This is a genomic window from Sorangium sp. So ce321 (genome assembly GCF_051530195.1).
Classification (GTDB): domain Bacteria; phylum Myxococcota_A; class Polyangia; order Polyangiales; family Polyangiaceae; genus Sorangium.
In genome coordinates this window covers 806,319-863,989 of the sequence record NZ_CP150329.1, presented here as the reverse complement: position 1 = coordinate 863,989, position 57,671 = coordinate 806,319, and the positions used below count along the sequence as shown (strand labels likewise).

42 protein-coding genes and 5 tRNA genes (1 of these 47 only partly in view) are annotated in these 57,671 nt (G+C 71.1%); 20 read left to right on the top strand and 27 right to left on the bottom strand.

Annotated features, from left to right (window positions below; genetic code table 11):
* Window positions 1–69 precede the first annotated feature (69 nt).
* The 3 genes from WME89_RS03350 to WME89_RS03340 are packed head-to-tail and all read left to right on the top strand — an operon-like array spanning window position 70 to window position 3,803.
* Window positions 70–1,050, top strand: a complete 981-nt coding sequence (locus WME89_RS03350) for a LysM peptidoglycan-binding domain-containing protein (RefSeq protein WP_437623495.1) — start codon at window positions 70–72, stop codon at window positions 1,048–1,050.
* Window positions 1,047–2,288: a serine/threonine-protein kinase gene (locus tag WME89_RS03345; protein WP_438007827.1), complete on the top strand. Its 1,242-nt coding sequence runs from the start codon at window positions 1,047–1,049 to the stop codon at window positions 2,286–2,288. Before WME89_RS03350 ends, WME89_RS03345 begins: the two co-directional genes overlap by 4 nt.
* A gap of 54 nt (window positions 2,289–2,342) precedes the next feature.
* Window positions 2,343–3,803 (top strand): choice-of-anchor D domain-containing protein, encoded by a 1,461-nt coding sequence (locus tag WME89_RS03340; RefSeq protein WP_438007826.1) that lies wholly within the window; start codon window positions 2,343–2,345, stop codon window positions 3,801–3,803.
* Between the two features lie 3 nt (window positions 3,804–3,806).
* Here WME89_RS03340 and ftsH read toward each other — a convergent pair whose 3' ends face one another.
* The gene (gene ftsH, locus WME89_RS03335; RefSeq protein WP_438007825.1) at window positions 3,807–5,666 is read right to left on the bottom strand and encodes an ATP-dependent zinc metalloprotease FtsH; all 1,860 of its coding nucleotides are present in this window, start codon (window positions 5,664–5,666) and stop codon (window positions 3,807–3,809) included.
* A gap of 176 nt (window positions 5,667–5,842) precedes the next feature.
* Between ftsH and WME89_RS03330 the strand changes: the two genes are divergently transcribed.
* Both WME89_RS03330 and WME89_RS03325 read left to right on the top strand, forming a co-directional pair.
* A complete protein-coding gene (locus WME89_RS03330) occupies window positions 5,843–6,787 on the top strand; it encodes a DUF58 domain-containing protein (RefSeq protein ID WP_438007824.1) in 945 nt (314 codons plus the stop codon).
* Window positions 6,784–8,868: a VWA domain-containing protein gene (locus WME89_RS03325; RefSeq protein WP_438007823.1), complete on the top strand. Its 2,085-nt coding sequence runs from the start codon at window positions 6,784–6,786 to the stop codon at window positions 8,866–8,868. The genes WME89_RS03330 and WME89_RS03325 overlap by 4 nt, the downstream gene beginning before the upstream one ends.
* An 88-nt stretch (window positions 8,869–8,956) precedes the next feature.
* Here the strand turns inward: WME89_RS03325 and panB are convergent, their stop codons facing one another.
* The 19 genes from panB to WME89_RS03230 all read right to left on the bottom strand — a co-directional run bounded on the left by panB (window position 8,957) and on the right by WME89_RS03230 (window position 28,135).
* On the bottom strand, window positions 8,957–9,904 hold the full coding sequence (gene panB / locus WME89_RS03320; protein ID WP_438007822.1) for a 3-methyl-2-oxobutanoate hydroxymethyltransferase: 948 nt from the start codon (window positions 9,902–9,904) through the stop codon (window positions 8,957–8,959).
* Window positions 9,905–10,101: 197 nt separating this feature from the next.
* Entirely contained in the window at window positions 10,102–10,725 is a 624-nt protein-coding gene (locus tag WME89_RS03315; RefSeq protein WP_438007821.1) for a GNAT family N-acetyltransferase, read from the bottom strand.
* Window positions 10,726–10,756: 31 nt separating this feature from the next.
* Window positions 10,757–12,991: an HD domain-containing phosphohydrolase gene (locus WME89_RS03310; protein ID WP_438007820.1), complete on the bottom strand. Its 2,235-nt coding sequence runs from the start codon at window positions 12,989–12,991 to the stop codon at window positions 10,757–10,759.
* 408 nt (window positions 12,992–13,399) lie between these two features.
* Window positions 13,400–17,683 carry a DNA-directed RNA polymerase subunit beta' gene (rpoC, locus tag WME89_RS03305; protein ID WP_436624880.1) on the bottom strand — a complete coding sequence of 1,428 codons (4,284 nt, stop codon included), beginning with the start codon at window positions 17,681–17,683 and terminating at the stop codon, window positions 13,400–13,402.
* Window positions 17,676–17,825, bottom strand: coding sequence for a hypothetical protein (locus WME89_RS03300; RefSeq protein ID WP_437623485.1), 150 nt, complete (start codon window positions 17,823–17,825; stop codon window positions 17,676–17,678). Before WME89_RS03300 ends, rpoC begins: the two co-directional genes overlap by 8 nt.
* On the bottom strand, window positions 17,825–21,961 hold the full coding sequence (gene rpoB, locus WME89_RS03295; RefSeq protein ID WP_437623484.1) for a DNA-directed RNA polymerase subunit beta: 4,137 nt from the start codon (window positions 21,959–21,961) through the stop codon (window positions 17,825–17,827). The genes WME89_RS03300 and rpoB overlap by 1 nt, the downstream gene beginning before the upstream one ends.
* A gap of 471 nt (window positions 21,962–22,432) precedes the next feature.
* Window positions 22,433–22,819 (bottom strand): 50S ribosomal protein L7/L12, encoded by a 387-nt coding sequence (rplL, locus tag WME89_RS03290; protein WP_436624878.1) that lies wholly within the window; start codon window positions 22,817–22,819, stop codon window positions 22,433–22,435.
* Window positions 22,820–22,917: 98 nt separating this feature from the next.
* On the bottom strand, window positions 22,918–23,445 hold the full coding sequence (gene rplJ / locus WME89_RS03285; RefSeq protein WP_438007819.1) for a 50S ribosomal protein L10: 528 nt from the start codon (window positions 23,443–23,445) through the stop codon (window positions 22,918–22,920).
* A gap of 3 nt (window positions 23,446–23,448) precedes the next feature.
* Window positions 23,449–24,159, bottom strand: a complete 711-nt coding sequence (gene rplA / locus WME89_RS03280) for a 50S ribosomal protein L1 (protein WP_438007818.1) — start codon at window positions 24,157–24,159, stop codon at window positions 23,449–23,451.
* A 148-nt stretch (window positions 24,160–24,307) separates the two neighbouring features.
* Window positions 24,308–24,751: a 50S ribosomal protein L11 gene (gene rplK, locus WME89_RS03275; protein ID WP_437307564.1), complete on the bottom strand. Its 444-nt coding sequence runs from the start codon at window positions 24,749–24,751 to the stop codon at window positions 24,308–24,310.
* Between the two features lie 117 nt (window positions 24,752–24,868).
* Entirely contained in the window at window positions 24,869–25,399 is a 531-nt protein-coding gene (nusG, locus tag WME89_RS03270; RefSeq protein WP_436624874.1) for a transcription termination/antitermination protein NusG, read from the bottom strand.
* Window positions 25,400–25,429: 30 nt separating this feature from the next.
* Window positions 25,430–26,056 (bottom strand): preprotein translocase subunit SecE, encoded by a 627-nt coding sequence (gene secE, locus WME89_RS03265; protein WP_438007817.1) that lies wholly within the window; start codon window positions 26,054–26,056, stop codon window positions 25,430–25,432.
* A gap of 87 nt (window positions 26,057–26,143) precedes the next feature.
* Window positions 26,144–26,216: transfer RNA gene (locus WME89_RS03260), tRNA-Trp, on the bottom strand.
* Window positions 26,217–26,244: 28 nt separating this feature from the next.
* A complete protein-coding gene (gene rpmG, locus WME89_RS03255) occupies window positions 26,245–26,415 on the bottom strand; it encodes a 50S ribosomal protein L33 (protein ID WP_436624872.1) in 171 nt (56 codons plus the stop codon).
* 9 nt (window positions 26,416–26,424) lie between these two features.
* Window positions 26,425–27,615 carry an elongation factor Tu gene (tuf, locus tag WME89_RS03250; protein WP_436625521.1) on the bottom strand — a complete coding sequence of 397 codons (1,191 nt, stop codon included), beginning with the start codon at window positions 27,613–27,615 and terminating at the stop codon, window positions 26,425–26,427.
* Between the two features lie 51 nt (window positions 27,616–27,666).
* Window positions 27,667–27,742 (bottom strand) — tRNA-Thr (locus WME89_RS03245).
* Window positions 27,743–27,758: 16 nt separating this feature from the next.
* Window positions 27,759–27,831, bottom strand: a tRNA-Gly gene (locus WME89_RS03240).
* A 73-nt stretch (window positions 27,832–27,904) separates the two neighbouring features.
* Window positions 27,905–27,986, bottom strand: a tRNA-Tyr gene (locus WME89_RS03235).
* Between the two features lie 76 nt (window positions 27,987–28,062).
* A tRNA-Thr gene (locus tag WME89_RS03230) sits at window positions 28,063–28,135 on the bottom strand.
* Between the two features lie 735 nt (window positions 28,136–28,870).
* Between WME89_RS03230 and WME89_RS03225 the strand changes: the two genes are divergently transcribed.
* Complete coding sequence (locus WME89_RS03225) at window positions 28,871–30,652, top strand: serine/threonine-protein kinase (protein WP_438007816.1); 1,782 nt, start codon at window positions 28,871–28,873, stop codon at window positions 30,650–30,652.
* A 687-nt stretch (window positions 30,653–31,339) separates the two neighbouring features.
* Here WME89_RS03225 and WME89_RS03220 read toward each other — a convergent pair.
* Window positions 31,340–32,914 carry an MXAN_5187 C-terminal domain-containing protein gene (locus tag WME89_RS03220; protein ID WP_438007815.1) on the bottom strand — a complete coding sequence of 525 codons (1,575 nt, stop codon included), beginning with the start codon at window positions 32,912–32,914 and terminating at the stop codon, window positions 31,340–31,342.
* Window positions 32,915–32,919: 5 nt separating this feature from the next.
* Entirely contained in the window at window positions 32,920–33,672 is a 753-nt protein-coding gene (locus WME89_RS03215; protein WP_438007814.1) for a hypothetical protein, read from the bottom strand.
* 215 nt (window positions 33,673–33,887) lie between these two features.
* On the opposite strand from WME89_RS03215, the gene WME89_RS03210 reads away from it, so the two are divergent.
* Together WME89_RS03210 and hisIE are read left to right on the top strand one after the other, a co-directional pair.
* Window positions 33,888–35,366 (top strand): prolipoprotein diacylglyceryl transferase, encoded by a 1,479-nt coding sequence (locus WME89_RS03210; protein WP_438007813.1) that lies wholly within the window; start codon window positions 33,888–33,890, stop codon window positions 35,364–35,366.
* 3 nt (window positions 35,367–35,369) lie between these two features.
* Window positions 35,370–36,059: a bifunctional phosphoribosyl-AMP cyclohydrolase/phosphoribosyl-ATP diphosphatase HisIE gene (hisIE, locus tag WME89_RS03205; RefSeq protein ID WP_438007812.1), complete on the top strand. Its 690-nt coding sequence runs from the start codon at window positions 35,370–35,372 to the stop codon at window positions 36,057–36,059.
* 19 nt (window positions 36,060–36,078) lie between these two features.
* Here the strand turns inward: hisIE and WME89_RS03200 are convergent, their stop codons facing one another.
* Window positions 36,079–36,633 carry a hypothetical protein gene (locus WME89_RS03200; RefSeq protein WP_438007811.1) on the bottom strand — a complete coding sequence of 185 codons (555 nt, stop codon included), beginning with the start codon at window positions 36,631–36,633 and terminating at the stop codon, window positions 36,079–36,081.
* Between the two features lie 171 nt (window positions 36,634–36,804).
* Here WME89_RS03200 and WME89_RS03195 point away from each other — a divergent pair, with 171 nt between their 5' ends.
* The 6 genes from WME89_RS03195 (at window position 36,805) to WME89_RS03170 (ending at window position 43,391) form a co-directional block, all read left to right on the top strand.
* Entirely contained in the window at window positions 36,805–37,704 is a 900-nt protein-coding gene (locus tag WME89_RS03195) for a hypothetical protein (RefSeq protein WP_438007810.1), read from the top strand.
* Between the two features lie 93 nt (window positions 37,705–37,797).
* Complete coding sequence (locus WME89_RS03190; protein WP_438007809.1) at window positions 37,798–39,375, top strand: BamA/TamA family outer membrane protein; 1,578 nt, start codon at window positions 37,798–37,800, stop codon at window positions 39,373–39,375.
* The gene (locus WME89_RS03185) at window positions 39,372–40,247 is read left to right on the top strand and encodes a hypothetical protein (RefSeq protein WP_438007808.1); all 876 of its coding nucleotides are present in this window, start codon (window positions 39,372–39,374) and stop codon (window positions 40,245–40,247) included. The genes WME89_RS03190 and WME89_RS03185 overlap by 4 nt, the downstream gene beginning before the upstream one ends.
* 94 nt (window positions 40,248–40,341) lie before the next feature.
* Entirely contained in the window at window positions 40,342–40,965 is a 624-nt protein-coding gene (locus WME89_RS03180) for a precorrin-2 dehydrogenase/sirohydrochlorin ferrochelatase family protein (protein ID WP_438007807.1), read from the top strand.
* A gap of 148 nt (window positions 40,966–41,113) precedes the next feature.
* Window positions 41,114–42,430 (top strand): PEGA domain-containing protein, encoded by a 1,317-nt coding sequence (locus WME89_RS03175; RefSeq protein WP_438007806.1) that lies wholly within the window; start codon window positions 41,114–41,116, stop codon window positions 42,428–42,430.
* A gap of 10 nt (window positions 42,431–42,440) precedes the next feature.
* Window positions 42,441–43,391 carry a hypothetical protein gene (locus tag WME89_RS03170; protein ID WP_438007805.1) on the top strand — a complete coding sequence of 317 codons (951 nt, stop codon included), beginning with the start codon at window positions 42,441–42,443 and terminating at the stop codon, window positions 43,389–43,391.
* A gap of 126 nt (window positions 43,392–43,517) precedes the next feature.
* Here the strand turns inward: WME89_RS03170 and hflX are convergent, their stop codons facing one another.
* Window positions 43,518–45,401, bottom strand: a complete 1,884-nt coding sequence (hflX, locus tag WME89_RS03165) for a GTPase HflX (RefSeq protein WP_438011882.1) — start codon at window positions 45,399–45,401, stop codon at window positions 43,518–43,520.
* A 249-nt stretch (window positions 45,402–45,650) separates the two neighbouring features.
* Between hflX and WME89_RS03160 the strand changes: the two genes are divergently transcribed.
* The 6 genes from WME89_RS03160 (at window position 45,651) to thiL (ending at window position 52,839) form a co-directional block, all read left to right on the top strand.
* On the top strand, window positions 45,651–46,649 hold the full coding sequence (locus WME89_RS03160; protein ID WP_438007804.1) for a homoserine kinase: 999 nt from the start codon (window positions 45,651–45,653) through the stop codon (window positions 46,647–46,649).
* Window positions 46,650–46,770: 121 nt separating this feature from the next.
* The gene (locus tag WME89_RS03155) at window positions 46,771–47,664 is read left to right on the top strand and encodes a M48 family metallopeptidase (RefSeq protein WP_437623463.1); all 894 of its coding nucleotides are present in this window, start codon (window positions 46,771–46,773) and stop codon (window positions 47,662–47,664) included.
* A 49-nt stretch (window positions 47,665–47,713) separates the two neighbouring features.
* The gene (locus WME89_RS03150; protein WP_438007803.1) at window positions 47,714–49,531 is read left to right on the top strand and encodes a dynamin family protein; all 1,818 of its coding nucleotides are present in this window, start codon (window positions 47,714–47,716) and stop codon (window positions 49,529–49,531) included.
* A gap of 103 nt (window positions 49,532–49,634) precedes the next feature.
* Window positions 49,635–50,339, top strand: coding sequence for a GTP-binding protein (locus tag WME89_RS03145; RefSeq protein ID WP_437654221.1), 705 nt, complete (start codon window positions 49,635–49,637; stop codon window positions 50,337–50,339).
* Entirely contained in the window at window positions 50,336–51,859 is a 1,524-nt protein-coding gene (locus WME89_RS03140) for a sensor histidine kinase (RefSeq protein ID WP_438007802.1), read from the top strand. Before WME89_RS03145 ends, WME89_RS03140 begins: the two co-directional genes overlap by 4 nt.
* Window positions 51,856–52,839: a thiamine-phosphate kinase gene (gene thiL / locus WME89_RS03135; RefSeq protein WP_438007801.1), complete on the top strand. Its 984-nt coding sequence runs from the start codon at window positions 51,856–51,858 to the stop codon at window positions 52,837–52,839. The genes WME89_RS03140 and thiL overlap by 4 nt, the downstream gene beginning before the upstream one ends.
* Before the next feature lie 222 nt (window positions 52,840–53,061).
* On the opposite strand, the gene WME89_RS03130 is transcribed toward thiL, so the two are convergent.
* From WME89_RS03130 to WME89_RS03120, 3 genes are all read right to left on the bottom strand, one after another.
* Window positions 53,062–53,865: a hypothetical protein gene (locus tag WME89_RS03130; protein WP_438007800.1), complete on the bottom strand. Its 804-nt coding sequence runs from the start codon at window positions 53,863–53,865 to the stop codon at window positions 53,062–53,064.
* A gap of 46 nt (window positions 53,866–53,911) precedes the next feature.
* Window positions 53,912–54,412, bottom strand: a complete 501-nt coding sequence (locus WME89_RS03125; RefSeq protein WP_438007799.1) for a hypothetical protein — start codon at window positions 54,410–54,412, stop codon at window positions 53,912–53,914.
* Window positions 54,413–54,815: 403 nt separating this feature from the next.
* Window positions 54,816–57,671 carry the 3' portion of a vitamin B12-dependent ribonucleotide reductase gene (locus WME89_RS03120; RefSeq protein ID WP_438007798.1) on the bottom strand. Its footprint extends 573 nt past the window's final position, so the window shows 2,856 of its 3,429 coding nt (coding positions 574–3,429); its start codon lies beyond the right edge, outside the window; its stop codon occupies window positions 54,816–54,818.

The following is a 57,671-nucleotide window of genomic DNA, read 5'->3' as shown; positions in this document are numbered from 1 at the left end:
CGCGTCCCGCTCTTGCTCCGCCGCGCGACCCGTCGCACAACGCCACGAACCCCTGGTACCCTCCGCCCCGTGAGCTCTCGGCGAACCTGGCCTTCCCTGGGCGCCCTGGCCGCGACGTTGCTGGCAGGCAGCGCCGCGGCGGCGTTCCCGCACGTCGTCCGCGAGGGCGAGACCCTCGCGCAGATCGCGGAGCGCACCTACGGGCGCGTGCAGATGGAGCAGGTGCTCGTCGCCGCCAACGCGCTCGACGCCGGCGCCGGCGTGCCGATCATGCCCGGCCTCCGGCTGGAGGTGCCCGCGCTGGGCCACCACCGCGTCACCGCCGGCGAGACCTGGGCGATCCTCGCGGAGCGGCTGCTCGGCGCCGCCGACCGGAGCGACGTCCTCGCGCTCTCGAACGACACCTGGCCCTGGATCGAGCCGACCGACGGGCTGGAGATCATCGTGCCGTACAACCTGCGGTACGTCGTCGGCCAGAACGACACCCTGCTCACCATCGCCTATCGCTTCCTCGGCAAGCGGGACAAGGCGTGGATGCTCGACAAGTACAACCACCTCAAGCAGGACCCGCTGCGCCGCGGCATGGTGATCCTCGTGCCGCTCACGGATCTGCCGCTCACGACGCAGGGCAAGGCCGAGGCAGCGAGCGCGGGCGCGCTCGTGCGCTCCGAGGGCGCCGGCCGCGCGCGCGAGGCCCAGCGCCGCGTCGACGCCGAGCTGCCGCAGCTCGCCGGCGACGTGCGGAGCGGCCGCTACATCGACGCCGTGGCGCGGGCGAACCGCCTGCTCGGCTACGGCGACCTCGCCCGGATGCAGATCGCCACGGTGCACCGGCACCTGCTCGAGGCCTACGTCGCGCTCGACGCGACCGGGCTCGCCGAGACCGCCTGCGCCGCGTGGCGCGAGTCCGATCCGACCGCGCGGCTCGACCCCATCGAGCTGAGCCCGAAGATCGTGCGCGCCTGCACCTCGTCGACCGATCTGCACCTCATCGCCCCCCCGCCGGACCCCGCGCCGCCGCTCCCCGCGGACGCGGGGGTTGCGCGGTGATCTCGCCGGAGCCCACGCCCGATCGCCTGCCCGCGGGGCACCGCGTCGCGTCGCGCTACACCGTGGCGTCGGTCATCGGGGAGGGCGCGTCCGGCGTCGTGTACAGCGCCGACCGCGACGGGGACGGCCAGCGCGTCGCGCTCAAGGTGATCCACAAGCACCTCTCCGGCACGCCCCAGATCTTCAGGCGCTACCACCGGGAAGCCGCCATCCTGAAGCGCATCGAGGGCCCCCACGTCGTCCGGATGCTCGACTTCGTCGAGGAGGACGGGCTCCTCATGATCGCGCTGGAGCACATCGACGGCAGCTCCCTGGAGGAGCTCCTGCGGGAGCACGCGCCGCTCGGGATCGACCGGGCGACGGAGATCGCCCTGCAGATCTGCTCCGCGCTCGAGACCGCGCACGCAGCGGGCGTGGTCCACCGCGATCTCAAGCCGGCCAACGTGCTCATCGAGCGCGCGGTCGCGTCGCCGCCGCCGGACGGGCACGCCGGCGCCGCGCCGTCGCCGCTCGCGGGGCGCGTCCGCGTCGTCGATTTCGGGCTCGCGAAGGTGGTGCACGGCGAGCAGATGACGACCGGGCTCACCGAGCAGGACATGATCTTCGGCACGCCCGAGTACATGGCCCCGGAGCAGGTGCGCGGAGAGGACGTCGACCCGCGCTGCGACATCTACGCGCTCGGCTGCATCCTCTACGAGATGGTCGTGGGCGCCGTGCCCTTCAGCAAGCGGACGCCCATCGCCGTGATGACGGCCCAGATCACGGAGCAGCCGCTGCCGCCGCGCTCCGGCAAGCGCGACGGCCTCGTCTCCGCCGGCCTGGAGGCCGTCATCCTGAGGGCCCTCTCCAAGGATCGGGCCGATCGGTACCCGAGCGCCCGGGCCTTCGCCGACGCCCTGCGCGCCTGCCGCGAGCGGCGCGTCGTGGGCCACACCCCCGCGGGCCTCCAGGGCGCCACCTCGATCACCGAGCTGGAGCTCGAGCGGACCGGCCTCGATCACGCCGCGGCCGCCCAGAACGACGTTTCCACCTCGGACGTCGCTCACCGGGTCTCGTCCCGGGAGAGCGCGGTGGTCCGGGTGCAGCCCGAGGGCAGAGCCGCGGTGTTCGGCGAGGCGCGCGGCGATGGCAAGGCGACGGCGGGCGGCACCTCGCGCGAGCGTATCCTGTGGACCGTGGTGGCCATTCTCTGCGCGGCCGCTGGAATCGCGGTCGGCACGCTGTTCGGGGCGCGCTAGGCGTTAGCCACGCCGCCATCCTGGAATGCCGTGATGGCGTGGAGCGCCCGGATCGTGGTAATCGCGATCATGCGCTCTCTGCAGTCCGGCGACGCTGTTCTCGCGGCCTTCTCCCCTGCCCGGCGCCGGAGAGCGCGCGCTCTTCTCTACACCGCCTGCGCCGCCGCCGCGCTCCCCCTCCTCGTCCCCGCCGCCGCTTCGGCCTACGACTCGCTCGCCGCGCCGTGCCCCGGCGACCCGCTGATGTGCGAGCGGGGAGCGGTCGCCTTCCAGCGCACAGAGGCCATCCCGCTCGAGCTCGACTTCGAGACAGGCTGGGTTCCGCCGAGCTCGCCGCTGCAAGTGAACCTCCGGGCCGCCGTCTACGCGAACACCCAGGTATCCCTGAGCGGCGCGCTCGAGGCGTCATGGCCAGAGGCGCTCTCGCTCACGGCCCCCGGCGCCGAGGGCGGGGGCGATTTCAGCTGCGATTACGGGCTCGACGTCAGCGCCCAGGGGCGCGTCAGCGTTTCCGTCCTCGGCCAGGACTTCGACTGGACAGGCGATATCCCGTACGTGCCCCAGATCGACTTCCAGGTGCACACCCGCGACAAGTTCGACGCCTGGGGCTGGGACCCGGGCATCACCCTGGCGAGCTCGACCGATCTCCAGCGGCTCGCGTCCGTCTCCGTCGGCGACATCATCGGCGGCTCGATTCCCGGCATCGACGGCAGGTTCGAGCTCGATGTGGCCATGGACGTCACCGCCCGCTACGTGACGCACCGCGTGGCCATCGAGACGCTCGATCAGGCGACGGTGAGCGGCGGGGACATCACCTCGGAGCAGGGCGTCTCGTCGACGGAGTACCTGGGCGGCCCGTCGGTCGAGCTCAATGTCCGCCCGGAGGGCTCGGTGCGGTACGACGGCACGCTCCACCTCATCCCGGCGTTCAGCGTCAGCCTGCTGGGCCGGGAATGGTCGATCCCGATCGCCGATATCCCGCTCGCCTTCCCGCTCACCGAGCGGGCCTGGGTCTTCGAGAGCGAGCGCGTCCACGTGCCCCTCCCGGACCTCGCGCTCGACAAGCAGGAGATCGACTTCGGCGCGGTGGAGGTCGGGCAGGCCAACGTGGAGCTCGTCAGGCTGTCCAACGCCGGGGAGGCGCTGCTCGACGTCGCCGTGACGACCGACGGCGCTTCGAGCTTCGAGCTCGCGGACCCGGCGCTCGAGATCGACCCTGAAACGACGGTCGACTTCGCGATCAGCTTCGCGCCGGAGACCGCCGGCGAGTTCACGGCGACGCTCCTCGTCGCGTCGAACGATCCGGACGAGCCGGAGCAGGAGATCACCGTGAGGGGCACCGGCGTGGCCAGGCCGGTGGAGCAGCCAGACGACGTCGAGCCCGCGGACCAGGACGGCGGCTGCGCCTGCCGCGCGGGCGCGCCGCGCGACGGTGCCGGCGGGGGCTGGGCGGCCGCCGGGCTGTCGCTCGCCGCGCTCGCGGGCGGCCTCGGGCGCCGTCGCCGCGCGGCCTGAGCCTCAGGCCGCGCTCGTCGACCCGACGGAGATCTTCCGCCGCGTCGACACGGCCGCGATCCGCTCCAGCTCCTCGCCGCGCAGCGTCTCCTTGAGCACGAGCGCCTCCGCCGCCGCCTCGAGGCCCTCGCGGCGGTCGGCGAGCAGCTGCTTCGCCTTCAGGTACATCTCGCCGAGCCGCTCCCGCACCTCCTCGTCGACCTCGCGCGCCGTCTCCTCGCTGCAGGTGCGCTCTTCCTGGAGCACGCCGAGCATCGGCGCGCCGACGCTGCGCGCGAGCGCGGCCAGCCCGAGGCGCCGGCTCATGCCCAGGCGGGTCACCATCTCGCGGACGAGCGCCGTGGCCCGCCCGAGATCGTCGTGCGCGCCGCTCGACACCTGGCCGAGCGCGATCTCCTCCGCCGCCCTGCCGCCGAGCATCACCGTGACGCGCGACTCGATCTCCTGCTCGGTGACGAGCTGGCGCTCGTCGCGCGGCACCTGGATCGTGACGCCGAGCGCGCCGATGGTGCGCGCCACGATGGACACCCGCTCCACCGGGTCGGCGGCCGGCAGCGCGAGCGCGACGAGCGCGTGCCCGGCCTCGTGGTAGGCCACGCGCCGCCGCTCCTCCGCGGTCATGATCTGCCCGCGGCGACGGAGCCCGAGCTGCGAGCGGTCGAGCGCCTCGTCGAAGTCGGCCTGCCCGATCTCCTTCGCGCCGCGCCGCGCCCCGGCGAGCGCCGCCTCGTTGACGATCTTGGCGAGGTCGGCCCCGACCATGCCCGGCGTGCGGCGCGCCACGAGCCCGAGGTCGACGTCGTTCGCGAGCGGCACCCGCCGCGCGTGCACCGCGAGGATCGCCTCGCGGCCCCGCAGGTCGGGCCGATCCACGATGACCTGGCGATCGAAGCGCCCGGGCCGCAAGAGGGCTGGATCGAGCACCTCGGGCCGGTTGGTGGCGGCCATCAGGATCACGGTGGTGCGCACGTCGAAGCCGTCGAGCTCGGCGAGGAGCTGGTGGAGCGTCTGCTCCCGCTCGTCGTGGGTCGCGAGCGCGCCGAGGCCGCCCCGGGTCCTGCCCACGGCGTCGATCTCGTCGATGAACACGATGCTGGGCGCGCTCTTGCGCGCCTCCTCGAAGAGCTCGCGCACGCGCGCGGCGCCGAGCCCGACGAACATCTCGACGAACTCGCTCGCGTTCAGCGAGAAGAACGGCACCTTCGCCTCGCCCGCCACGGCGCGCGCGAGCAGCGTTTTCCCGGTGCCGGGCGGACCGATGAGCAGGAGGCCGCGCGGGATCCGCCCGCCCAGCGACCGGTACCGCGACGGCTCCCTGAGGAAGTCGACGACCTCGACGAGCTCGTCCTTGGCCTCGTCCACCCCCGCGACGTCGGGGAAGCGCACCGGATCCTGCCTGGACCTGTCGTAGATCTTCGCCTTGCTGCGCAGGAACCCGAGCGGCCCCCCGCCCCCCTGCCCCGCCCGGCGCAGCATCATGAAGAACGCCGCGTTGATGAGGGCGAGCGGCAGGAGCCAGACCGCCACCTGCGTCCACGCCGAGGACTGGGCGCTCTTCGCCTCGATGCGGACCTCCTGGTCGAGCAGCGCCCTCACGAGCGGCTCGTCCTCGACGCCGGGCAGCCGCGTCACGCGGACGCGCTCCTCGGGCCGCTGCGGGGCGCCGCGGCGGATCAGCTCGACCTCGTCGGGCTTCACGACCGCCGCGGCGACCTCGCCGCGCCGCACCTCGGCGACCGCCTCGTCGTAGGGGACGAGCGGCCGACCCGGCGGCCTGATGACCCCGGAAAAGACGAGGATCGCGGCGGCGATCAGCAGGTACCCGAGCCACGCGCGCGACGCCGGTCTCTTCTCGTCAGCCATTCCCTGGAGCTGATGTGTGGCGGGCGTCGCCGCGGCAAGCCCTCGGCCCCGGAAGAACGGGAAAGCGAGCGGTAAAGCCGCGCGAGGGAGGGCGCCCCGGCCCGGCCGAGCCCGGCCCGGCCGCGCCCGCACGGCGAGGTGATCGCCCCCGGGATCCACGCTAAAGAAGCGCCCCTGTGCCGATCTCTCCCGACCGCGCCGCGCTCGCCGCATTTCCCATCGACTGGGGCGGGCTCGCCCCGCTCCGCCTCAAGTCGCGGGCCATCGCCGAGGGCGTCTACGCCGGGATGCACCGGAGCATCCGCAAGGGCGCCGGCGTCGAGTTCGGCGGGCAGCGGCCCTACGTGCCCGGCGACGATCTCCGCTTCTTCGATCGCCGCGCCCTGCTCCGCCACGACCGCCTGATGGTGCGCGAGTTCGAGACCGAGACCGATCGCGCGCTCTGGCTGTGCGTGGACGCGACCGCCTCGATGTCCTACCGCGGCCGGCGCGCGCCCGGCGCCAAGCTCGCCTACGCGGCGCTCATCGCCGCGGCCATGGCCCGCGTCGCGCTCGCCACCGGCGACCCCGTGGGGCTCGCCTGGCTGGGCGGCGCCGGCACCCACGGCCTGCCGGCCATGGCGGGGCGCGAGGCGTTCGAGCGGATCGTCGGCGCCCTCGAGGCCACCTCCGCCGCGCAGGACTGGAGCGGCGACGCGGGCGCCATCGAGCGCGCGCTCGCGCCCGTCGCGAAGAAGGCGCGCCGCGGCGCCGTGGTGCTGCTGATCTCGGATCTCCTGGATCTCGCTCATGAATCCGGCGCGGAGGGCGCGCTCTCCGCGTTCACGTCGCTCAGCACGGGCGGCCGCACGCTGATCGCCCTCCAGGTCCTCGATCCGAGCGAGGCGGAGCTCGACTTCGAGGGCAACGTGCGCCTGCGCGCCCTCGAGGGCGGCGCCGTGGTCGAGGCCGACGCGGGCGCGGTCCGCGCGCAGTACCAGGCGCGCCTCGCCGCCCTCACCGACGGCTGGTCGCGCGCGCTCGCGTCGCGCGGCGGCCGCCTGCTCCGCGCGACGAGCGCCGAGCCGCCGACCGACGTCGTCCGCGCCCTCCTGCGGGCGATCGCCGAGGTGCGGCGATGAGCTTCGTCACGCTCGGCGCGCTGCTCGTCGCGCTGCTCGTCGGCGCGCCGGTCGCCGCGCACCTCCTGCGCCGCCGCCGCGCCGAGGAGCGGCCGTTCCCGCCGGCGCGCCTGGTCCCGCCCACGCCGCCGACGGCGCGGCGCCGGAGCCTCCTCGAGGACCGCGCCCTCTTCGCCACCCGGGCGGTCTCGGTGCTCGCGCTCGCGGTGCTCGGCGCGACGCCGCTCCTGCGCTGCTCGCACCTGTCGCTCAGCCGCAGGGCCGGCGCCTCCGTCGCGCTCGCCATCGTCGTCGACGACTCGCTGAGCATGCGCGCGCGCGCGCGCTCCGGCGTGGGCAGCGCCGACGGCGCGGCGCGCGACGCCCCCTCGCGGTTCGAGCGCGCGCTCACGGCGGCGCGCGAGCTCGCCGGCGGGCTCGCCCCCGGCGACGCCGCCGCGATCGTCCTCGCGGGCGCCCCGGCCCGCGTCGCCCTCGCGTCGACGACCAACCTCGCCGCCGTCGCCGAGGCGCTCGCCACCGTGGCGCCCTCGGACCGCGCCACCGACCTCGACGGCGCCCTCGATCTCGCCCGCGATCTGCTCCGGGGGCTGCCCCAGGGCGACAAGCGCATCGTGCTCCTCAGCGACCTCGCGGACGGCGCGCCCGGCGCCCCGCCCATCTCGGGCACCCCCGACATCGCCACGTGGGTGCCGCTCGAGGAGCTCGAGGCGGGGGGACAGGACTGCGGCATCGTGCGCGCCGATCGCTCCGGCCAGAGGGCGCGCGTGCGCGTCGTCTGCACCGCCGCGTCGGCCCCCGCGCCAGGGCCGGACGGCGCCGCGGCGCCGGCGCCGTCCGACGCGCGCGCCTCCGCCGCGGCGGGGCGATCGCTCGAGGTGCGCGCCGGCGACGCGGTGCTCGGCAAGGTCGCGCTCGATCCGGCGCTGCACGCCGAGGAGCTCTCGGTCGACCTGCCCTCCGGGACGCCCGAGATCCTGATCGCCGCGCTCACGGGCAGCGACGCGATCGCCGAGGATGACCGCGCGCCGATCATCTCGGCCGGCGGCCCGCTCTCGATCGCCGTCGTCGTCGACCCCGCGGCCACGCACGTCGAGACGGGCGGCCCGCCGCCGCTCGAGCAGGCCCTCTCGGCCCTCGATCTCGACGCCCAGATCCGGCCGCTGCCCTCGGTCCCGGAGCACGCGGACGAGCTGGCCGCGCACGCGGGGCTCATCGTCGACGACGCGCCGGGGTTCACGCCGGAGGTGCGCCGCTCGCTCGCCGCGTGGGTCGAGCGCGGCGGCGTCGCGCTCCTGACCCTCGGCCAGCGCGCGGCCGCCGCGCCGCTCGGCGCCGGGTTCGAGCCGCTGGTGCCCGGCGTCGTCCGCTGGACGGCGTCGCCGGTGCCCGGCGTGGATCCCGCCACGGCGGGCTGGCTCGGCCCGGCCTCGGCCGGCCTCGCGGACGTCGCGCCGCGCGGCCGGGCCACGCTGGGCCCCGAGGCCACCGAGGGCGCCGAGGTGCTCGCCCGGTGGAAGGACGGCGCCCCGTTCCTCGTACGCCGGCCGCTCGGGCGCGGCGTCGTGCTGGTCATGACGCTGCCGCTCAGCACGGAGGAGAGCGACGTCGCGCTGCGGCCGGCGTTCCTGTCGCTGCTCGACGGGTTCGTCGGCGCCGCGCGCGCCCGGGGCGGGGCGCGGCGCCTCGCCGCGGGCGAGACGTGGACGTTCGACGGCTACCGCGACGTGAAGGTCGAGCGCGTGCGGGTCGACGCCGGCCAGGGCCCGGCGGGGCGCGAGGCGCTCCCCGTCGCGGAGGTCGAGCGGCGGCTGCGCGTCTCGCCGCCGCTCGCCGGGCTCTACGAGCTCACCCTGGACGGCGAGCGCTCGACGCGCGTCGTGTCGGTCCCGGAGCGCGAGATCGACCTGCGCCCCCGGCGCGTCGCCGACAGCGCCCGCGCGGCGGAGCTCGGCGGCATGTCCGCGTCGATCGACGCGTCGCCGTACGTGGCGCTGGCGCTGCTGTTGCTGCTCGCCGCCGAGCTGCTGCTGCGCGCGCTCGGAGCGCGGCGGGCGCCGGCGGAGGTCCAGGCCGGCTGAGGCCGGCGCCGCGCAGGGAGGCCGGAGCCCGGGCCGCTCCATGCGCGGCCCGGCCTCTCCGCCTGCACCTCTCCGCGCGCCTGCCCTCTCAGTGCGTCTGCCAGTGCGCGGGCATCTCGTCCGCCGGCGGGAACTCCGGCTTGGCGGGCGTGGCGGGGACGACGGCGGCCCGGCGCGGCCCGTTCGGCTTGAAGCTGTGCTCCGCGGCGGGGAACGTGCGCGACTGCACCTCGTCCACGTAGGCGCGCGTCGCCTCGACGATCTGGTCGCCGACCTCGGCGAAGCGCTTCGCGAACTTCGGCGTCAGCTCGCGGAACATCCCGAGCAGGTCGTAACAGACGAGCACCTGCCCATCGCAGCCGACCCCGGCGCCGATGCCGATCGTCGGCACGGACACCGCCGCGGTCACCTCCTGCGCGAGGTCCGGCGGGATGGCCTCGAGCACGATCGCGTAGACGCCCGCCTCGTCGAGGATGCGCGCGTCGGCGATGAGGCGCTCGGCCGCCTGGTCGCTCTTGCCCTGCACCTTGAAGCCGCCCATCGCGTGCACGGACTGCGGCGTGAGCCCGAGGTGCCCCATCACCGGGATGCCCGCGGCGACGATCCGGCGCACGTGCTCGGCGATCTCCTGGCCGCCCTCGAGCTTGATGCTCTCGAAGCTGCCCTCCTTCATCATCCGCCCGGCGTTCTCGAGCGCGTGCACCGGAGAGAGCTGGAAGCTCATGAACGGCATGTCGCCCACGACGTGGGCCCGCCGCGCGCCCCGCGCGACCGCGCGCCCGTGGTAACAGATCTCCTCGACCGTCACCGGGAGCGTCGTCGGGTGCCCCTGCACGACCATCCCGAGCGAGTCGCCGACGAGCAGCAGATCGGCGCCGCCCTCGTCGAGCAGCCGCGCCATCGTGAAGTCGTAGGCAGTCACCATCGCTATCGGCGACGTGCCTTTGCGGGAGCGGATCTCGGGGACAGTGACCTTCGTCGAGCGCGGCGCGGGCCTGCGCGCGCTGCCGCCACCATTGCCTTGCGGACCGTACATTTGTGCCTCCTGGTCGCGGCCGCACCTGCGGTCCACGCCTCCCGAGAGGCTAGGGCCGCGCCTCCTCGAGGGCAAGACGCGGCGCGCCGACGCGGCGGACGGCTGGCATGATCTGAAACGATTCCGGTCGCTTACGTGACCACCGCGGCGCGCGTCGCGGCGTGCGTCCAGCGCCCGCGCGCCGCGGCGCAGCCCGCTCAGCCGTGGCGCTGGCCGGCGCTCCCCTCCGGGGCCGCCGACGCGCGCCAGGCGCCCGGGTGCGCGGCGCGCGGGTTGGTGAGCGCGGTCAGCACGTGATCGCGCCAGGCGCCGTCGATGAACAGGTAGTCGCGGGCGTACCCCTCGACGACGAAGCCGAGGCGCCGGAGCAATCGACCGCTGCGCTCGTTGTAGGGCAGGTAGTTCGCCATCACCCGGTGGAAGCCGAGCGTGTCGAACATGTACGCGAGCGCCGCCTCGAGGGCCTCGGACATCACGCCCGAGCCCACGGCGCGCTGGTCGAGCGAGTAGCCGAGGGTCGCCGCCTGGAAGGCGCCGCGGACGAACTGGCTGAAGTTGCAGACCCCGATCACCTCGCCGCCGGGCGCGTCGCGCCGCTGGATGGCGAGCCGGAGCGCCCGGTCCGCGTCGAGGTCGTCGCGATCGCGCTGCAGGCGCTCACGCCAGAACGCCTCGGTGTAAAAGCCCTCGGGGCGCGGCGGATCCCACCGGGCCAGGTGCTCGCGGTTGCGCTCGAAATAGTCGAGGTAGCGGCCGGCGAGCTCGAGGGGCGGGATGCAGAGGCGCAGGCGCGGCGTCTCGATGCAGACGGAGCTCTTCAACCCGGCCTCCACGCGCGGCGTGACTTTAACTTTAGGACAGGGTCCCTTCGTCGAGGCGGCGCATCCCCTCCAGGAGCAGCGCCTCAGGCGACGCGGTGATGCTGCGGGTGCTGGGCGAGAAGCTCGGGTCGAGGCGGAAGTCGCCCTCCCGCAGCGTGAGCATCCGGTAGAACGCGTCCTCGCCCAGCGCGCCGGCCCAGAGCGCGTGGACGACCTGCCCGTCGGCGAAGTGGATCTCGCCGGCCATCGAGTTCGCCTGGATCTTGAGCGCGCACGTCTTCCGGCCGTGCCAGAGGATCTGGATCATGTCCGGCAGGCCCATCTCGGCGAGCGAGCCGGACACGCCGCGGGGGACGGCGGTGGCGGAGCGCCGCTCGATGAGCTGGCGGAGCTTGGCGGCCATGACGTCGGTCGACGCGGGCTTCGAGACGAAGTCGTCGACGCCGAGATCGAAGGCGCGCTGGGCGGTCTGCCGGTCCGTCTTCGCCGTGAGGATGACCCACGTCTTGTCGCGGCCGAACCCGAGCTTCAGCGCATCGGCGCGGAGCGTGAGGCCGGCGTCGGGCTCCTCGAGATCGATCTCGCTGACGACCACCTCGATGTCCTTCGTCTCGAGCTCGCGGCGGGCCTGCGCCACGTTGCGCGCGATCGAGACCTCGAACCCCTGCTCGAGGAGCCGCAGCTCGAGCACCGTGGTCTCCTCCGGATCCGGGTCGACGATGAGCGCCTGGTGCCGGTCGGAGAGCAGCTTCGCGCGCATGTCGTCGCCGGTCATGACCTGGCGGAAGAGGTCGACGATGTTCGGATCGAAGATGGTGCCGCGGTACTGGGCGAGCACGTCGCAGGCCTCGGGCGGGCGGAGCGCCTTGCGGTAGGGGTTGCGCGGGTTCTGCGTCAGGTCGGCGTAGGTGTCCGCGACCGCGAGGATGCGCGCGCCGAGCGGGATCTCCTTGCCGGAGAGGCCGTCGGGGAAGCCGCTGCCGTCGTAGCGCTCGTACATCAGGTTGATCGCCGAGACGACGTCCTGGGGCAGGCCCACCGACTCCATGAGGTGCGCCGGGAGGTCGACGCTCTTCGTCGCGGCGAGCCGGTGCCCCTCGTACTCGGCGACGTTGAGCGCGGTGAGGTGGTACGGGCCGTTCTTGCCGAGGTCGTGCAGGTAGGCGGACGCCACGTAGCTCGCGACCGTCGGCGGCGGCAGGCCGATGCGCTCGCAGAGCTTCCGGACGATGCGCGCGACCGTGGAGGAGTGGCCCCGCAGGTCCTGCCGGTTGTTCTCGAGCAGGCTGACGAGCACGTTGAGCGTCTCCACGTACGCGTGGCTCGTGGTCGGGTGCGGCGGCGGGGCGACCGGCGCGGACGTGGGGGCCACCTGCTGCGGCTGGACGGGGGGCGACGGCGGCACCGGCGTGGGCGGTGGACCGGCTGGGGCCACGCGGGGCGGCGCGGCGGGCGCGGCCGGCGCCCGCATGGCCGCGGGGGGCGGCGCCGAGACGAGCGGCGCGGGCCCCGGCGCGAGCGCCGGGGTCGCGTGCGCCGGCTGCCCGTGCATCATCTGCGTGTGCATCGGCGGCGTGTGCGCGGGCTGGGCGTACGCGGGCTGCCCGTGCATCGTCTGCGGGTGCGCCGCGGGCACGTGGGTCATCGACGCCCGATCGTGCATCACCATCGATGCGCGCTCGTTCGTCATGGACGTCCGCTCGTGCATCGTCCCGGTGCGCTCGAACGGGTTGTTGTTGGGGTTGTTGTAGAGGATCTCGTCGAACGAGCTGACCGGCCGGAGCAGCGAGTTGAACGCGGTCGTGTCGCCGCGGTAGTGGTACGCGATGGCCGCGCGCACCGCCGCCGGCCTGGCGACGATGGCGCGTACGTCCCGCACGCCCGCGGCCAGCCGGATCTCGTGCAGCGCGACGTCGTTGTCGGGATCCGCCGTCGCGACCGAGAGCGTCGTGTTGCGCTCGTCGAGCAGGACCGGAAAGACGCCGTGCAAGGTCGCGGTGATCGCCGAGACCTTGGCGAGCACGCGGGGCTCGATGATCGCCTTCGAGAGCTTCTCGGTGGAGACGAAGCGGGTGTTGTGGACGGTCGCGATGAACTTGAGGAGCTCGGCCTCGTTGACGATATCGAGCTCGATGATGGCATCCTCGATGCGGCCGCGCGTACGCATCGCGTACTCCACGGCGCGACGATGATCGTCCGGGGTGATGCGCCCCTCGAGGACGAGGCGATCGGCAATCCGCTGGTTCAATCCTTGAACGGAAGCCATCGAAACCCTGATTCTACTCGAAAATTGGAGGTGGGCGCGCGCCGGAGGACCCTCGCGGAACGGGAGCACGCGGGGAGAGCTGGCCTGCCGCACGCGGCGTATGCAGCCATGGGGTGCGCTCGATGAATGAGAGCAGAGCTAGGGGCGGCGCGCGAGCCCCGTGAACGTCCCGGCGCACGCCGGGTCACTCCCGTGGCCCCGCTCGACCGATGCGGTGCCACGTGGAGGTGAATACTGGCCCTGGGTAGGCGTGCGCGCCACGTCAGGCGCGATCCACCGGGCCGGCAAGCGGCTGCTGTGGCGGGAAAGCCGTCTCCTGGGCCGAGGCGAGCGCGTCGACGCGCGTTGTCCAGAGGACGGGCGCGCTCAGGGGCGGGAATGGCCCCGCCCCTGGCGCGCCGGCGATCGTTACTCCTCGTTGACCGCGGTGAGCGTCTCCTCGGGGCGCGGCCGCGGGGCGACGTACGGGGCCTGGACCACCGGCTCGCCCTCGACCACGACCTGGAGGCGCTTGTAGGCGGGCAGCCCCGTCCCGGCCGGGATCAGGCGGCCCATGATGACGTTCTCCTTGAGACCGCGGAGATCGTCCGTCTTGCCGTTGATCGCGGCCTCGGTGAGCACCTTGGTCGTCTCCTGGAACGACGAGGCGCTGATGAACGACTCGGTCGACAGGCTGGCCTTGGTGATGCCGAGGAGGAGCGCCTCCGCGATCGCGGGCTTGCCGCCGCGCTCGAGGACGGTCTCGTTCTCCTTCTCGAAGATGTGCTTCTCCACCTGCTCGTCGACCAGGAAGTTGGTGTCGCCGACCTCGCGCACGCGGACCCGCCGGAGCATCTGCCGGACGATGACCTCGATGTGCTTGTCGTTGATACCGACGCCCTGGAGCCGGTAGACCTGCTGGATCTCGTTCACGAGCCAGGCCGACAGCTCCTTCTCGCCCTTCACCCGGAGGATGTCGTGCGGGTTCGGCGGGCCGTCCTGGAGGGGATCACCCGCGCGCACCCGGTCGCCCGGCTGCACCTGGATGTGCTTGCCCTTCGGGATCAGGTACTCGCGCGCCTGATCGCCGAGCGCGTGCCCGTCCGGCGAGTACGGCGTGATGATGACCTTCCGCTTGCCCTTCGTGTCCTTGCCGAACGTGACCTCGCCGTCGATCTCGCTGATGATCGCGTGATCCTTCGGCTTTCGGGCCTCGAACAGCTCGGCGACGCGGGGCAGACCGCCGGTGATGTCCTGCACCTTCGTCGTGTCGCGCGGGATCTTGGCGATGACCTCGCCGGCCTCGATGAGATCCCCCTCCTGCGCGACGATGTGCGCGCCGACGGGGAGCAGGTAGCGCGCCTCGAGCTCGCTGTTCGGGAGCTTGAGCGTCCTGCCCGACTCCGGGTCCTTCAGCGAGATGCGCGGGCGGACGTCGGCCGCCTTCGACTCGATGACGACCTTTCGCGAGAGGCCCGTCACCTCGTCGAGGCGATCCTGCACGCTGACGCCCTCGATGAGGTCGCCGAACTTCACCACGCCGGAGACCTCGGTGAGGATCGGCGTCGCGAACTGGTCCCACTCGGCGAGCAGCTCGCCGGGCTTGGTGCGCTCGCCGTCGGCCTTCTTGAGGATGGCGCCGTAGACGAGGCGGTTGTGCTCGCGCTCGCGCCCCGTCTCGTCGACGACGACGATCTCGCCGTGGCGGTTCATGACCACCATGGTGCCGTCCTTCTTCTTCTGGACGACCGCCCGGCGGAGGCGGACCGTGCCCTCGGTGCGGGCCTCGAGGTAGCTCGCCTCGATCTTGCCGCGCGCCGCGGTGCCGCCGATGTGGAAGGTGCGCATCGTGAGCTGCGTGCCGGGCTCGCCGATCGACTGGGCGGCGATGATGCCGACCGCCTCGCCGATGTTGACCCGGTAGCCGCGCGCGAGGTCGCGCCCGTAGCACAGCGCGCAGACCCCGCGGCGGAGCTGGCACGTGAGCACCGAGCGGATGACGACCTCCTCGATGCCGGCGTCCTCGATGGACCGCACCGACTGCTCGTCGAGCTCGGTGTTCGCCGTGATGAGCACCTCGCCGGTGAGCGGGTCGACGACGTCCTCCAGCGCGACGCGGCCGAGGATGCGGTCGCCGAGCGGCTGGATGACCTCGCCGGCCTCCTCGAGCTTCGCCACGCGGATGCCGTCGAGCGTGCCGCAGTCGAACTCGGAGATGACCGCGTCCTGCGCCACGTCGACGAGCCGCCGGGTGAGGTAGCCCGAGTTCGCCGTCTTGAGCGCCGTGTCGGCGAGGCCCTTACGCGCGCCGTGCGTCGAGATGAAGTACTGGAGCACGCTGAGACCCTCACGGAAGTTCGCGGTGATCGGCGTCTCGATGATCTCGCCGGACGGCTTGGCCATCAGGCCGCGCATCGCGGCCAGCTGCCGGATCTGCTGCGTGGAGCCGCGCGCGCCGGAGTCGGCCATGATGTAGATGGGGTTGAAGCTCGGCTCGATCGAGGACTTGCCCGTCTCGTGGTCGACGATCGTCTCCTTGCCGATGCCGCCCATCATCTCGGTCGTGACCTGGTCGGCGATGCTCGCCCAGATATCGACGATCTTGTTGTACCGCTCGCCGTCGGTGATGAGCCCCTCCTGGTACTGCTCGACGACGCGCTCGACCTCCTTCTGCGCCTCGCCCAGGAGGACCTTCTTGGCGGCCGGGATCACCATGTGATCCATGCAGATCGAGATGCCCGCCCGCATCGCGTGGTCGAAGCCGAGCGTGCGGAGCCGGTCCGCGAGGAGGACGGTCTCCTTGTTGCGGTGGATGCGGTAGCAGACGTCGATGAGCGCCGAGAGCGCCTTCTTGTCGAGGGTCTTGTTCGCGTACTCGAACGCGACCCCCTTCGGGAGGACCTCGGAGATGATGACGCGGCCCACCGTGGTCTCGACGATGCGGCGCTTCACGTGGCCGAACTCGTCGAGCTGCGGGTTGCCGTCGTCGTCGATGACCGGGACGCGGACGCGGATGCCGGCGTGCAGCGCGACCTCGCCGTTGTCGTAGGCCATCCGGACCTCCTCGGGGGAGGCGTAGATGCCCCGCAGGTAGCCCTGCGCCACGCCGTCCTCGCCGAAGGAGAGGGTGTCGGCGCGGTAGGACCCCCGCTCGAACTTCCGCTCGCGGGTCGCGTAGTAGAGCCCGAGCACGATGTCCTGCGTCGGGTTGATGATCGGCTTGCCGCTCGCGGGCGAGAGGATGTTGTTCGTGCTCATCATGAGCACGCGCGCCTCCATCTGCGCCTCGACCGACAGCGGCACGTGGACCGCCATCTGGTCGCCGTCGAAGTCGGCGTTGAACGCCGCGCAGACCAGCGGGTGCAGCTGGATCGCCTTGCCCTCGATGAGGACCGGCTCGAACGCCTGGATGCCGAGGCGGTGGAGCGTCGGGGCGCGGTTCAGGAGCACCGGGTGCTCGCTGATGACCTCCTCGAGGATGTCCCAGACCTCCGGGCGCTCCTTCTCCACCATCTTCTTCGCGCTCTTGATGGTGTTGACGTAGCCGCGCTCTTCCAGCTTGTTGTAGATGAACGGCTTGAAGAGCTCGAGCGCCATCTTCTTGGGCAGGCCGCACTGGTGCAGGCGCAGCGTCGGGCCCACGACGATGACCGAGCGGCCCGAGTAGTCGACGCGCTTGCCGAGCAGGTTCTGCCGGAACCGGCCCTGCTTGCCCTTCAGCATGTCCGAGAGCGACTTGAGCGGGCGCTTGTTCGGGCCGGTGATCGTCTTGCCGCGGCGGCCGTTGTCGAACAGCGCGTCGACCGCCTCCTGCAGCATGCGCCGCTCGTTCCGGATGATGATCTCCGGCGCGTTCAGCTCGAGGAGCCGCTTCAGGCGGTTGTTGCGGTTGATGACGCGCCGGTAGAGGTCGTTCAGATCGCTGGTCGCGAAGCGGCCGCCGTCCAGGGGGACGAGCGGGCGCAGATCCGGCGGCAGCACCGGGATCACGGTCAGCATCATCCACTCCGGCCGATTGCCGCTCTCACGGAAGGCCTCGACGACCTTCAGCCGCTTGGCGAGCTTCTTCCGCTTCGCCTCGCTGGTGGCGGCGCGCATCTCGGTCCTGAGCAGCTCCGCCAGGCCGTGGACGTCGACCTGCTTGAGCATCTCGAGGACCGCCTCGCCGCCCATCCCGGCGCTGAACTTGTCGTCACCGTACTCGTCGAGCAGCTGCAGATAGCGCTCCTCGCTCAGGAGATCGCCCCGCATGAGGCCGGTCTCCTTCGGATCGATGACGATGTAGGCCTCGCAATAGAGCACCTTCTCGAGGTCCTTGAGCGTGATGTCGAGCATGTTGCCGATGCGCGACGGCAGGCTCTTCAGGAACCAGATGTGGGCGACCGGCGTGGCCAGCGAGATGTGCCCGAGCCGCTCGCGCCGGACCTTCGACTGGATGACCTCGACGCCGCACTTCTCGCACACGATGCCGCGGTGCTTCATGCGCTTGTACTTGCCGCAATTGCACTCGTAGTCCTTCACCGGCCCGAAGATCTTGGCGCAGAACAGACCATCTCGCTCCGGCTTGAACGTCCGGTAATTGATGGTCTCCGGCTTCTTCACCTCGCCGTGCGACCACTCGCGGATCTTCTCCGGGCTCGCGAGCGAGATGCGGATAGCGCTGAACGACAGCGGGTCTTTGGGCTTCTCGAAGAAGCTGAAGATGTCACGCATGGAGACCTCCGGAGACAGAAACGAAACCGATGAACCTGCCCGCGCCCGCTGTGTCGGCCTTCGGGGGCGCGCCGCCCGCGCGGCGCGCCGCAACCGCCATCACCGACGACACGCGCGGCGATCGTGACGTGACGAACTGCATCACTCCTCTTCCTCCGCGGCCGAGGCCTCCACGCCTCCGGTCGACTCGACCAGCTCCACGTTCAGGCACAGCGACTGGAGCTCCTTGATGAGCACGTTGAAGCTCTCCGGCAGCCCCGCCTCCAGGGTGTAATCCCCCTTCACGATGGCCTCGTACATCCGGGTGCGGCCCATCACGTCGTCGCTCTTCACGGTGAGGAACTCCTGCAGCGCGTAGGCCGCGCCGTAGGCCTCCATCGCCCACACCTCCATCTCGCCGAGCCGCTGCCCGCCGAACTGCGCCTTGCCGCCGAGGGGCTGCTGCGTGACCAGCGAGTAGGGCCCGATCGAGCGGGCGTGGATCTTGTCGTCGACGAGGTGGTGGAGCTTCAGCATGTACATGATGCCCACCGTGACGTTCTGATCGAACGCGTCGCCCGTGCGGCCGTCGAAGAGGATCGCCTGCCCCGACGTCGGGAGCTCGGCGAGCTCGAGGGCGCCCTTGATGTCCGACTCGTGCGCGCCGTCGAACACGGGCGATCCCATGAAGACGCCCTCATCGACCGTCTTGATGAAGCGCTTGACGTCGCCGTCATCGAGGTTGTCGAAGAAGCCGTCCATCGACTCGTCGCCCGCGTAGATGGCCTTCAGGTGCTCCTTGATCTCGGCGCTCGCCCGCTGCTGCTCCAGCATGCGCTGCAGCTGGTTGCCGAGCTCGAAGGCGCCCCACCCGAGGTGAATCTCGAGGATCTGACCGACGTTCATGCGGCTCGGCACGCCGAGCGGGTTGAGCACGAGGTCGACCGGCCTGCCGTCCTGGAGATACGGCATGTCCTCCTCGGGGAGGATGCGGCTGATGACACCCTTGTTGCCGTGGCGGCCCGCCATCTTGTCGCCGACCTGGAGCTTGCGCTTGATGGCGATATAGACCTTCACCATCTTGATGACGCCCGGCGGCAGCTCGTCGCCCTTGGAGAGGCGATCGATCTTGTCGCGGAAGTGCTCCTCGCGCGTGCGGACGAGCTCCTCGAGGTCGCGCAGGATGTGCTGGACCCGCTCGGCGTCGTCGACCGGGATCTCGCCCCAGTACTTGCGCGGGATGTCGGCGAGCGACGCCTCGTCGATGATCGCGCCCTTCTGGAAGAGCACCTTGCCCTTGTCGTCGACGAGCTTGCCGGTCGCCTCCTTGCCGAGGAGGATCTCGCGGATGCGGCGGAAGAACGAGTCGCGGAGGATCTTGATCTCCTCGTCGCGCGTCCGCTCGATCCTGGCCCGCTCCTGATCCTCGATGTCCCGCGCGCGGTCGTCCTTCTCGGTCCCCTTGCGCGAGAACACCCGGGCGTTGATGACGATCCCGCCGACGCCGGGCGGCACCTTGAGCGAGCTGTCGCGGACGTCGCCGGCCTTCTCGCCGAAGATCGCGCGGAGCAGCTTCTCCTCGGGCGAGAGCTGGGTCTCGCCCTTCGGGGTGATCTTGCCGACCAGGATGTCGCCCGGCCGCACCTCGGCCCCGATGCGCACGATGCCGGAGTCGTCGAGGTCCTTGAGCGCCTCCTCGCCGACGTTCGGGATGTCGCGGGTGATCTCTTCCTTGCCGAGCTTCGTGTCGCGGGCGACGCACTCGAACTCCTCGATGTGGATCGAGGTGAACACGTCGTCCTTGGCGATGCGCTCGGAGACGAGGATCGAGTCCTCGAAGTTGTAGCCCTGCCACGGCATGAACGCGACGAGCACGTTCTGGCCGAGCGCGAGCTCGCCCATGTCCGTCGACGGCCCGTCGGCGAGCACGTCGCCCTTCTTCACCACCTCGCCCGTCCTGACGACCGGCTTCTGCGTGTAGCAGGTCGACTGGTTCGAGCGCTGGAACTTCATGAGGTGGTAGATGTCGGGCACCTCGGCGCCCTCGCCCTCGGCCCGGACGACGATGCGCGTCGCGTCCACGCTCTCGACGATGCCGGGGCGCCGCGCGATGACGCAGACGCCGGAGTCGCGGGCGAGCCGCTCCTCCATGCCGGTGCCGACGAGCGGGGCGTGCGACTGGACCAGCGGCACGGCCTGGCGCTGCATGTTGGCGCCCATGAGCGCGCGGTTCGCGTCGTCGTGCTCGAGGAAGGGCACGAGCGCGGCGGCGACCGACACCATCTGGTTCGGCGCGACGTCCATCAGCTCGACCATCTCGGGCGTGACGATCTTGAACTCACCGTTGTAGCGGGCCGAGACGAGCGACTCCTTGAAGCGCCCGGTCTCATCCAGGTTCACCGTCGCCTGCGCGATGTACTTGCCCTCTTCCTCGAGCGCGGAGAGCCAGATCACGTCCACGGTCACGCGGCCGTTCTCGACCTTGCGGTACGGCGTCTCGACGAAGCCGTACTCGTTCACGCGGGCGAACGTCGAGAGCGACGCGATGAGGCCGATGTTCGGGCCTTCCGGCGTCTCGATCGGGCAGATGCGGCCGTAGTGGGTCGCGTGGACGTCGCGCACCTCGAAGCCGGCTCGCTCGCGCGTGAGGCCGCCCGGCCCGAGCGCCGAGAGGCGGCGCTTGTGGGTGACCTCCGAGAGCGGGTTCGTCTGGTCCATGAACTGCGAGAGCTGCGAGCTCCCGAAGTACTCCTTCACGACGGCGCTGACCGGCTTCGCGTTGATCAGGTCGTGCGGCATGAGCGTGTCGATCTCCTGCGACATGCTCATGCGCTCCTTGATCGCGCGCTCCATGCGGACGAGGCCGATGCGGTACTGGTTCTCCATCAGCTCACCGACCGCGCGCACGCGGCGGTTGCCGAGGTGGTCGATGTCGTCGACCGAGCCGCGGCCGTTCTTGAGCTCGATCAGGTGCCGCACCGTCTCCAGGATGTCCTGGGGCGTGAGCACGGTGAGATCGAGCCCCGGCCGCTCCTCCTCGGGGACGTCGCGGTAGAACTTGTAGTTCAGCTTCAGCCGGCCGACCTTCGACAGGTCGTAGCGCTCGGCGTTGAAGAACAGGTTGTGGAACAGGGTCTTGGCGGTCTCGAGCGTGGGCGGATCGCCCGGGCGCAGGCGCCGGTAGATCTCCAGGATCGAGTCCTCCATCGTCTTCACCTTGTCGGTGAGCAGCGTGTCGCGGAGGTACGAGCCCACGTTCAGGCCGTCGATGAAGAGGATGCGGAACTGCTCGATGTTCGCCTCGCGCAGCCGCTCGAGCTTCGCCTCGGTGAGCTCCTCGTTCACCTCGACCACGACCTCGCCCGTCTCCGGGTCGACGATGTCGTGCGCCGCCACCTTCCCGACGAGCTCCTCCGGCTCGAGGCTGAGCCGCTCGAGCTTCGCCTCCTTCATCTTCCGGATGGCAGCGCGCGTGAACTTGGTGTTCTTCTTGACGATGACGTCGTTGCCGATCTTGATGTCGCGCGTCGTCCGCTGGCCCGCCAGGAGGTCGTACTCGATGCTCTTCGCGTACTTGCCCCCCTTCTCGAGGTACACGGTCTCCGTCGAGTAGAAGTAGTTCAGCAGGTCCTGCGTCGAGTACCCGAGCGCGCGCAGCAGCACGGTGGCGTGCATCTTCCGCCGGCGATCGATGCGAACGTAGATGATGTCCTTCGGGTCGAACTCGAAGTCGAGCCACGAGCCGCGGTACGGGATCACGCGCGCGGAGTAGAGCAGCTTGCCGCTCGAGTGCGTCTTGCCCTTGTCGTGATCGAAGAAGACGCCGGGGCTCCGGTGCAGCTGGCTGACGACGACGCGCTCGGTCCCGTTGATGATGAACGTGCCCGTCTCGGTCATCAGCGGCAGCTCGCCGAAGTAGACCTCCTGCTCCTTGATGTCGCGCACGATCCGCTCCCCGCCGTCGCGGGTGTCGTAGATCATCAGCTGGTTCGTGACCTTGATCGGCGCCGAGTAGGTCATGCCGCGCTGGCGACACTCATCGACGTCGTACTTCGGCGGCTCGAGGTTGTACGAGACGAAGACGAGCTCGCTCGTGCCGTTGAAGTCTTTGATCGGGAAAACCGAGCGGAACACCGCCTGCAGCCCGACTTCCTCCCGCTCGTTCGGCGGAACGCTCATCTGGAGGAATTTGTCGTAGCTCGACTTCTGGATGTCGATCAGGTTGGGGACGTCGATGATGCGACGAACGCGACCCAGGTTCTTACGGACGCGGAAGTTGGATTGGACGACCGACGGCATCGATTTCCTCCGGCTCACACGAGGCGTGCGGGGCGGGCGCACGGCTCGAACCGAGCAACGAACACGAAGCTACGCACCAATGGCGAGCGAGCGTCCCCAGGGTGTGAGGACCCAGAACATCTTGGCTTTGGGGGCAGAGCGGACCGCGTGGCGACCCATTGAGCTCCGGCATTGGTCGAGGACCCGCACCCGCGGTCCTCTTCAGAGTTGACCGAGGACCCGTACCCGCGGTCCTCTTCGACGTTGGTCGAGGACCCGCACGGGCGATCCTCTCCTTCAGCAGCGGTCGAGGACCCGCACGGGCGGCCCTCTCCTTCAGCAGCGGTCGAGGACCCGTACCCGGCGTCCTCTTCAGAGGGCCCGCACGCGCGGTCCCTTTCTTCAAACAAAAGCGGGACGTGCGGCAGGGACGACCGCCCCTGCCGCCGTCCTCCGGCGGATCCCGATTTCCCTTGCAGGGAGCGGTGATCGTTACTTGAGCTCGACGGTAGCACCTGCCTCGACGAGCTTCTTCTTCATCTCCTCCGCGTCCGCCTTGGAAACCTGCTCCTTGACGGTCTTCGGCGCGGCCTCGACCAGGTCCTTCGCCTCCTTCAGGCCCAGACCGGTGATCTCGCGGATCGCCTTGATGACGCCGATCTTGTTGCTGCCCGAGTTCGCAAGGATGACGTCGAACTCGGTCTGCTCCGGCGCCTTCTCGGCTGGAGCGGCGGCGGCGGGGCCAGCCGCGACCGCGACGGCCGCGGGGGCAGCCTTGACGCCCCACTTGTTCTCGAGGTCCTTGATGAGCTCGGCGATCTGGATGACAGGGAGGTTGGAGAGGTAATCGACGACCTGCTCGCGCGTGATCTCAGCCATTGCAAGACTCCTTCAAACTCTTCTGCGCGCCCCGGGGAGGGGGCCATGTAAACCAAAACCAGACGGGCGCAAGGCCCATTCGTCACGAAAGCGCCCGCTCAACCCGACGAGCCCGCGTCTTCCTTCGCCTTCAGGAGATAGGCGAAATTCTGGAGAGGCGCGTTGAGCTGCTGCACGAACTGCTGGAGCGGCGCCTGGAGCGTCGCGAGCAGGGTCGCACGGAGCTCATCCTTGCCGGGCATCGTCGCGAGCTGCGTCTCGACAGCGTCGCCCGAGAGGATCTGGCCCTCGATGAGCCCGGCCTTGATCTGGAGCTTCTGGTTGTCCTTGCGGAAAGCCTTGACGACCTTGGCTGCCGCGCTCGGATCCTCGTAGCTCCAGGCCACGCCGGTCATGCCGGTCAGGCTCTTCGCCAGGGTGTTCGCCCAGGGGTGCTCCTTGATGGCGTGGCGGACGAGCGTGTTCTTCACGACTCGGTACTCCACGCCGGACTTCCGGAATTCGTCGCGAAGCTTGGTCAGCGACTCGACGTTCATTCCCTTGAAATCCAGGAAGACCGCGGAAGACATCCGCTCGAACTTCTGCCGGACTGAGCCGACAACCGCTTCCTTCTGGGACCTTTCCATGGGCTACGCCTCCTCTGCCTTGCCGATGAAGTGGACCGGGTCGATACGAACCCCCGGGCCCATCGTCGAGGACAACGTGATGCTCCGCAGGTAGATCCCCTTGGCGGTCGCCGGCTTGGCCCGGACGAGCGCCTGGATCAGCGCGTCCGCGTTGACCTGGAGCGCGTTCTCCGCGAAGGAGACCTTGCCGATCCGAGCGTGCACGATGCCCGCCTTCTCGACGCGGTACTCGACCTTGCCGGCCTTGGCCTCCGAGATGGCCGTCTTCACGTCGAACGTCACGGTCCCGACCTTCGGGTTCGGCATCAGGCCGCGCGGACCGAGGATACGGCCGAGCTTGCCGACCAGACCCATCATGTCCGGCGTGGCGATCACGCGATCGAAGTCCATGAAGCCTTCCTGGACCTTGTTCACGAGATCCGCCTCGCCGACGAAATCGGCGCCGGCAGCCTCGGCCTCCCTGGCCTTCTCGCCCTTGGCGAACACGAGGACCCGGAGCGACTGCCCCGTGCCATGCGGAAGCACCACGGCGCCGCGGACCATCTGGTCTGCGTGCCGTGGGTTGACCCCCAGGCGGACCGCGAGGTCCACCGTCTCGTCGAACTTGGCGGGCGCGGCTTGCTTCACGAGCGCGCACGCCTCCTGCAACGTGTACTTTCGAGCGCGGTCGACGACTGCCCGCGCTGCGACTTTCTTCTTGGCGACTTTCGGCACATGCCCTCCTTCTTAACGGCTCTCGCCTCCCACGGTGCGCCCAAAACTACCGTGGTAAGTCTTCTACCCGGTCCGCCGGGGCCCCCTCATTCGGAGGGCCACCAGGCGCGGCGCGCATCCCCGACGGCGGGGAACGCTGCGACCAACCTCAGTCGACGATGTCGATGCCCATCGAGCGGGCGGTGCCCGCCATGCTGCGCATCGCGGACTCGAGGTTCGTCGTGTTCATGTCCTGCATCTTGAGCTGGGCAAGCTCCTGCAGCTGCTTCTGCGTCACCTTGCCCACCTTGACCTTGTTGGGCTCCTTGGAGCCCGCGCCCGGCTTCTTCTTCGTCTCGAGCCCCGCCGCCTTCTTGAGGAGCACGGAGGCCGGCGGCGTCTTCATGATGAACGTGAACGAGCGGTCCGAGAAGACCGTGATCACGACGGGGATGATCATGTCCCCCTGCGCCGCCGTCCGCGAGTTGAAGTCCTTGCAGAACGCCATGATGTTGACGCCGTGCTGGCCGAGCGCCGGACCGACGGGGGGCGAGGGGTTGGCCTTGCCCGCCGGAAGCTGCAGCTTCACGTACCCAGTGACTTTCTTCGCCATGATGAATCTCGCACCCTATCGAACCGCCGCCCGACGGGCGGTCTACTTTTCAGAGAAACAGTGAGGTGCCGCGGAGACGCGGTCCTCGCCCGCAGGTTTGCAGCCGTTCGCTCTTGGCTAGCGCTTCTCCACGGCAGCGAAGTCGAGCTCCACGCTGGTGGGTCGGCCGAAGATGCTGACCTTCACCTTGAGCTTCTGCTTGTCCATCTTCACGTCGTCGACCGTGCCGGTGAAGTTCGCGAAGGCCCCGTCCAGGACCCGCACCTCTTCACCCACCTCGAACGTGAGCCGCGGCTTCGGCTTGACCGCCCCCTCGACGATGCCCCGACGGAGGCTGTCGATCTGCGCCAGCGGGACCTCCTGCGGCGCCTGGTTGCCGATGAAGCCGGTCACCTTGGGCGTGTCCTTGACCAGGTGCCAGACCTGCTCGTTCATGTCCATCTCGACGAAGATGTAACCGGGCAGGCTGAGCTTCTGACGAACGCGGGTCTTGCCACCGGGACGGTTCTCCGTGACCGTCTCGCTCGGGATGAGGATCTCGCCGAAGCGATCTTCCAGGCTGTACTGCTTCACGCGCTGCTGGAGCGCGTCGCGCACCTTCGCCTCGTATCCCGAGTAGGTATGGATGACGTACCACTTCTTGGCCATGGCGCTTGATTCCCTCAGGGTCTCCCTGCTTCAGCTTCCATCGCCGTAAACGATGTTGGTCACGAACGCCCAGAAGCGGTCGAGCAGCGCCAGGTAGAGGGTCGCCACGGTGGTCGTCGCGATGACGACGAACGTCGCGTTCGTAACCTCCTTCTTGGTCGGCCACTTCACCTTCGCCAGCTCGGCAGCGACCTCGTCGCTCCAGGTGCGGAGCTCCGCGTTGCGGAACATGCGCAGCACGACCACGAGCGCGATGACGCCGCCGACGACCATGCCGTAGGTCGTCTTGTCGTCGTCACCCACCGCGGCCAAGGTTGGCAGCGTCCGGCTGAACCAGTCCTTGTTGGAGAGGGTCGCCCAGACGCCGTGGACGACCTTGCCGAGCAGGTAGGCGAGCAGCATGCCCGACGCGAAGAAGCCGGCGAGCACATAGCGCTCAGTACCGAGCTGAGCGGCCGCAGCCTCGCCTTCCTCCTCCTCGGGCTCGCCGGAGCGCAACGCCTCGGCGTCCTCGGGGCCCTCCGCGTCAGCCGCCTCCGGCTCCTCGCTCCGGGTCACGAGGGACGACGCCTCAGCAGGCGCGAGCGATCCAGATTCCTCCGGCTCCCCGTCCTCCGCGACCTTCGGCGTCTGCTTGTCTTTTTGACCCTTCGCCATAACTACACCAAACGCGCCGACCCGCGGCAGGCAGAGGCCTGCTCGATGGGGCTCCGAGGGCAACCTTTGAGCGCCCACGTTCCCCGGCAGGGGCAGAGAGGCTCGAACTCCCGACCTGCGGATTTGGAATCCGCTGCTCTACCAACTGAGCTATACCCCTAGAACCGCGCGCCTTCCTGAGCACCCGTTCACTTCGTCTCGTGGTGAACTGTGTGCTTCTTGCACTGCTTGCAGAACTTCTTGAGCGAAACCACCTGGTCGGGCGCCTTCGTGGTCTTGTAGTTCCGCGACTTGCACTCGCTGCAGGCCAGTGAGACGGCGATGCGCGCCGCACGCCATCCACCGGCCTGCTCGCCCACGTCGGCCTCCTACGCGAGGATCTTGGTGACGACGCCGGCGCCCACCGTCTTGCCGCCCTCGCGGATGGCGAAGCGCATCTGCTCCTCCAGCGCGACCGGGGCGATGAGCTCGATCGTCATCGTGATGTTGTCGCCCGGCATCACCATCTTCACCCCCTCGGGGAGGTTCACCGTGCCGGTCACGTCCGTCGTGCGGATGTAGAACTGCGGCCGGTAGTTGGTGAAGAACGGCGTGTGGCGCCCGCCCTCCTCCTTCTTGAGGACGTACACCTCACCGGTGAACTTCGTGTGCGGCGTGATCGACCCGGGCTTCGCGAGCACCTGGCCGCGCTCGATCTCTTCCTTCTCCACGCCGCGGAGGAGGCAGCCGACGTTGTCGCCCGCCTGCCCCTGATCGAGCAGCTTCCGGAACATCTCGACGCCGGTGACGACCGACTTCTTCGTGTCCTTGAAGCCGATGATCTGGACCTCGTCGCCGACCTTGATGATGCCGCGCTCGATGCGGCCCGTGGCCACGGTGCCGCGGCCCTTGATCGAGAACACGTCCTCGATCGCCATCAGGAACGGCTTGTCGATGTCGCGCACCGGCTCGGGGATGTAGCTGTCGAGCGCGCTGAGGAGCTGCTGGATCGTCTCCTCCCACTTCGGGTCGCCCTGCAGCGCAGGCAGCGACGCGCCCCGGACGACCGGCGCGTTGTCGCCGTCGAACTTGTACTTCGACAGGAGCTCGCGGACCTCCATCTCGACCAGGTCCAGCATCTCCGGGTCGTCCACCGCGTCGCACTTGTTGAGGAACACGACGATGTGGTTCAGGCCGACCTGACGGGCGAGCAGCACGTGCTCGCGCGTCTGCGGCATCACGCTGTCGAGCGACGACACGACGAGGATCGCCCCGTCCATCTGCGCCGCGCCGGTGATCATGTTCTTGATGTAGTCGGCGTGCCCGGGACAGTCGACGTGCGCGTAGTGGCGGTTGACCGACTCGTACTCCACGTGCGCCGCCGCGATGGTCACCGTCTTGGTCTCATCACGGACCGTCCCGCCCTTCGCGATGTCGGCGTACGAGATCGCCTTCGCCAGGTTGCGCTTCGACTGCACCTTGACGAGCGCCGCGGTGAGCGTGGTCTTGCCGTGGTCGATGTGGCCGATGGTGCCCACGTTCACGTGCGGCTTCGTACGAGTGAATTTCTCCTTGGCCATCGAGATGTCTCCTGCCGAAATGAATTTCGCAGCTGCGTTTCGCTGTCTTGCTGGAGCCCACCATCGGGATCGAACCGACGACCTCGTCCTTACCAAGGACGTGCTCTGCCAACTGAGCTAGGTGGGCAAACGACCGACCACAGAGCGGGCGACCGGGTTCGAACCGGCGACGTTCAGCTTGGAAGGCTGACGCTCTACCAACTGAGCTACGCCCGCGGGCGCCCGCCGGGAGTGACCCCGGCGGAACTGATCTTGGTCGGATCGCTGTCGGAGCGAAAGACCGCTCCGGTGGAGGGTGATGGATTCGAACCATCGTAGGCATTGCCGGCAGATTTACAGTCTGCTCCCTTTGGCCGCTCGGGCAACCCTCCAGAATTTCTATACTATCCGATCTTGCCGAAACTTGTCCCTGACCTCCCGAACCGTTGACCTGCTGCCTTGCATCGGAGCTGGCGAGGGGACTTGAACCCCTAACCCCCTGCTTACAAGGCAGGTGCTCTACCGATTGAGCCACGCCAGCGACATCGACCCGCTGCTCGCCCCCGAGGCTCCGGGGAACGTGCGTGCTGACCTAGCGACATGTCCCAAGACCGATCACTTCTGTGCGAGCAATCTACTCCCGGCCCTGCTGGACCGTCTGCCCGCGCCGTTCGGAGTGGGCCGACCGGGCTGGACCGCAGCGAGGTGAAGCCGTTGGTGCCGTTCACGTCGCTCCGAAGGTAGACGAGTCCCGCGAAGGGAGGAGGCTCTTAGCCCCCTGCAAGAGACGTGTCAAGCGGTGTGCGTCGTTTTCGTCCGTTTCGTTGGAATCCGCTGCGGGAGCGCGATCCGTCGCGTCGTCAGCGTCGTCGCGTCATCGCACCGTCGCGAGGCCGCGGCGCCGGAGCTCCCGCGTCGTCCGGCAGCGCCGATCTCGCTCGAGAGCTGCCCGCTTTCAAGACGTACGTTGCGGGGACGCCGAAACGAGCGCCTTCGAGCGCTCCCGCGCCGCCGGATCGCGGTCGCGCGCGGGTTGGCTTGGCGCGCGGGTCGGGGCCGGGCCGTGCGTGCGGAGGGCCGCGCGCACGCGGAACACGCGGGACACGCGGGACACGCGGCAGCGGAGATGGCGGCGCCTCGGGCGAGCAAGAGCTCCCTTGCGCTCGGCGCGCGGCTGCTGCGATCCTGCCCCGCGCACGTTCGCTCGGGCGCGCAGCGGAGCAGCCCGAGGCGACGGTCGTGTTTCGTCACGCTCCGGGGGTAGAGGTTCGATCGCATGGACTGTCCCGCTTGCCACCAGCCAAACATCGACGGGGCGCGCTTCTGCGCCACGTGCGGCGCGCTCCTCCCCGTCGCGCCGGTGGAAGCAGACCCGCTCATCGGCACGATCGTGGGCGGCCGGTTCCGGATCGTCGGGGTGCTCGGCGAGGGCGGGATGGGCCGCGTCTACAACGGCGAGCAGCCGATGGGGACGTCGGTGCGGAAGGTCGCCATCAAGACGCTCCTCGAGCAGCACGCGAAGGACCCGCAGGTGGTCGCGCGCTTCATGCGCGAGTGCGGCACGGTCAGCGAGCTCGAGCACCCGAACACGATCAAGGTCTACGACTTCGGGCAGACCAACACCGGGGAGCTCTACATCGCGATGGAGCTCCTCAACGGGCAGTCGCTCGAGACGGCGCTCGAGCGGGGCGCGCTCTCTCCCGAGCGCGTCGACCGCATCATCGCGCAGGCGTGCGGGTCGCTCCAGGAGGCGCACGAGAAGGGGATCGTCCACCGCGATCTGAAGCCCGCCAACATCTTCTTGACCAGGCGAGCCGGCGAGGAGGACTACGTCAAGGTCCTCGACTTCGGCATCGCGAAGCGCGACGAGCGCAGCGCCAAGGCCGAGCAGAAGCTGACGCAGCAGGGGACGGTGCTCGGCACCCCGCCGTACATGAGCCCCGAGCAGTTCACGGGCAAGGAGCTCGACGCGAGGAGCGACATCTACTCGCTCGGGGTGCTGACCTACGAGATGCTCACGGGGCGCCTGCCGTTCGACGCGGACACGCCGTGGGCGTGGGCGACGCAGCACATGACGGCGCAGCCGTTCCCGTTCGAGGCCGTGCCGATGGGCGCCGCGGCGCCGCCGAAGATGAAGGCGGCCGTCATGAGGGCGCTCAGCAAGAACCGCGAGGACCGTCAGCAGTCGGCGCGGGAGTTCTACGAGGAGCTCACGATCGGCGCGGGCCCCCGCCTCTCCGTGCTCGGCTCGGCGCCCCGCACCCAGGTCGGGCTCGAGGCCCCGACCAGCGGGACCGCGCTCATGCCGTCGCGCTCGGGTCAGACGCAGCTCGGCGAGCCGCTCTTCGTCGCGGGACCGCCCACGGGGGCCGGCGGGACGGTCGTCAACCACCACGCCGCCACCATCATGGACCGGGCGCCCATGCCGTCGGGCGCCGTGGTGGCGCACCCGCCCGTGCCGACGGGGAGCGGCCAGGTGTTCCCCGCGCCGCCGCCGCCGCCCGCGCAGAAGAACAAGACCGCCCCGATCCTCGCGGCCGTCGCGGCGGTCGCGGTGCTCGGCGTCGTGGGCGTCGTCCTGATGAAGAAGGGGGACGGCGCGAGCGCGACCGACGAGAGCGCATCGGCCCTGATCCCGCTGCCGAGCGCGCCCTCGGTCACCGTCACGTCAGACCCTACCGTGGCCACGCCGACGAGCGAGCCCTCCTCCCCCGAGCCGCCGCCCACGGGCGCCCCGACCGGGAAAGAGACGCCCGAGGGTCCGAAGGGCACGACGACCCCGACCGCCGGGACCAAGACCCCGCCCGCCGGCAACGAGAAGGCCGACCAGGAATGCAGGGCCGCGATCAACCTGGCCAACGGCGGCAACACGGATCTCGCGGCGAAGCGCTTCGCGGGCTGCGACGGCCCCAAGAAGGCCGAGGCGCGATCCGCGATCAGCGCGAGCGCCAAGCGGGCGGTGGCCTCCAAGGGGTGCGCGGCCAAGTCCCACGCGATGGCCGCCGCGCGGATCGGGGCGGGCGAGGCGATGTCCCAGCTGCCGGCGCGCTGCCAGTGAAGACGTAACAGCTGGATGGAACGCTTGGGGACGCCGGGCTGTTCCAGGCTTGCCTTGACGCCTGATTTTGACAGGTGCTAGATCCCGCCCTGACGGTTCTGAAAGTTCATTGAACGCCGCCCTGCCTCGTTGGGTCGGCTCTTGACTTTGGGAACATGGGGGAGAAGGTCGCTCACGGGAAATGGGCAGTAAGATTCGTTTGGTCACGCCACGAATGACATGGCGCGACATATGTCGTTCTGAAGAGTTCGCTGGGCGCTGGGTCGCCCTGGACAACGTGAGGTACGTGCAGGGTGCCTCTCAGCCGGCCGAGGCCGACGTTGTAGACGCCGATGATGACCTCGCCGACTTGTGCGCGAGGATGCGCGAAGCCGACCGTACGGCATGTGCGATCCTCTTCGTCGAGGACGATGCCGGCGTGCCCGCGCGGCTCCAGCGCCTTCCGCAGCTCTGGCGCCGCGTGGCACATCACTGACCCGCCAGAACACCCTCACCCGTCCCGCCATTCGACGTAGCGAGCGCCCTCTGGAGCGGCGCAGCCAGCGGGTGTTGCCCGGTGAGCTCAGGCTCCCGATGCTCGCAGCGGCGGAGCCTGTCCACGCGCCAGCACGCGCCCAGGTCGGTCGCTTCCTGGCTGGCCGGCTGCGTCCGGCCGGCGGCTGCCGGTCACTTGCCGGCGGCTGCCGGTCACTTGAGGATCGGCTTCAGCAGCGTCTTGCCGTCCTTGACGACGACGTCGTAATCGACGGACTTGGCAGGGTTCGTCGCGCGCAGCTTCGCGGCCTGCGCGCGGAGGCTCTCGGCCAGGCGTTCGTACGTGACGCCGGCCGTCGACTCCCGCGCGGCGCGCTTGGTCTCGACGTACTTCGCGTAGATCTGGCGCAGCCGCTGCTCCGGGAGCTCGTCGTCGCGCGCGGCGGTGCGCTGCTGGGGGGGAGCGCCGGGGCGTGCGCGCGCGGCGGCGTCGAGGCCGGGGCGCGCGGCCTCCGGCGGGCGCGACGACGCGCGCGGCCCCGCATGCCGAGCTCCGCTGGCCGCGCCCGTGTCCGCGGCAGGCGGCGCGGTGGAGCGACGACGACGCGTCGGCGGCGGCCGGTCCGAGTGCACGCGCTCCTGCCGGCGCGTTGCCGCGGCCGCGCCCTTCGCCTCGGCCGCAGCAGCGGCTGCTGGCGCTGCCGCCGCGGCCGGCGCTGCCGCCGCAGCCGGCGGTGATGCCGCTGCGGCTGCCGGCGTTGCCGCGGGACGGCCTGGCTGCGATCTGGCGGGGAGCGGGGGCGGCGGTCTCTTGGGCGGCGGCGGGGGCTCTGGCGCGGCGTCCGCCACCACGCCCGGCGGTCCGGCCGCGGCCTTCGTCGCGTCGCCGGCCTGGGCGCTCTGCGCGCGCTGGGCGCGCATCTCCGCCGTGAGCTCGGCCAGGCGCTGGCGGCTCGTGGCGCCCGCCGCCGCGGGCTGGTTCCGATCGGCCGCAGGACGCGCGGACGGCCGCGCGCCGGCCGGAGATGCCTCGGCCGGCTTTGCCTCCGCCGGCCTGATCTCCGCCGGCTTCTGCTGCGGCCTGGTCAGCCCGAGCCCGCGCGGCAATCCCCCCAGCGGAGCGGGCTTCACGGCCGCCGCGGCCTGGGGTGGCGCAGGCGGCACGAGCGCCACGAGGGGGCGTACCTGCGGGCTGGCAGGCGCCGCGCTCGACGGCTCCGGTGCGATCGGCGGCGCGACGTGCGCGTCGTTGTCGCGCGGCGGGGCCTCCTCCTCGGCGGCCAGCGCTCGCCCGCGCGCCGGCGGCGCGGCGGGCAAGGGCGGGGGCGCCAGCGTGACCGCCTCGTCGTCGACGTCGATCTCCTCGTGATCGTCGCCGTCGTCGCCGCGACGGGCCGGCTCGCGCGCCGTCGCCTGCTGCTCGGCGAGCTCCGCGTAGCGCTCCGCCCGCTTGCGGCCCACGATCGTGAGCGCTTCCTTGGCCCCGACCCGCTTCGCCGCGCGAAGGACGTCGCGGCGGTACGTCCCGTTCTCGATCTCGCGTGAGATGCGGCCCCAGTACTGCTGGAACGTGTTGTACCGCTGGAACAGCATCTGGAACTTGAACCGGAGCCCGGTGTTCCTGATCTGCTCCCGCCGCATCACCCAGATGCGGCGCTCGACGTCCTTGCGCGGGATCATCGGCTCCAGCCGCTCGATCCCCATGAAGTACTGCTCGTACAGCGCGCGCAGCCGCTCGATGCGCGTCTCCAGCTCCTCGAGCTCCCGTTCGACCTCGCTCGATTCCATCGCGGCTAGAGGGGCGTGACGCGCAGGTTGTCGAAGCAGACCGGCGCATCCCATTCGTTGAAGCCCAGGTGCTCGTGCCCAGGGCCGGAGAGCGGAGCAGGATCGCTGAGCTCCAGGTACTCGACGCCGTTGACCGACCAGGAGAGCGTCCTCCCGTCACGGCGCTCGACGCGGAAACGGTAGGGTTGCCCCGGCGCGACCGGGCGCGCTCGCTCGTCATCGCTGTCCAGATCCACGTCAATCTCCAGCCGATCGTCGCCGTGCTCGTCGAGGCGGGCGAGCACGTGCTTCGTGTTCTTCCATCCGCCGAGGATCACGAGGTAGCTCGTCGCGTTCGTGTAGCTCGCCGCCGTCGCGCCGCTCCGTCCGTCCCCCCAGAGCTCCGCCTTGAGGTCGCCGTCGGGGGCCTCGGCGATCGCGTCGAACTCGATCCGCGCGTTCTCCGGCAGCGGCCGCTTCAACCACACGCCGCGGTTCCTCGCGCCGCGGACGCAGAGCCTCCCCTCCTCGATCTTCCACCTGGGGCTGAGCGCGTTCCAGTCAGGGCCAAGCGCGGACCGGTTGAAATCGTCCTCGAACGCGCCCGCGCCCTGCGCCCCCTGACCTGCGCCCGCCTTCGTGGCGGCCGCCGAGCTCACGACCGTCCCGGCCGGCCGCGCGCCCGCGTCCCCTGTGGCTGGCCCCTCGGGGACGCACGACGCGCTCACGAGCAGCCCAGGGACCGCGAAGACGCTGACTGTGGCACGGCCAGAGAGCACGGAATCGATGCTAGCAGCGGCGCGCGCGGACTTCGAGGGCCGCTCGCGGACACACGCATCAGGACGGGGGACGACGCTGCGCTGCGGTGTCAGCCCGGGCGCATCGCGATCGCCCCACGCGGCTGAACAAGCGTCCGCGAGCGGCTTGGCCCGCTGCGTCATGCCCGAGAGACGGCGCTTGATGGGCCCCAATCCCAGGCGTAAGGAGAGGCGCCATGCATCCCATCCTGTTCCGCGTCCCGCTGCCCGCGTGGACCGTGCCCCTGCTCTGGGTCTTCCTCATCGCGGCGGGCATCGCGTTCGCGGGCGCGATCGGGCTGTTCCTCGGCAAGAACAAGCCGGGCGCCGCCGCGGCGGGCATCGCGGGTGTCGCGCTCGCCGCGCTCGCCTCGCAGTTCAAGGGACAGACCTACGCCCTGGGTCCGCTGCCCATCTACAGCTACGGCGTCATGCTCGGCCTCTCGCTCGTCGTCGGCTGGTACCTGACGCTCGGGCTCGCGGAGCGCGACGGCCTGCCGAAGGAGACGATGGCCAACTGCTACGTCGTCACCGCGCTCGCCGCGGTCCTCGGCTCACGCGTGCTCTACATCCTCACGAACCTCGACGAGTTCGACTCCCTCGGCGCGATGTTCGACATCCGCCGCGGCGGGCTCGTGGCGTACGGCGGCTTCCTGGGCGGCTTCCTGGGCTCGTACCTGTTCCTGCGCTCCCATCGCATCCCGCTGCTCCCCTGGGCCGACGTCGCCGTCCCGAGCCTCGCCTCGGGCCTCATGATCACGCGCGTCGGCTGTTACCTCTTCGGGTGCGATTTCGGACGGCCGCTCGGCGAGACGGCGCCCGCCTGGCTGAAGAAGCTCGGCACCTTCCCGCACTGGTCCGAAGGCACGCTGGACCACGGGAGCGGGTCGCCGGCGTGGGTGCAGCACGTCAAGGAGCGCGGGCTGGATCCGACCTCCGACGCGTCGCTCGCCGTGCACCCGACGCAGATCTACGAGTCGCTCGTCGGCGCGGGGCTGCTCGTGCTCCTGCTCCTCGCGCGCCGGCGGCAGAAGTTCCGCGGCGAGATCTTCCTCCTCTTCACGTTCTCTTACGGCGTCTGCCGCTACCTGCTCGAGCTCCTGCGGGACGACGCGGAGCGCGGCTCGATCCCGCCCTCGCTGCCGGAGCACGTGCTGCTCCCCGCCGGCCTCGTCGTGTTCGCCGTTGGCTACACGATCGGGTTCTCCCACGTCATCCGCGACAACGTGGCGCGCAAGGTGACGCAGGCGCTCTCGTTCGTCCCGGCGCTCGCCCTGTACCTGGTCCTCAAGCCCGAGACGTTCGGCGCGTCGGAGACGCTCCAGTACTCGACCTCCCAGGTGGTCGCCCTGACGACCGGGCTCGCCGCGTCCATCGCGTTCGCGGTCTATTACAAGGCCGCCCTGGACCACCCGGAGCAGGCGATGGCGCTCAACCTCCCGGCGAGCCCCGCCGCCGATGACACGAGGCAGGCAGACGCGGACGAGGACGAGGACGACGAGCCGGGCGATGACGAGGACGAGGACGACGAGCCGGGCCAGAAGCGACGAGCGCCGGCGAGGGCCGGCGACAAGCCGTCGCGGACCGGGCGCGGCAGCGCGAAGGACGAAGGCCGGGCGACCGCCCGCGAACGCGGCGCAGCTTCCGAGGCGCCCGACACCACCGGAGAGGCATAGGCCGTGAAGATCGCATTCGGAGAGGGCAAGCTCATCCCGGCCGTCGTGCAGGATCGGCTGACAGGACAGGTCCGGATGCTCGCGTACATGACGCGAGAGTCGCTCGCCCGGACGCTCGAGACGGGGCGCGCCACCTTCTTCAGCAGGTCGCGCGGCGAGCTCTGGGAGAAGGGCGCGACGAGCGGCAACACGCTCGCGGTGACGAGCGTCCACGCCGACTGCGACGGGGACGCGCTCCTGATCCTCGCCGAGCCCCGCGGCCCGACGTGCCACACCGGGAGCTCGAGCTGCTTCTTCCGCCAGGTCGACGCCCGCGGCGACGCCGAGCCGGAGGCCGCCGACGAGGGGCAGGACGCGACCGCGCTGCTCGAGGCGCTCGAGCGAGAGCTCGAGTCGCGCAAGGCGTCGGCGGCGACGAAGAGCTATACCCGGAAGCTGCTCGACGGCGGCGCCCCTCTCATCGGCGCGAAGCTGCGCGAGGAGGCCGGCGAGCTCGCGCAGGCGATCGCCGAGGAGAGCGACGACCGCGTCGCGTCGGAGGCGGCCGACGTGATCTACCACCTGCTGGTCGGCCTCGTGTCACGCGGCGTCCCGCTGCGCGCGGTCCTCTCCGCGCTGGCGTCGCGCATGGGCATGAGCGGCCTGGTCGAGAAGGCGCAACGGGCGCAGAAGCCGGAGCCGGGAGAGCCGTGATCGGCCGCGCGCCGCCTCCTCAGCGGGGCTGCGGATCAGGCCGCGACCCGAGGGCCATGCACCGTTCGAAGCAGTCGAAGAGCGGCTGAGAGCTGCCGGACCGCACATCATCGCAGCTCGCGATCGCGTAGCAGGCATACGTGCACCGCGCTGGGCCCGCGCACGCGCTGACGTTGACCGTCGCCCCCTGACACTCCGCTGCTCTCTGCATGCCTCGCTCGCAGGCGGGGCCGATGATGGACGCGCTGACGCCGCACTCCGCCAGAGCGCGCTGCTCGCTCTCGCAGTGCAGGAAGTCGGCAGCGTTCCGGTCGGCCATGCACTCCACGTCGTTGGCGGCGCACTGGGTGAAGGCGTCCGCCACTTCAGGGCAGCCTTTCCTCGCGGCGCTCTGGACAATGTCCTCGACGGTGTCCAGGCACTCTTCGTACTCGCTGCCGCTGCACTGCCAGCAGCTGCACAGCCCGCTGCAGATGGACGAGGCCGTATCGTTGCAGCCGGGGCTGCTGATCAGGAGCCCCCCGATCGACGCGGCGCCGGCGAGAGCGAGGCAACAGACGGCGAGGAGTCTCACGCGCCGAGCGTATCGACCGTAAAAAGCGAGCGCAATCCGTCCTCGGTCCGTCCGGCGCCTGCGAGCCGCGTGCTCTCCAGATCGAGAGCCGCGCCTGTCTCCGGACGGGGCTCTTTCGCCGCCGTCGCGCCGCGTCCTTCGCGCCGGCAGGGGATCGGCTATTCTGGACGCGTGAGCCCGTTCCGTGAGCCGCCCGGCATCGAGCTCGGCCCGCTGGAGGTCGGCCTCGGGCGCGCGGCGCGGCGAGCCATGGTGGGCCTCATCCCGAGCGGCGGACGGCTCATCGCGCCCGACAGCTACGCACGGAGCATCCAGGGCGAGGGCGCGCCGTGGCGCGGCCGATCGCACGCGGCAGGCGCGCTCGGCTCGCTGGGGCTCTTGCTGGTCGCTGCCTGCGCGTTCGTCGCGGCGACCGGCGGCTGGGAGCTGCGCGGCGCCCGGGGCACCGCCGTGACGGTGGCGCTGGTGATCGCGGGAGGGCTCTCGCTGGCCGCGGTGCTGCGCGCCCTCGACACGCCGCGCGAGCGGCTCACGTTGCGCGGCGCCGTGGTCGGCAGGGCGGCGAGGCGCGCGCTCCGCAGGGCATTGCGCCTCGCGCGCCACGCGGCGCGGGCGCCGGAGCAGTTCGGCCCGCGCCGCGTCACCGCGCTGCGCAGGACGCTGTTCATGCTCGCCGATCCGCTCATCGCCGACTGGATCCCCGCGGACGTGCGCGGCCGCGCGGAGCTCCTGCTCGCCCGCGCCATCGCCGCGAGCGCCGGCGCCCGCTGGGCGCGCGACCCGAGCGTGCACGCCGAGGTCCGGGCGCTGCTGCTCTCCGCGGCCGATCACCTGATCGAGCCGACACCAGCCCGGCTGGACCTGCTCGTGCTGGCGGAGCACGCCGACACCGCCCCGACCTTGCGCGCTCCACGGCGGCCGCGTCACGAGCCGGGAGCGCAGCCTCGCGGCAGGGCGCCCGCGCTCCACGCGCCCTCCGGCGCCGTCGCCGCGGACGGCGCGTGGGGGCTCGATCTCGACGCGGCCGACGCCTGCGGCGAGGAGATCGGCCGTGCTACGGTGCGCCGCTGAGGTCCCCGGAGGCTCTGGCGGTGTTGCAGAGGCCCGATGGTTCCTCCTCGACTCCGGAGTTCCTCACGCTCCCCGGCCACCCCTCTGCCCTCCGTGCTCTTCCGCGCACTCCTCGCGCTCTGTAGCGCGCTGCTCGTAGGGTCGTGGCCGGCGCGCGCGGTCGGCCAGCGCGCGGGCGCCGGCGCCGCGCCCGCGGCGCCCGAGCAGAGGCCTGTCGCGGCCGCGCGCGCCACCGCGGCAGGGCTGTCGGCGGGCGCGGCGCTCCAGTCCGCGGGCGCGGCGCTCCAGGCGCGGCATCGCGTCCGGTACGTCCTCGATGGCGTCGAGATCCGGGGCAACGTGCGGACCGCGGCGCGCGTGATCCTCCGCTACGTCAGGTTCCGCGCCGGGGACGTGCTCGACGTCGAGGATCCGGAGATCGAGCTCACCCGCTACCGCCTCCTCGGGACCGGGTTCTTCGCCTCGGTCGGGCTGTCGCTCCGCAAGGGCGCCGAGCGCGGCAGCGCGACGCTCGTGCTCGACGTCGTCGAGCGCAACACGTTCGTGGTCCAGGACCTCTGGCTCGGCATCGCGGCCGACGAGGACACGGCCGGCAACGCGAGGCCGCTCTCCGCGTTCACCGGCGTGCAGGTCGCCGAGACCAACCTCGCGGGCACGGGGATCACGCTCGGCGCCGGCGTCGGGCTCGCGGCGGACCAGCTCGCGCTGAGGACCCGCTTCGTCGACCCGGCGTTCGTGGGGACCCGCTGGTCGGCCACCGTGACGCTGCTCTACAACGACGCCCGCGACTTCTTCGGCAACCGGGACGTCTCGTTCGAGTCCCCGCTGCTCGAGCAGCGGGAGGTCACGGGCTACGCCGTCGTCGCCTACAAGCGGTTCGGCGCGACGCTCGGCACAGGCCACGACGTGTCCTCGTCCTCGCAGCTGTCGCTCGACTACCATCTGGAGCAGATCGACGCGACCGTGCCCACGGTCGCCTCGCACATGCGCGGCAATAGCCGCGAGCCCATCGATTTCGACATCCTGGGCGGCAGGACGGTGCTCTCGTCGCTCCGCGCCGCGATCGATCACGACACGCGCGACGCGCCCTTCCTGACGACGCAGGGCACGCTCGCCTCCGTCTCGGTCACGGTGGGCGTGCCGCCGTTCGGGAGCGATTACGGCTACCAGAAGTTCGAGTTCGGCGCGCAGCGCTGGTTCCGCCTGCCGCTGCGGCACGTGCTCCGGCTCGAGGCGTTCGCCGGCGCGGTCGCGGGGGACGCGCCGTTCTTCGAGAAGTTCTACGTCGGAGATCTCACCGATCTTCTGCCGGACCGGCTGCTCGACCTCGCCCCCGACCGGAGGCAGCCGCCGAACTTCCTCAGCACGGACATCATCGAGGTCCGGTACGGCGACTTCGCCGCGAAGCTGGAGGCGGAGTACCGGATCCCGGTCTATTCCGGACGAGGCTCCATCTACGGCGTCGACCTCTTCGGCGCCGCGGGCCTGTACGGGCTGGCGACCCGCCGCGAGTTCACCGACCCGCCGACCGGGTACGAGGGGTTCGCCAGGGTGCCGGTGGACATCACCTACAACCTCGGCCTGCGGGTCGATACGTCGGTCGGCGGCGTGACGCTCGCCTTCTCGAACCTGCTCGGGCTGATCCCGGCCCGGCGCGGTGAGCGGAAATGACCTGCGCGGACGCAGGTCGCGGGCCGAGACGCGCGGCGCGGGGCGCGCGGCGCGCGGCGGACGTCCGGCGCGTCGGCCGGGGAAGGCGGGCGCTCGCGGCGCTCCGCTGCGGCGCGGCGCGCTGGCTCGGGGTGGCGCTGCTCGCGGCGCTGTGCCTCGACGCGCGCCGGTCGGCGGCCCAGGAGGGGCCCGGCGCCGCGGCGGGCCGATCTTCGCCGAAGGAGCTCGCGGACCCCGACGCGCAGCAGGCGCTCGGCGCGCCGAGCGCGCTGCCCATGCGGGCGGCGAGCCTCACGGTCGACAAGGCGATCGTGCAGCTCACGGTGAGCTTCCGCGACGTGGTCGACGGCGAGATCTCGAAGAAGCTGCTCAGCGGGCTCCCCACCGTCATCACGATGCGCGGCTACCTCTTCCACGAGAGCGGGGGCACGCCCGTCGCGCTCGCCGCCAAGAGCTGCCGCGTCGTTTACGACCTCTGGGACGAGGTGTTCCGGATCCAGCTCATCCAGGCGGGAGGTCAGTCGAGCACGGTCGCGGTCAACGTCGAGGGCGTGCTCCGCAACTGCGCCGAGGCCCGCAAGCTGCCGCTCGTGGAGCGCTCCCTCGTCCGCGACGGCAGCCGCTATTTCGTCGCCGTGCTGGTCGAGGTGAACCCCATGAGCGCCGAGATGCTCGATCGCATCAAGCGGTGGGTCACCCGCCCGCCCGGCTCCACCGCGATCGGGCCGGGCGACTCCCTGTTCGGCTCCTTCGTCGGCCTGTTCGTGACGCGCATCGGGAACGCCGACAGGCGGCTCGCCTTCCGTACGCAGCCCTTCTTTCCCCCGGCCCCACCGCCGAGCCCGCCGCCCCAGAGCGCGCCGAGCCGCTGAGCCGCGCGGCGCGAACGTCGAGCTCGCCCGCGGTCATGCGCCTCCCCCGCGGGCGGCGCGCGGGTCTACAATCGCTGCGCGGACGCTCCAGCTCATGTCTATTCCCCTCATGCGCCTCTTCCCCATCGCGCTCGACCTCACCGGCCGACGGGCCCTCGTCATCGGCGGCGACGGCGAGGCGCCGTACACCGTGGAGCGGCTCCTCTCGGCGGGCGCCCGCGTCTCCGTCATCGCGCCGGGGCAGGTCGACGGGTCGATCGAGCGCGCCAGCCGGGAGGGCCTGCTCGAGCTGCACCAGCGCGCGTTCGTCGACGACGACCTCGCCGGCGCGGCCATCGTGTTCCTCGCGCCGGGCGACGACGCGCTCTCGCGGCGCCTCCATCGCGAGCTCGCCGACGCCGGGCGCCTCGTCTGCACGCTGGATCGTCCGGAGGTGTCCAATTTCGTCAATCCTTCAGTCGTCGCGGCCACCGGACTGACCATGAGCTTCAGCAGCCATGGCGTCAGCCCAGGCACGATACGGCGCATCCGGGAGGACCTCGGCGCGCTGTTCTCGGACCCTCGGTTCGCGCGCTACATCGAGGCCCTGCGGCGGCTTCGCGAGAGCCTCCCGCGGGGCGCCGAGCGGGCCGCGCGCATGCGCCAGGCGACCCTGGGCTTCGGCGTGGAGGCGAGGCTCCGCTTCCCTGCATGGCTGGAGCGCGGCGACGAGCCTTGATGTCCCGGGACGCCGCAGGCGAGGCGGGGGCGCCGCGTTCGTTGGGGCGCGCGCGCGCCCCAACGAACGCGAAAACCCTTGTGTAAAGCGTCCTTCAAGGCTTAAGTGGGCGCCCACGCGACACTATCCGCGGAGGAGGGCTTACGGTATGCGTTCACGATCGGGCCGGCTGACGATGTTGACCTCGGCGGCGATGGTCTCTGGGCTCCTGACGCTGACGAACGTCAGCCCGGCATCTGCGCAGACGGGGCCGGCGGCGCCTCCGGCGGGCAAGCCGGCCGCGCCGGCGACCGCCGGGGCCGCGCCGACGATGGCGCCTGCCAAGCCCGCCGCCCCCGCGGCGCAGGCGGCCCCCACCGCGCTGGCGCCGGCCGCGACCGGTACGACGCCGCCTGCGACCGGCACGACGCCGCCCGCCGCCGGCGCGACCGGCACGACGCCGCCCGCCGCCGGTACGCCCGCGACGGCGACCCCCGGAAAGACCGGCGAGCCCGCGGCCAAGGTGACCACCACCAAGCCGAAGAAGCCGCTGACGGACAAGCAGAAGAAGGACGAGGCCAAGAAGCTCTACAAGGACGCCGAGGCCAGGTTCGAGAAGGGCGAGTACGCCACCGCGGCCGACCTGTATCGCCAGGCGGACGAGTACGTTCCCGGCGCCGCGCCGAAGTACAAGCTCGCGCTCTCGCTCGACAAGCAGGGGCTCGCCACCGAGGCGGTCGCCGCGTGGCAGGCGTTCCTCGACTCGAAGCCGGACGCCGAGAAGTTCAAGGACAAGATCACCGAGGCGCAGGGGCGCGTCGAGGCCCTGAAGAAGACGCCGGCGAAGGTGCGGGTCGCGACCGCGCCGGACGCGCCGCAGAACCTCAAGATCGCGGTCGATGGCGTGCCCCAGGCAGGCAAGGAGCTCTCGGTCCCGCCCGGCAAGCACACGCTGACCGTCTCTGCCGAGGGCTTCGTCGACTCGAGCCAGGAGATCGAGGTCACCTTCGCCGAGACGCGCGACGTCAGCGTCACGCTGACGCCGAAGCCGCCGGAGCCCGTCGCCGCGGTACCGGCGCAGCCCGCCACCCCGCCGCCCGCCATCACCCCGCCGCCCGCCCAGACGCCGCCGCCCGCAGCGCCGGTCGAGCCGCGCTCTCCGGTGCCGGCCTACGTCACGCTCGGGCTCGCCGGCGCCGGCGTCGTGGTCGGGACGATCTTCGGCATCCAGGCGCTCAGCGCGAAGAGCGACTTCGACGACAGCCCGACGACCAAGACGGCGGACCGCGTCGATCGCAACGCGCTCATCGCGGACATGTCCTTCGCCGTCGCGCTCACGTTCGGCGTCACCGGGGCGGTTCTGCTCCTCAGCGACGACACGCCGGCCGAGACGAAGGCCGCGGCCTCGAGCGTGAAGAAGAATGCGTTTGTCGCTCCGTTCGTCAGCCCGACCGGCGGCGGCGCCGCTGCGCGGTTTACCTTCTAAGGGGACTACTATGTGGAAGAACCAGTACCTTCTCGCGATGGCGCTCTGCGCCGGCGCGATCTCGACCCTCGGGATGGGCTGTGAGCTCATCGCCACGGTCGATCGTTCGCGCATCCCGGGAGACGACGGCGTCGTCGTCGACGCCTGTGCTGACGGCACGAAGAACGGCGAAGAGACCGACGTCGACTGCGGCGGCCCCACCTGCCCGCAGTGTGAGCTCGCCAAGGCATGCACGGAGGCGGACGACTGCGCGAGCGGCTTCTGCGCCGACGACGTCTGCTGCAACGCCGCCTGCGACGAGGACTGCGACGCCTGCACCGCCGATCTCAAGGAATCGGGCGATGAGAGCGGCACGTGCGGTGTCTCCAAGGCCGAGACGGCGTGCGGAGAGACGACGTGCTCCGAGGGCGTCGAGACCGGCCGCGGCACCTGCGACGGGACGAGCGCGGAGTGCGAGCCCGGCGAGCCGAAGGAGTGCGAGACGTTCGCCTGCGATCCGGAGGCCAACGCCTGCTTCAGCGAGTGCACGGAGGACGCGCAGTGCGCCCTGTGCCACGTCTGCGATCCGGAAGACGGCTCCTGCGCGCTGGCTCCGGCCGGCACGCCGGGCCTGGGCTGCGAGGAGAACCAGGCGTGCGACGCCGCGGGCGCGTGCAAGGCCGCGAACGGTCAGGAGTGCACCGACGGCGAGGAGTGCGGAAGCGGCAGCTGCGTCGACGGCGTCTGCTGCAACACCGGGTGCGACGCTGCCTGCCAGGCCTGCAACGTCGAGGGCTCGCTGGGCGAGTGCTCCAACGTCGCCGCCGGGGCCGAGGATGGGGCGGACTGCAGCGGCGCCAACGTCTGCGACGGCGAGGGAGCCTGCAAGCTGGCCCCCGCCGAGACGTGCGCCGAGGACGAGGAGTGCGCGAGCGGTAACTGCCTCAGCATCTTCGTCTGCGACGGGTTCCCGGAGCCCTGAGCCTCGACGGAGCTTCCGCCGGGCTCCACAGCGAGCCCGGCGGCGCTCACCTCTTCTCGACGCGAATCAACGCGAGCCAAACGCGACGCGAGTCAGGCCGGGCTCTGCACCGAGCCCGGCCGATGCTCACACCTCGAACGTCCCTCGCACGTGCGAGCTGACGCCCTCGGCGCCGGAGCCCGAGGGCGGGCCGATCACCGTCATCGACTCGGCCTCGCCGTCGAACAGCCCGCCGTCGTCCAGCGCGCCGTCATCCAGCGCGCCGTCGGCCGTCTCCACCTCGTACGTGGGCACCGTCGCGGCCTCCTCCCAGCGGCTCTTGAGCCGGTCGGCGAGCTTGCCGAGCAGCTCCCGCGTCGTCTCCCTGTCCGTCGCGGAGAGGAGCACCGCGTCGGGGTGACCGAGGAGCAGCCGCCGCCCCTCCTCCGGCGCGATGAGGTCCGCCTTGTTGAACACGAGGATGCGGGGGATGCCGATGAGATCGAGCTCGGTCAGCAGCGCCTCGGTCGTCTCGATGTGCTGATCGCGCGCAGGATCGCTCGCGTCCACGACGTGGAGCAGGAGGTCGGCGTCGGCCGCTTCCTCGAACGTCGCCCGGAAGGCGGCGAACAGGTCCTTCGGGAGCTCCCGGATGAAGCCGACGGTATCGGTGATCACCACCTCGCGCTCCTCGGGGAAGCGCAGCCGCCTCGAGCGGGTGTCGAGCGTCGCGAACAGCTTGTTCTCGGCGAGCACGTCGGCGCCGGTCAGCGTGTTCAGCAGCGTGCTCTTGCCGGCGTTCGTGTAGCCCACGATCGAGACCACCGGCACGCCGAGCCGGGCGCGCCTGCGGCGGCGCTGCTCGCGCTGCCGGGAGAGCCGCTTGAGCTGCCCCTCCAGGAAGGTGACGCGCTCCTTCGCGCGGCGGCGCCCGATCTCGAGCTTCGTCTCGCCAGGACCGCGCCCGCCGATGCCGCCGGTGAGGCGAGACAGGGAGTCGTCCTTCTGCCCGAGGCGAGGGAGCGTGTACTTGAGCTGGGCCAGCTCGACCTGGAGCTTGCCGTCGGACGACTCGGCCCGCTGGGCGAAGATGTCGAGGATGAGCTGCGTCCGGTCGAGCACCTTGAGATCCGTGTGCTTCGCGATCGCCGACGCCTGCGAGGGGGTCAGGTCCCGGTCGAAGACCAGGGTCTCGGCGTCGAGCTCCGAGGCGCGCAGGACGACCTCGTCCAGCTTGCCCTTGCCGAGCACGAGCCGCGGGTCGATGCGGTCGCGCAGCTGGAGGACCCTGTCCGCGACGTCGACGCCCGCGGTCCCGGCGAGCTCGGTCAGCTCGCGCAGGCTCTCCTCGGCCCGCGCGAGCGCGCCGGCCTTGGACTTCTCGGCGACGTGGACGAGGATCGCCCGGCCGTCCTTGGCCGCGACCGATCGCGTGCGCGAGCGCTTCGTGAACTCGTCCTCGAGCGCCTGGATGAGCGCGCCGAAATCGACGTCGATGCGACCGACCGCGACAGGGCCCACCGTCCGGTACGGCAGCTCCGCCTGCCGGCGGCCGTCGCCGTCCTCCGCGGCGCCGTCGACGGTGACCGTGACCTCGTCCTTTCCGTGGACCGGCACGTTGTACGCGTACTGGATCGTGCGCGGCTCGCCCTGCGGGGTGAGCTGCACGGCCGCGACGAGGTCGAGCCGGAGGCGGACGAGGTCGACGAGGTCGTCTCGCGTGAGCGGCTCGTTGAAGAGGTGCGTATGGACGAGCCGGAGCGCCCTGAAGCGCCCCTGCGCGGCGCGGAGGCGCCCGATGTCGGGCAGCATCAGCCGGGTCGCGTCGCCGACGACGACGTAGTCGATCTCGCCTGAGCGGTGGACCAGCGCGCCGACCTGGCGCCCTGTCTCGTGCGACGCCTCGGCGAGCGCCTTGATGAGCTCGGGCGTGGCGAGGCTGGCGAGCGGGACCTTGCGTCGGTAGATGCGCTCGAGGGTCTTGGTGGCTAGGGGGCTGAGTCCGGTGGTGTTTCCGTAGAGGGTGGGCATTCGATAGTTGAAGGGGGTGTTGCTCCCGCTCATTCATTCATAACGCACGAGGGTCCGGTCCGCGAGCAGGGGCACTGCAGATCCTGGCCCGGAGCCCGCGTTTTCTCGTCCTCGCCGCACCTCCTCGCCGCACCTCCTCGCCGTACCTTCTCGCCTTCCCCGATCGTCGGTCTCGCTCCGCGCGGCGGCTCCGCTGCGCCACGAACTTCCTGTGGAGGCGCCGCGCGAATCGAGGCTACCCTGCGCGCGATGGCCATCTTGACCCCGCTCTCGCTCGCGGATGCCCGCCGCATCGGCGCGCTCTACGGCCTGGAGATCGCCGACGTGCGCGGCCTCCTCGCCGGGAGCGTGAACTCCAACTTCGCGCTGACGCTCGCCGATGGCCGCGGGCAGGTGTTCCTGCGCGTGTACGAGGAGCAGCAGCTCGGCGCGGCCTCGCGCGAGGCGCGCATGCTGGAGCACCTCGCGGCCGGGGGCGTCGCCACGCCGCAGCCGCTCCGCCGCCAGGACGGAGCGCCCGGGTCGGAGGGCGCCTCGTTCATTGCAGAGCACGCTGGGAAGCCCGTCGCGCTGTTCCCCTGGGTCGCGGGCGAGTCGCTCTGCCAGGCGCGCGTCACGCCCGACGCGACCCGCCGCGTCGGCTCGGCCCTGGCGCGGGTGCACCTCGTCGGCGCCTCGTTCGAGGGGGCGAGCGTGAGCCGGTTCGACCTCGACGGCCTCGACCAGCGGCTCCGCGGCCTCCGCGCGCAGGGCTCGGCCCTCCCGCCCGAGGTGGCCGCGGCCGTGGACGAGCTCACCGGACGTCTCGAGCGGATCCGCGCCGCGAGGCCGCGGACGCCGGGGCCCGAGACGCTGATCCACGGCGATCTCTTCCGCGACAACGTGCTCTGGCAGGGCGGCGAGATCTCGGCGCTGCTCGATTTCGAGAGCGCCTCGCGCGGCAGCGCCGCGTTCGACCTCGCTGTCACGATGCTGGCGTGGTGCTTCGGCGACGACCTCGACCCCGATCTCGCCGCCGCGCTCGCCGCCGGCTACCTCTCGGTGCGGCCGCTTGCAACCGAGGAGCGCGATCGTCTGTTCCACGAGAGCGTGATCGCCGCGCTGCGGTTCTCGATCACGCGGATCACCGACTTCGAGCTCCGCCCCAAGGGCAGCGGCGTCTACAAGGACTTCCGGCGCTTCCTCGCGAGGCAGCGCACGCTCGAGCGCCTCGGCCCGGAGGGGCTCCTCGCCCTGCTTCGCGTCTGAGCGCGTCAGGTCGCGCCTGGCTCGGGTGAGAGCGGAGGTGGCCCCGTGATTTTGCGTTAAGTTCGCGGCGCCCGGCGCGGGTGGCGTTGCGCGGCCGCTGCCCGACCGTTACCTTCGCCGGATGGCACAGGTCGGATCGCTCGATTTCAAGGGCTTCATCGAGAGACGGAAGGGGCAGCGCGCAGGCGGCGGCGATGGCGCTGGCAATGCGTATGCCTACGTGTCCGATAAGAACACACGGCTCGCCTTCGAGAAGATGCGTCCGGTCGAGCTCGCCGTGACCGCCGCGGTCAGGTTGTTCAAGACGGTCGGCAAGAACGAGCTCCTCGGCCACGCCGTCAAGGTCGGGCCCACGCAGTTCCCGCGCGTCCACAACCTCGCGGTCCACTGCGCCGAGACGCTCGGGATCACGACCCCGACGATCTACATCGTCAACAGCCCCACCCTCAACGCCGCCACCTACGGCACGAACGATGACTCGTTCATCATGGTGCACTCCGCGCTCGTCGACCATTTCACCGACGACGAGCTGCTCAGCGTCATCGGCCACGAGTGCGGCCACATCCACAACAGCCACGTGGTCTACCTGACCGCGATGCATTACCTGACGCGCATGGCGTCGGTGTTCGTGAAGTGGATCGTCGGCCCGGCGATGCTCGCGCTCTCCGGCTGGTCGCGCCGCGCCGAGGTCACCTGCGACCGCGCCGGGCTGCTCTGCGCGAAGAGCCTCGACGTCTCGACGCGCGCGCTCACCAAGCTCGCGCTCGGCTCGACCAAGCTCTACGAGGAGCTGAACCTCGAGGCGTTCATCGCCCAGCACGACGAGGGCAAGGGCGGGATCGGCAGGTTCGCCGAGTTCACGGCCAGCCACCCGTGGCTGCCGAAGCGCGTCCTGGCGCTCCGGGCCTTCGCCGAGAGCGAGCTCTACAAGCGCCACGCCGGGCTCGGCTCGAGCGGCATCTCCATGGAGGAGGTCGACGAGAAGGTGCACGAAGTCATCAAGATCTGGGGCTGAGGGGCCGCCTCCTCACCAGCCCCCTGACCAAGGCCGAGGTCCAACGCACATGCTCGAATCCTTCCACAGCCGCAAAGACGACGTGACCGGGACGCTCCGGGATCTCGTGGAGTTCGCCGAGGCCCTCGGCGCCAGGAGCGTCGCCACGCGCGTCACGAACGATCTCGTGAAGAAGCTCGACGCCGACCGGTTCCACCTCGTCGTGGTCGGCGAGTTCAACCACGGCAAGACGACCTTCGTGAACGCCCTGCTCGGCGCCCCGATCCTCCCCGTCGGCGTGACGCCCACGACGGCGGTGATCCACCACCTCGAGTACGCGACCGATCCGCGCGCCGAGGTGGTCTACGCGTCGGGCGAGCGCTCGGGCCTGCCGTTCGAGGACGTACGGGCCTTCACGGTCGGCGGGGAGCGCTCGTCGAGCGCGGGCGAGGTCAAGTTCCTCGAGGTGGGGTACCCGGCGGAGCTCCTGCGCGAGCGCGTGGTCCTCGTCGACACCCCCGGGGTGAACGACCTCTCGCTCCAGCGGGCGGACATCACGTACAGCTACATCCCGCGGTCGGACGCCGTGCTGTTCCTCATCGACGCCGGCCAGCCGCTGAAGGAGAGCGAGCGGGTCTTCCTCCAGGACAAGCTGCTCGGGCAGTCGCGCGACAAGATCCTCTTCGTCGTGACGAAGCGCGACATCTGGAGCCAGGACGAGGAGGTCGAGGCGCTCGCTTACATCCGGAGCGAGCTCGGCAAGCTCGTGAAGTCGCCGGTGGTCTTCCCGATCTCGAGCGAGCGGGCGCTGGAGGGCGATCGGCCCGGCAGCGGGATGCCGGAGCTGCTCGACCACCTGACCCGGTTCCTCGCCGAGGAGCGCGGGCGCATCCTGCTCGACAACGCGCTCGGCGAGGGCCTCGAGGCCGCGCGCCTGCTCGGCAAGGGCGTCGACGCGCGGCGGCGGGCGACCGCGATGTCGCGCGAGGAGCTCAGCCGTCGCATCGAGATGATCGAGAAAGACCTGGCCGGCCAGTCGCGCACCATCGAGGAGCGGCGCGCCGGCATCCGCGAGGAGGTGAGCGCCATCCGGGCGTGGGTGCGCCGCGACCTGGAGCGCTTCGTCGACGACGTGCTCCGCCAGCTGCCGACGATCATCGACGAGGCCAACACCGACGAGATCAAGGTCTACCTCGGGGCGTTCCTGGAGCGCACCTTCGCCGAGTGGGCACAGGCCGAGACGAAGGAGATCGCGACGGCGCTCGAGGCCCTCGCCGAGAAGACGATCGCGCTCGTCCGGGAGGACGCGCACGACGTGGCGAAGCGGGTCAGCGAGGCGCTCGGGGGCGACGTGAAGCCGCCGAACGTCGAGGTCGACACGTTCGGCTACGATGTCGGTGTCTTCGCGCTCTTCACGATCGGCCTCGGCGTGATGTTCACGAACGCCCTGCTCGGCGGCATCCTCGCGCTCGCCGCCCCGGTCCTGGCCGTCTACGTGAAGGAGAAGGTCGAGGCCGAGACCCGCAAGAAGGCCAAGGAGATGGCGCCGGTCGCGCTGCGCGAGGCGGCGGTCCGGATCGGGCCGAAGCTCGACGAGATGATCCAGGAGTTCGCGAGCCGGCTCGACGCGTGGGTGGTCACGGCCGGCCAGGAGCTGCACCGCGAGGTCATCGAGGTGCTCAAGGCGGCCCGCGAGGAGCGGGAGCGCGTCGAGCCGAGCAGCGAGACCCAGCTCCAGGCGTGCGACGCGCAGGCCGAGGCGCTCCAGGCGCTGACCGCGCGCCTGGAGGGGCTCCGGAGCGCGCTCTGGACCGTCGAGAATGGCGAGAGCAAGCTGATCCCCCCTCCCCTGTCCAGCGTCCCCAACGCGCCCGGCGGCTCGGCCTGAGCGGGGCGCACGCCTCCTGACAGGGGAGGAGACGGCGCCCGGCTTCCTCGTCCGGGCGCCGTGACCATATCCAATCGTCCGTCGCTCATGCGAGAATGCGGCTGTGCAGCTCGACTTCGCAGCCCGTGAAGTGACGATCAAGCTCGTCTATTACGGCCCGGCGCTCAGCGGCAAGACGACGAACCTCGTCTCGCTGCACGGCCTCGCCGGGTCGGACGCTCGCGGACGGCTGATGACCCTCGAGACGCAGGACGATCGCACGCTGTTCTTCGATCTCCTGCCGCTCACCTTCCGCGCGAAGGACGGCGACGTCTCGCTCCGCATCAAGCTGTTCACCGTGCCCGGACAGCCGATGCACGCGGCCACGCGGCGGCTCGTGCTCCAGGGGGCGGACGGGGTCGCGCTGATCGCCGACTCGCAGACCTCCGAGACGCAGCGCAACGCCGAGGCGTTCTTCGACCTCCGCCAGAACCTGCGGGAGAACGGCCTCGATCTCGCGAGGATGCCGCTCGTCATCCAGTTCAACAAGCGCGACCTCCCCGACATCCGGAGCGACGAGGAGCTGGCGCGGCTCGCGGCGCGCGGCAAGGAGCCGGTGTACCGGGCGATCGCGACCCGCGGCGTGGGCACGGTGGAGACGTTCATGGGCCTGCTCCACCTCACGTGGGAGACGCTCGATCAGACGCACCAGCTCTCGAAGCGGCTGTCGATCAGCGGCGAGGAGCTCCTGAACAGCGCGGTCCGCCAGCTCGGGGTGTCGAGCTCGGTGAACGACCTCCTCGCGAGGCGAATGGGCGGCATTCCATGAGGCCCGACGCCCACAAGGGGACGCCGGTCGACTTCGGCCTCGACGACGAGGATCTCCTCAGCGTGCCGAGCTCCGCGCCGATGCCGTCGGCCCGCGTCGCCGACGCGCCTGCCTCGTCCAAGCGCGACGGGCCGCCGCCGAGCACCCCGGAGCCCTCGACGCTGCCGCCCCCCGCGGCGGCGCCGGTGGTCGATCTGGTCGGCATCGGCCCGCTCTCGCTGGAGGATCTCGTCGATCGCCAGGCCCTCGGGGAGATGGCCGCCTCGTTCCATAAGCTGTTCGGCCTGCCGATCCGGATCCAGTCGACCGGCGGCGCGACGCTCGCGGAGTCGGGCGCCGAGCTCGCGGAAGCGCCCTTCACCGGCGCGCTCTACCAGGTGTTCCCGATCGAGTATGACGGCCGCACGATCGGCCGCTCGGTCCTCGGTCCCTACCTGCCGGAGGACGCCGCGGCCGCCTCTCTGGCGCAGGCCGAGGCGGCGGCGCAGGCCGAGGCGGCGGCGCAGGTCGACGTCGACCCTTGCCGCGCGGTGGAGGGGCCTTCTCGGGTGGCGAGGCTCCGGCCGGAGCGGCTCGGCCAGATCGCGGACCACCTCCGCTCCGTCCTCGATCTCATCCTGTTCAGCGGGCACAAGTCGCTCCTCACCTCGACGATGCACGTCGCGTCGATCCGCGAGAGCTTCCGCGAGCTCTCGCAGAAGAACGCCGAGCTGCAGCAGGCGTACGAGCGGCTGAAGGAGCTCGATCGGCTCAAGTCGAACTTCCTGGCCACGGTGTCGCACGAGCTCCGGACGCCGCTCACGTCGATCATGGGCTACAGCGAGATGCTCGCCGAGGGCATCGGCGGGCCCCTGACCGGCGAGCAGCGCGAGTTCATCGAGACGATCCGGTCGAAGAGCGAGCAGCTGCTCGGGCTCATCATGAGCCTGCTGGATCTCTCGAAGCTGGAGAGCGGCACGCTGATCGTGCACCGCAGCGAGGTGGCGGTCGGCCCGGTCCTCCTCGAGGCGGCGTCGACCATCGCGCCGGCGGCCGCGAAGAAGGGGGTCGAGCTGCGGATCCACGCCGAGAGCGATCTCCCGCCGGTGCTCGGGGACAGCGACCGGCTGCGGCAGGTGTTCATCAACCTCGTCGAAAACGCGGTGAAGTTCACCGAGGCGGGCGGCGCGGTGTTGCTCGTCGCGCGCGCCGTGAGCGACGACACGGACGACCTCCCCGGGCTGGTGCTCGTCGCGCCGCTCCAGCAGGCGGTCGAGATCCGCGTCGTGGACACGGGCGTCGGCATCCCGGTCGGCGAGCGCTTGAAGGTGTTCGACCCGTTCTACCAGATCGATCAGAGCTCGACCCGGGAGCACGGCGGCACCGGCCTCGGTCTCTCGATCGTCAAGCGCCTGGTCGAGGCGCACAGCGGCACCGTCCGCATCGAGCCGAACGAGCCGCGCGGCACCGTGTTCGTGGTCAAGCTGCCCACGGTCGCGGGCTCGCCGGCGAACAGCGTCGCGCCGCCCATCTTCCAATGACCGCGCGCTCCGAGTGGACGCGCATCGAGATGCTGCGCGCCGCGCTCGGCGGCGGGGCGGGCGCCCATGTGCTCTGCGGCATCGGCGACGACGCCGCGATCATCGCGCCCGCGTCCCCGCCGGGCGGCGCCGCGGAGCCGCTCGTCTGGACGATCGACAGCGCGGTCGAGGGCGTGCATTTCCGGCGCGATCTGCTGAGCTTCGAGGATCTCGGCTACCGGGCGACGATGGCGGCGGCGAGCGATCTCGCGGCGATGGGTGCGCGCCCGGTCGGCCTGCTCGCGGCGCTGGTGCTGCCTCGGGACGTGAGCGACGACGAGCTCGGCGCCCTCGCCCGGGGCCAGCGCGCCGCGTGCGACGAGATCGGCGCGGCGATCATCGGCGGGAACCTCTCCCGGGGCGGCGAGATCTCGATCACCACGACGGCGCTCGGCGCGGCGGCAGCGCCGCTGCGGCGCGACGGCGCGCGCCCCGGGGACGCGCTGGCGCTGGCGGGCCCGGTCGGCCTCGCCGCGGCGGGGTTCGCGCTGCTCGACCGGGGCATGTCGCCGGCCGGCGCGGCGGCCGAGCGGGCGGTCCACGCGTTTCGCCGGCCGGTGGCGCGCATCGACGCGGGCCTCCGCGCGGCAGCGGGCGGCCGCGCGCGCGCGGCGATCGACGTCTCCGACGGCCTCGCCGCGGACCTCGCGCACCTCGCGCGCGCGAGCGGCGTGCGCGCGCTGCTCGATCCAGCGGCGCTCGTGAGCGCTGACCTGCGCGAGGCCGCCGCGCTGTTCGGCGCGGATGCGCTGGAGCTCGCGCTCCACGGCGGCGAGGACTACGCGATCGCGGTCGCGGGTCCTGACGTCGGGTCGCTCCCCGGCTTCGTGGCGATCGGCCGCTGCGCGCCGCGCGAGGAGGGCGCTAGCGCCGTGGCGCTGCTCGGGCCGGACGGGCAGCTGACGAGCGTCGAGGCGCGGGGGTACGATCACTTCGCGTGACGGCGCCGAGCGAGCAGCGCGCGGCCGCTCCTGGCCCCGCGTGCTCGCGGCCGCTCCTGGCCCCTAGATCTCGACCGCTCCTGGTCCTGCGTGATCGCGGCCGCTCCTGGCCCTGGATCGCGACCGCTCCTGGCGCCGCGCGATCGCTCCTGGCGCCGCGCGATCGCTCCTGGCGCCGCGCGATCGCTCCTGGCGCCGCGCGACCGCGCGGCGATGGGCCAGCTATCCGTCCGAGCGCTGATCGTCCGCGAGCGCGGGGCGCTCGAGCTCTCCCGGCGCGGCGCTGCCTGGCTCCGGTGGCGTCGCGTCCACCTCGGTCTGTCCGGATCGGCGCGACGAGGGGCGCACGTGGTTGGCCAGGTCGGTGTGGCCCGCCAGCCGGAAGAGCCCTCCCAGGAACGTCGCGACGCGGCCGAAGCGCTCGTCATACAGCGCGATGGTCGTGCTCTTGGCCATCCGCGTCGCCTTGGCCTCGCGCGCCTCGCGCGCCACGTCCTTCAGGTGGCTGAGGAGCGCGTCGCGCAGCCGCTCGATCCGGAGCACAGCGTCGTCGGCGTCCCAGCGGACCCCCTTGCGGCGGGGCCTCGGCAGCTCCTTGCTGCTGAGCGCGCGCGTCACCTCGCCGGCGAAGCGCTCCAGCTGCACCGGATCACGCGGGGTGGCCTCCGCGAACCCCAGGTGCTTGAGGGCCGCGTTGCCGTACAGGCCGGTGAGCCAGTCGCGGAGGTCGTCGAGCTCGTCGTGGAGCTCGTGGGCGACCTCGTCGCGTCCCTCCCGCGGAGCGCCATCGTCGGCGAGCTCGCCCACGAGGATCTCGTCGGCCGTTACCATGCGATCGCGCGCGTCGGCGAGGGCGCGGACGACGAGCTGAGTGAGGAGGGCGATGTTCGGCATCTGCTCTCCCTTGCGGAGGTAGGGAGAGAGCAACGCCTCGATGTCGGTGGCGATCCGGTCGGCGTGGGTCTCGCCCGCCGCGACGACCGAGCTGGCGCTCTTCTGACGATCGGTAACCCGCTGGGAGGGCATGACAGCTCCTGGGCGCGGCCTCCGCGGCGCCGTTCCGTACCGCGGCTCAGTTGCACTCGGCGGGCGGCGTGGTCCCGGCGAGGCTCGCTCGGATCTGGGTGAGCGCCTTGGCGCGCGGGGTCTTCCCGCTCTGCACGAGCTTCTCGATCCCGGCGCAGAGGTGGGATGCCGTTGCCGCCTTCGACTTGGCCTCTGACGACTTCCCCGACTTGGTGGCCACCGCGTGGAGCGCGGTGCAGCACGCCTGGATGGAGGCGCCGCTCCCACGGGGAGCTGCCGTCCCCGTCGTCCCCTCGGCCGCCCCCGCCCCCGCGTCTGCGTCTGCCGTCGCGGCGGATGCCGCTGCCGCGGGCTCCTGGGCTGCGGCGGGCTCCGGGGTTGCAGCGGGCGCTGGTGTCGCGGCGGGCACGGGGTCGGCGGCGACCGGCGCGACCGACTGTGCGGGTGCCGGGATCGCCTCCGGCTCCGCTTCTTCTTTCTGGCAAGCGCCGGACAGCAAGCCGCAGGTGATGACGACAAAGGCAATGAACGAGCGCGACCGGATCATGCGCAGTCTTCTACAAAGCTTCGCAGACCGCAGCCATCCGGCTGGCCAGGTAGAAGCGCGTACGGACGTACCCGCAGCGCCCCCGCGCAGCGCGCCCCCCGCTTCATCGCCGGCGTCCGCGCTCACCGCCAGCGATCCATGTTCCCCGCCCAGCCGTCCGCGATCACCCAGGCGATCGCTCCTCGCCCCCCCCCTTCCCCCGAGTCGGCGGGGGTGGGGGTGACGTGGGAGGGGCTGGCGGGGGAAGGGCCTCACGAATCCGAGCGCCGGCCCGCAGCGCAGCGATCCCCGTCCTGGCCCGGCTCCCCGGTTCACGCGGCACTAGCCACCAAGAGGCGCGAGTTCGTGGGAAGGGCCTCCCGCCAGCCCCTCCCACGTCACCCCCACCCCCGCCCGTCGCCTACTAGCTGCAACCCATGCTGTTGCCGCAGTTGAGGCACTTGTAGCAGGCCCCGTTGCGCACGGTGATGTGCCCGCAGCCGTCGCACACGGGCGCGTCGCCCATCATGTCCTCGAGCTGCGCGTCGAGCGCGCTCGACGCCCTTCCCCCGCCGTCGAGCAGCGCAGCCCCCGAGGAGCTCTGCGAGAACGACGCCACGCCGCTCTCCTGTGCGCGCGACTCGACCGGGTCCTCCATGGCCGAGGTGACCGGCTGGACGTGGGCGAGGTCGTAGCGGTTCAGGTACTCGACCCCGAGCACGCGGAAGAGGTAGTCCACGATCGACGTCGAGAACTTCACGTAGTCGTGCCCCTCGACGACGCCCTGCGGCTCGAAGCGGGTGAAGGTGTACTGCTCGACGAACGTCTCGAGCGGCACGCCGTACTGGAGCCCGATCGACACCGCCATGGCGAAGCAGTTCATCATCGAGCGGAACGCGGCCCCCTCCTTGTGGAGGTCGATGAAGATCTCGCCGAGCGTCCCGTCGTCGTACTCGCCGGTGCGCAGGTAGATCTTGTGCCCGCCGACGCGCGCCTCCTGCGTGAAGCCCTTGCGCTTCCTGGGCAGGCGGAACCGCTCGGGCGCCGCATCCGAGGGCGAGCGCGGGCGCGCCTGGCTGGCCAGCGCGGTCGCCGCCTGGAGGACGGGCCCGGCGATCTCGGCCTTGTCGGCCTTGCTCTTCGTGTCCGTCCCCTTGCCGTCGCTCGAGCTCGAGGTCGACGAGAGCGGCTGCGACGCCTTGCAGCCGTCGCGGTAGAGCGCGACCGCCTTGAGCCCGAGGCGCCACCCCTCCTCGTAGATCCGCTGCACTTCATCGACCGTCGCCTCGTTCGGCAGGTTCACCGTCTTCGAGATCGCGCCGGACAGGAACGGCTGCGCGGCGGCCATCATGCGGACGTGCGCCATCGGCGCGAGGTACCGCCGGCCCTTCTTGCCGCAGCGGTTCGCGCAGTCGAACACCGCGTAGTGCTCCTCGCGCAGGTGCGGCGCCCCCTCCACGGTCATGCGGCCGATGATCGTCTCGTTCGCCTCCTCGATCTCCGCGGGCGAGAAGCCGAGGTGCTGGAGCAGCGAGAAGCCGAAGCGCGCCCGCGACTCCTTGGAGACGCCGAGCCTGTCGTAGGCCTCCTCGCCGAGGATCCAGGGACCGAAGGCGAGATCCAGATCGAAGACGCCCGGGATGGCGGCCTCGACCTTCGCGAGGTCGTCGTTGTTGAGCCCCTTGGCCTTGAGCGACGCCCGGTTCACGTGCGGCGCCGCCAGGAGGGTGTTCGTGCCGGACACGTAGGCGACGATCTCCTGCACCTCCGCCTCGGGGTAGCCGAGCCGCCGCAGCGCCTCGGGGACGGACTGGTTCACGATCTTGAAGTAGCCGCCGCCGGCGAGCTTCTTGAACTTCACGAGCGAGAAGTCGGGCTCGATGCCCGTCGTGTCGCAGTCCATCAGGAGGCCGATGGTGCCGGTCGGCGCGAGCACCGTCGCCTGGGCGTTGCGGTAGCCGTGCTCCTGCCCGAGCCGCACCGCCTCGTCCCAGTCGGCGCACGCCGCCCGCCAGAGCGACTCCGGGCAGCGGTCGCGATCGAGCGCGTACGCGGCGTCGCGGTGCATGCCCATCACCCGGAGCATCGGCTCGCGGTTCTTCGCGAAGCCAGCGAACGCCCCCTTCGCGGCGGCCATCTCGGCCGAGACCCGGTAGGCATGGCCGCAGAGGATCGCGGTGAGCGCGCCCGCGACCGAGCGCCCCTGGTCGGAGTCGTACGGGATGCCCTGCAGCATGAGCAGGGTGCCCAGGTTGGCGTAACCGAGCCCGAGCGGGCGGTAGTCGTGCGAGTTCTTCGCGATGCCCCGGGTCGGGTAGGCCGAGAAGTCGACGAGGATCTCCTGGGCGACGAAGAAGACCCGCACGGCGTGGCGGTAGCCGTCGATGTCGAACGAGCCGTCCTGGCGGAGGAACTTGGTCAGGTTCAGGCTCGACAGGTTGCAGGCCGAGTCGTCGAGGAACATGTACTCCGAGCACGGGTTCGAGGCGTTGATGCGCGCCGTGTTCGGGCAGGTGTGCCAGCGGTTGATGGTCGTGTCGTACTGCACGCCCGGGTCGGCGCAGCCCCACGCCGCCTCGGCGATATGGCGCCAGAGGTCCTTGGCGCTCAGCGTGTCGACGACCTCGCCGGTCGTCCGCGAGCGCGTCTCCCACGAGGCGCCCGTCGCCGCCGCGCGCATGAACTCGTCGCTCACGCGCACCGAGTTGTTGGAGTTCTGCCCGCTGACGGTGTGGTAGGCCTCGCCGTTGAAGTCGGAGGGGTACCCCGAGGCGATGAGCGCCATCGCCTTCTTCTCCTCGCGGACCTTCCACTGGATGAAGTCGACGATCTCCGGGTGGTCCATGTCGAGGCAGACCATCTTGGCGGCGCGCCGCGTCGTCCCGCCGCTCTTGGTCGCGCCGGCGGCGCGGTCGAACACCTCGAGGAAGCTCATGAGCCCCGAGCTCGTCCCGCCGCCCGAGAGCTTCTCCTGCTTGCCGCGGATCGCGCTGAAGTTCGTCCCCGTCCCCGACCCGTACTTGAACAGCCGGGCCTCGCTCTTCACGAGGTCGTAGATGCTCATCAGGTCGTCCTGGACCGCCTGGATGAAGCACGCGGAGCACTGCGGCCGCTCGTAGGCGTTCCGGGTCTCGACGATCTCGTCGACCGCGCCCGCCGCGCCCGTACGTGGCGCGGAGGCGCCCGGCTTCAGGGCGGCGCCCCCGTTCCCCGCGTCGGCCGAGGCCTCGTTCCAGGCGTAGTTGCCGCCGGAGCCCTCGATCCCGTAGCGGTGGTAGAG

Bases quoted from the DNA above. Each gene is read 5' to 3' on its own strand.
- WME89_RS03180 (WP_438007807.1), top strand. From the start codon at position 40,342: ATGTCTATTCCCCTCATGCGCCTCTTCCCCATCGCGCTCGACCTCACC.
- WME89_RS03155 (WP_437623463.1), top strand. From the start codon at position 46,771: ATGGCACAGGTCGGATCGCTCGATTTCAAGGGCTTCATCGAGAGACGG.
- hflX (WP_438011882.1), bottom strand. From the start codon at position 45,401: ATGCCCACCCTCTACGGAAACACCACCGGACTCAGCCCCCTAGCCACC.
- WME89_RS03225 (WP_438007816.1), top strand. From the start codon at position 28,871: ATGGACTGTCCCGCTTGCCACCAGCCAAACATCGACGGGGCGCGCTTC.
- WME89_RS03175 (WP_438007806.1), top strand. From the start codon at position 41,114: ATGCGTTCACGATCGGGCCGGCTGACGATGTTGACCTCGGCGGCGATG.
- rplK (WP_437307564.1), bottom strand. From the start codon at position 24,751: ATGGCGAAGAAAGTCACTGGGTACGTGAAGCTGCAGCTTCCGGCGGGC.
- WME89_RS03325 (WP_438007823.1), top strand. From the start codon at position 6,784: ATGAGCTTCGTCACGCTCGGCGCGCTGCTCGTCGCGCTGCTCGTCGGC.
- WME89_RS03150 (WP_438007803.1), top strand. From the start codon at position 47,714: ATGCTCGAATCCTTCCACAGCCGCAAAGACGACGTGACCGGGACGCTC.
- rplJ (WP_438007819.1), bottom strand. From the start codon at position 23,445: ATGGAAAGGTCCCAGAAGGAAGCGGTTGTCGGCTCAGTCCGGCAGAAG.
- nusG (WP_436624874.1), bottom strand. From the start codon at position 25,399: ATGGCCAAGAAGTGGTACGTCATCCATACCTACTCGGGATACGAGGCG.
- tuf (WP_436625521.1), bottom strand. From the start codon at position 27,615: ATGGCCAAGGAGAAATTCACTCGTACGAAGCCGCACGTGAACGTGGGC.
- secE (WP_438007817.1), bottom strand. From the start codon at position 26,056: ATGGCGAAGGGTCAAAAAGACAAGCAGACGCCGAAGGTCGCGGAGGAC.
- panB (WP_438007822.1), bottom strand. From the start codon at position 9,904: ATGTACGGTCCGCAAGGCAATGGTGGCGGCAGCGCGCGCAGGCCCGCG.
- thiL (WP_438007801.1), top strand. From the start codon at position 51,856: ATGACCGCGCGCTCCGAGTGGACGCGCATCGAGATGCTGCGCGCCGCG.
- WME89_RS03310 (WP_438007820.1), bottom strand. From the start codon at position 12,991: ATGGCTTCCGTTCAAGGATTGAACCAGCGGATTGCCGATCGCCTCGTC.
- ftsH (WP_438007825.1), bottom strand. From the start codon at position 5,666: ATGGCTGACGAGAAGAGACCGGCGTCGCGCGCGTGGCTCGGGTACCTG.
- WME89_RS03160 (WP_438007804.1), top strand. From the start codon at position 45,651: ATGGCCATCTTGACCCCGCTCTCGCTCGCGGATGCCCGCCGCATCGGC.
- WME89_RS03210 (WP_438007813.1), top strand. From the start codon at position 33,888: ATGCATCCCATCCTGTTCCGCGTCCCGCTGCCCGCGTGGACCGTGCCC.
- WME89_RS03125 (WP_438007799.1), bottom strand. From the start codon at position 54,412: ATGATCCGGTCGCGCTCGTTCATTGCCTTTGTCGTCATCACCTGCGGC.
- rpoC (WP_436624880.1), bottom strand. From the start codon at position 17,683: ATGCGTGACATCTTCAGCTTCTTCGAGAAGCCCAAAGACCCGCTGTCG.
- WME89_RS03140 (WP_438007802.1), top strand. From the start codon at position 50,336: ATGAGGCCCGACGCCCACAAGGGGACGCCGGTCGACTTCGGCCTCGAC.
- WME89_RS03170 (WP_438007805.1), top strand. From the start codon at position 42,441: ATGTGGAAGAACCAGTACCTTCTCGCGATGGCGCTCTGCGCCGGCGCG.
- WME89_RS03300 (WP_437623485.1), bottom strand. From the start codon at position 17,825: ATGCAGTTCGTCACGTCACGATCGCCGCGCGTGTCGTCGGTGATGGCG.
- rpoB (WP_437623484.1), bottom strand. From the start codon at position 21,961: ATGCCGTCGGTCGTCCAATCCAACTTCCGCGTCCGTAAGAACCTGGGT.
- WME89_RS03130 (WP_438007800.1), bottom strand. From the start codon at position 53,865: ATGCCCTCCCAGCGGGTTACCGATCGTCAGAAGAGCGCCAGCTCGGTC.
- WME89_RS03220 (WP_438007815.1), bottom strand. From the start codon at position 32,914: ATGGAATCGAGCGAGGTCGAACGGGAGCTCGAGGAGCTGGAGACGCGC.
- WME89_RS03185 (WP_438007808.1), top strand. From the start codon at position 39,372: ATGACCTGCGCGGACGCAGGTCGCGGGCCGAGACGCGCGGCGCGGGGC.
- rplL (WP_436624878.1), bottom strand. From the start codon at position 22,819: ATGGCTGAGATCACGCGCGAGCAGGTCGTCGATTACCTCTCCAACCTC.